General features: G+C 51.3%; 40 protein-coding genes and 1 tRNA gene (1 of these 41 running past the window's edge). 13 read left to right on the top strand and 28 right to left on the bottom strand.

The genetic code is table 11. The features are described from left to right. The 7 genes from FHS90_RS10915 to FHS90_RS10885 form a co-directional block, all read right to left on the bottom strand. On the bottom strand, window positions 1–5,027 hold the 5' portion of the coding sequence (locus tag FHS90_RS10915) for a CLIPPER-2 domain-containing protein (protein WP_182513080.1). It extends 1,015 nt beyond the left edge of the window; only the first 5,027 of its 6,042 coding nucleotides appear in the window; the start codon lies at window positions 5,025–5,027; the stop codon falls past the left edge of the window. Between the two features lie 474 nt (window positions 5,028–5,501). Next, window positions 5,502–6,386 (bottom strand): lipoyl synthase, encoded by an 885-nt coding sequence (gene lipA / locus FHS90_RS10910; protein WP_066834162.1) that lies wholly within the window; start codon window positions 6,384–6,386, stop codon window positions 5,502–5,504. 69 nt (window positions 6,387–6,455) lie between these two features. Beyond that, on the bottom strand, window positions 6,456–7,079 hold the full coding sequence (locus tag FHS90_RS10905; RefSeq protein WP_246386905.1) for a hypothetical protein: 624 nt from the start codon (window positions 7,077–7,079) through the stop codon (window positions 6,456–6,458). A gap of 522 nt (window positions 7,080–7,601) precedes the next feature. After that, window positions 7,602–7,940 (bottom strand): bacillithiol system redox-active protein YtxJ, encoded by a 339-nt coding sequence (gene ytxJ, locus FHS90_RS10900; protein WP_066834120.1) that lies wholly within the window; start codon window positions 7,938–7,940, stop codon window positions 7,602–7,604. Continuing rightward, complete coding sequence (locus tag FHS90_RS10895; protein WP_182513079.1) at window positions 7,913–8,311, bottom strand: hypothetical protein; 399 nt, start codon at window positions 8,309–8,311, stop codon at window positions 7,913–7,915. The genes ytxJ and FHS90_RS10895 overlap by 28 nt, the downstream gene beginning before the upstream one ends. Window positions 8,312–8,331: 20 nt before the next feature. Further along, on the bottom strand, window positions 8,332–8,619 hold the full coding sequence (locus FHS90_RS10890; RefSeq protein ID WP_153042684.1) for a hypothetical protein: 288 nt from the start codon (window positions 8,617–8,619) through the stop codon (window positions 8,332–8,334). Between the two features lie 113 nt (window positions 8,620–8,732). Beyond that, a complete protein-coding gene (locus FHS90_RS10885) occupies window positions 8,733–10,712 on the bottom strand; it encodes an alpha-ketoacid dehydrogenase subunit alpha/beta (RefSeq protein ID WP_182513078.1) in 1,980 nt (659 codons plus the stop codon). Between the two features lie 204 nt (window positions 10,713–10,916). On the opposite strand from FHS90_RS10885, the gene FHS90_RS10880 reads away from it, so the two are divergent. The 5 genes from FHS90_RS10880 to FHS90_RS10860 all read left to right on the top strand — a co-directional run bounded on the left by FHS90_RS10880 (window position 10,917) and on the right by FHS90_RS10860 (window position 17,985). Continuing rightward, window positions 10,917–12,200, top strand: coding sequence for a M16 family metallopeptidase (locus FHS90_RS10880; protein ID WP_066834111.1), 1,284 nt, complete (start codon window positions 10,917–10,919; stop codon window positions 12,198–12,200). Window positions 12,201–12,510: 310 nt separating this feature from the next. Further along, on the top strand, window positions 12,511–13,002 hold the full coding sequence (ispF, locus tag FHS90_RS10875) for a 2-C-methyl-D-erythritol 2,4-cyclodiphosphate synthase (protein WP_182513077.1): 492 nt from the start codon (window positions 12,511–12,513) through the stop codon (window positions 13,000–13,002). A gap of 111 nt (window positions 13,003–13,113) precedes the next feature. Then, on the top strand, window positions 13,114–14,766 hold the full coding sequence (locus FHS90_RS10870) for a M28 family peptidase (RefSeq protein ID WP_182513076.1): 1,653 nt from the start codon (window positions 13,114–13,116) through the stop codon (window positions 14,764–14,766). A gap of 371 nt (window positions 14,767–15,137) precedes the next feature. Further along, a complete protein-coding gene (locus FHS90_RS10865; RefSeq protein ID WP_182513075.1) occupies window positions 15,138–16,355 on the top strand; it encodes a thioredoxin family protein in 1,218 nt (405 codons plus the stop codon). 253 nt (window positions 16,356–16,608) lie between these two features. Further along, window positions 16,609–17,985, top strand: coding sequence for a LutB/LldF family L-lactate oxidation iron-sulfur protein (locus FHS90_RS10860; protein ID WP_066834104.1), 1,377 nt, complete (start codon window positions 16,609–16,611; stop codon window positions 17,983–17,985). A 280-nt stretch (window positions 17,986–18,265) separates the two neighbouring features. On the opposite strand, the gene FHS90_RS10855 is transcribed toward FHS90_RS10860, so the two are convergent. The 3 genes from FHS90_RS10855 to serA all read right to left on the bottom strand — a co-directional run bounded on the left by FHS90_RS10855 (window position 18,266) and on the right by serA (window position 21,788). After that, window positions 18,266–18,466: a hypothetical protein gene (locus FHS90_RS10855; RefSeq protein WP_153042683.1), complete on the bottom strand. Its 201-nt coding sequence runs from the start codon at window positions 18,464–18,466 to the stop codon at window positions 18,266–18,268. 138 nt (window positions 18,467–18,604) lie between these two features. Beyond that, on the bottom strand, window positions 18,605–19,681 hold the full coding sequence (locus tag FHS90_RS10850) for an aminotransferase class V-fold PLP-dependent enzyme (RefSeq protein WP_182513074.1): 1,077 nt from the start codon (window positions 19,679–19,681) through the stop codon (window positions 18,605–18,607). A gap of 214 nt (window positions 19,682–19,895) precedes the next feature. Then, the gene (serA, locus tag FHS90_RS10845; RefSeq protein ID WP_182513073.1) at window positions 19,896–21,788 is read right to left on the bottom strand and encodes a phosphoglycerate dehydrogenase; all 1,893 of its coding nucleotides are present in this window, start codon (window positions 21,786–21,788) and stop codon (window positions 19,896–19,898) included. Between the two features lie 657 nt (window positions 21,789–22,445). Here serA and FHS90_RS10840 point away from each other — a divergent pair. Both FHS90_RS10840 and FHS90_RS10835 read left to right on the top strand, forming a co-directional pair. Further along, entirely contained in the window at window positions 22,446–22,910 is a 465-nt protein-coding gene (locus FHS90_RS10840) for an Lrp/AsnC ligand binding domain-containing protein (protein ID WP_066834098.1), read from the top strand. 85 nt (window positions 22,911–22,995) lie between these two features. Then, window positions 22,996–23,871, top strand: coding sequence for a glycerophosphodiester phosphodiesterase (locus tag FHS90_RS10835; protein WP_182513072.1), 876 nt, complete (start codon window positions 22,996–22,998; stop codon window positions 23,869–23,871). 509 nt (window positions 23,872–24,380) lie between these two features. Here FHS90_RS10835 and FHS90_RS10830 read toward each other — a convergent pair. Beyond that, window positions 24,381–26,978: a DUF5686 and carboxypeptidase regulatory-like domain-containing protein gene (locus FHS90_RS10830; protein WP_246386902.1), complete on the bottom strand. Its 2,598-nt coding sequence runs from the start codon at window positions 26,976–26,978 to the stop codon at window positions 24,381–24,383. A gap of 672 nt (window positions 26,979–27,650) precedes the next feature. Next, entirely contained in the window at window positions 27,651–28,514 is an 864-nt protein-coding gene (locus tag FHS90_RS10825) for a DMT family transporter (protein ID WP_246386899.1), read from the bottom strand. A gap of 169 nt (window positions 28,515–28,683) precedes the next feature. On the opposite strand from FHS90_RS10825, the gene FHS90_RS10820 reads away from it, so the two are divergent. Beyond that, a complete protein-coding gene (locus tag FHS90_RS10820) occupies window positions 28,684–29,166 on the top strand; it encodes a RecX family transcriptional regulator (protein WP_182513070.1) in 483 nt (160 codons plus the stop codon). Between the two features lie 133 nt (window positions 29,167–29,299). Here FHS90_RS10820 and FHS90_RS10815 read toward each other — a convergent pair whose 3' ends face one another. After that, a complete protein-coding gene (locus FHS90_RS10815; protein WP_220483047.1) occupies window positions 29,300–29,560 on the bottom strand; it encodes a CBU_0592 family membrane protein in 261 nt (86 codons plus the stop codon). 98 nt (window positions 29,561–29,658) lie between these two features. Beyond that, window positions 29,659–30,297, bottom strand: coding sequence for a DUF4230 domain-containing protein (locus FHS90_RS10810; RefSeq protein WP_182513069.1), 639 nt, complete (start codon window positions 30,295–30,297; stop codon window positions 29,659–29,661). A 140-nt stretch (window positions 30,298–30,437) separates the two neighbouring features. Between FHS90_RS10810 and FHS90_RS10805 the strand changes: the two genes are divergently transcribed. Continuing rightward, window positions 30,438–31,574 (top strand): hypothetical protein, encoded by a 1,137-nt coding sequence (locus FHS90_RS10805; RefSeq protein ID WP_182513068.1) that lies wholly within the window; start codon window positions 30,438–30,440, stop codon window positions 31,572–31,574. Continuing rightward, a complete protein-coding gene (locus FHS90_RS10800) occupies window positions 31,564–32,787 on the top strand; it encodes a hypothetical protein (RefSeq protein WP_182513067.1) in 1,224 nt (407 codons plus the stop codon). The genes FHS90_RS10805 and FHS90_RS10800 overlap by 11 nt, the downstream gene beginning before the upstream one ends. Here FHS90_RS10800 and FHS90_RS10795 read toward each other — a convergent pair. The 5 genes from FHS90_RS10795 to FHS90_RS10775 all read right to left on the bottom strand — a co-directional run bounded on the left by FHS90_RS10795 (window position 32,782) and on the right by FHS90_RS10775 (window position 38,154). Beyond that, window positions 32,782–33,699 (bottom strand): 1-aminocyclopropane-1-carboxylate deaminase/D-cysteine desulfhydrase, encoded by a 918-nt coding sequence (locus tag FHS90_RS10795; protein WP_182513066.1) that lies wholly within the window; start codon window positions 33,697–33,699, stop codon window positions 32,782–32,784. The genes FHS90_RS10800 and FHS90_RS10795 overlap by 6 nt on opposite strands. A gap of 8 nt (window positions 33,700–33,707) precedes the next feature. Beyond that, window positions 33,708–34,505 carry a cation efflux transmembrane domain-containing protein gene (locus FHS90_RS10790; RefSeq protein ID WP_182513065.1) on the bottom strand — a complete coding sequence of 266 codons (798 nt, stop codon included), beginning with the start codon at window positions 34,503–34,505 and terminating at the stop codon, window positions 33,708–33,710. Between the two features lie 115 nt (window positions 34,506–34,620). Then, window positions 34,621–37,038, bottom strand: a complete 2,418-nt coding sequence (locus tag FHS90_RS10785) for a YfhO family protein (RefSeq protein ID WP_182513064.1) — start codon at window positions 37,036–37,038, stop codon at window positions 34,621–34,623. 61 nt (window positions 37,039–37,099) lie between these two features. Further along, window positions 37,100–37,402 carry a DUF4834 family protein gene (locus FHS90_RS10780; RefSeq protein ID WP_182513063.1) on the bottom strand — a complete coding sequence of 101 codons (303 nt, stop codon included), beginning with the start codon at window positions 37,400–37,402 and terminating at the stop codon, window positions 37,100–37,102. Continuing rightward, window positions 37,402–38,154, bottom strand: a complete 753-nt coding sequence (locus tag FHS90_RS10775; protein ID WP_182513062.1) for an FkbM family methyltransferase — start codon at window positions 38,152–38,154, stop codon at window positions 37,402–37,404. The genes FHS90_RS10780 and FHS90_RS10775 overlap by 1 nt, the downstream gene beginning before the upstream one ends. Before the next feature lie 215 nt (window positions 38,155–38,369). Here FHS90_RS10775 and FHS90_RS10770 point away from each other — a divergent pair, with 215 nt between their 5' ends. Next, the gene (locus FHS90_RS10770; RefSeq protein ID WP_182513061.1) at window positions 38,370–39,569 is read left to right on the top strand and encodes a serine hydrolase domain-containing protein; all 1,200 of its coding nucleotides are present in this window, start codon (window positions 38,370–38,372) and stop codon (window positions 39,567–39,569) included. Window positions 39,570–39,738: 169 nt separating this feature from the next. Here FHS90_RS10770 and FHS90_RS10765 read toward each other — a convergent pair whose 3' ends face one another. The 7 genes from FHS90_RS10765 to FHS90_RS10735 all read right to left on the bottom strand — a co-directional run bounded on the left by FHS90_RS10765 (window position 39,739) and on the right by FHS90_RS10735 (window position 52,479). Next, entirely contained in the window at window positions 39,739–41,217 is a 1,479-nt protein-coding gene (locus tag FHS90_RS10765; protein WP_182513060.1) for a glycoside hydrolase family 30 protein, read from the bottom strand. Window positions 41,218–41,469: 252 nt separating this feature from the next. Further along, the gene (locus FHS90_RS10760) at window positions 41,470–42,906 is read right to left on the bottom strand and encodes a glycoside hydrolase family 30 protein (RefSeq protein ID WP_246386898.1); all 1,437 of its coding nucleotides are present in this window, start codon (window positions 42,904–42,906) and stop codon (window positions 41,470–41,472) included. A gap of 89 nt (window positions 42,907–42,995) precedes the next feature. Then, on the bottom strand, window positions 42,996–44,477 hold the full coding sequence (locus FHS90_RS10755) for a glycoside hydrolase family 30 protein (protein ID WP_182513059.1): 1,482 nt from the start codon (window positions 44,475–44,477) through the stop codon (window positions 42,996–42,998). A gap of 217 nt (window positions 44,478–44,694) precedes the next feature. Next, window positions 44,695–46,410 carry a SusE domain-containing protein gene (locus FHS90_RS10750; protein ID WP_182513058.1) on the bottom strand — a complete coding sequence of 572 codons (1,716 nt, stop codon included), beginning with the start codon at window positions 46,408–46,410 and terminating at the stop codon, window positions 44,695–44,697. A gap of 122 nt (window positions 46,411–46,532) precedes the next feature. Next, window positions 46,533–48,017, bottom strand: a complete 1,485-nt coding sequence (locus FHS90_RS10745; protein ID WP_066834076.1) for a RagB/SusD family nutrient uptake outer membrane protein — start codon at window positions 48,015–48,017, stop codon at window positions 46,533–46,535. 10 nt (window positions 48,018–48,027) lie between these two features. Then, window positions 48,028–51,258, bottom strand: coding sequence for a TonB-dependent receptor (locus FHS90_RS10740; RefSeq protein WP_246386896.1), 3,231 nt, complete (start codon window positions 51,256–51,258; stop codon window positions 48,028–48,030). A gap of 174 nt (window positions 51,259–51,432) precedes the next feature. Then, window positions 51,433–52,479, bottom strand: a complete 1,047-nt coding sequence (locus tag FHS90_RS10735) for a FecR family protein (RefSeq protein ID WP_182513056.1) — start codon at window positions 52,477–52,479, stop codon at window positions 51,433–51,435. A gap of 225 nt (window positions 52,480–52,704) precedes the next feature. Between FHS90_RS10735 and FHS90_RS10730 the strand changes: the two genes are divergently transcribed. After that, entirely contained in the window at window positions 52,705–53,301 is a 597-nt protein-coding gene (locus FHS90_RS10730) for an RNA polymerase sigma-70 factor (RefSeq protein ID WP_082893550.1), read from the top strand. Window positions 53,302–53,413: 112 nt separating this feature from the next. Here FHS90_RS10730 and FHS90_RS10725 read toward each other — a convergent pair whose 3' ends face one another. Then, window positions 53,414–54,325, bottom strand: coding sequence for a hypothetical protein (locus FHS90_RS10725; protein ID WP_182513055.1), 912 nt, complete (start codon window positions 54,323–54,325; stop codon window positions 53,414–53,416). A gap of 45 nt (window positions 54,326–54,370) precedes the next feature. Continuing rightward, a tRNA-Gly gene (locus FHS90_RS10720) sits at window positions 54,371–54,446 on the bottom strand. 556 nt (window positions 54,447–55,002) lie between these two features. Here FHS90_RS10720 and FHS90_RS10715 point away from each other — a divergent pair. Continuing rightward, entirely contained in the window at window positions 55,003–56,946 is a 1,944-nt protein-coding gene (locus FHS90_RS10715) for an LTA synthase family protein (RefSeq protein ID WP_182513054.1), read from the top strand. Window positions 56,947–57,671: the final 725 nt, after the last annotated feature.

The raw sequence follows: 57,671 nt of genomic DNA, 5'->3' as shown, positions 1-57,671 counted from the left end.
GCCACAGTAAAGTCTACAGGCACCGCAGCAGTGCTGACACAAACTACTTCATTGCTCACAACAGGTGCCGTTGGCCGAACACAGACAGGCGGTGCCGAATCAGTGTTGTCATCGTCATCTGGGTCTGTTTCATTTCCTCTAATCACCGCGGTGTTCACATACTGCCCTACTCTTGAGGCAGTCACTACTATGCGCAGTTCTCTTGCCGCTGGCGCGCCTACTGCTAAGTTTCCAATGGTCCAGGTAAGGGTTTTGTTGGCAGAACTATACACCGCAGTTGTTCCGGTAGGGGCAACATGGCTTGCATAGGTAAACCCTTCTGGGATCACATCTGTTACAATTACACCGGTGGCCGCCCCAGGTCCTGCATTGCTCGCCCTCAGCACATAGGTGATCTGTCCACCCAAGGTTACTTCGGTCACGTTGTTCAACACCGTTTTGTCAATGGCCAGGTTAGCGTCTTGGCCTGTTGGGGTTTCTACAATGGTGATCACAGTAGAGGTGTTGTTCTGAGGTTCTGAATCTGCCTCGTTACCGCTCACTATTGCTGTGTTCACAATGGTTCCGTTGGCAGTAATGGTTCCTGTTACCGTTAACGTAGCCGTCTGGTTAGCACCCAGGTTCCCAATGGTCCAGACACCGGTTGCCATGTTATAAGAACCTGACGTTGTTGTTGGTTGGGCCGGGAAATTTGCCTGTCTCATTGGCAGCATGTCTACCACCAGGACTCCCGTTGCATTGTTAGGCCCGTTGTTACGCACAGTTACGGTATAGGTCAGGGACTGGCCAACCGTGGCCCGCGTTTTGTCTACCGTCTTCACCACCTGCAGGTCCGTTGCATCTTCAGGGTTCTGACCACCCGGCGTTACGACGGTAATCACGGTTGAGGTGTTGTTCTCCGGCCGCTCATCTGTCTCGTTTCCGGTGATTACGGCGGTGTTCACCACTGTTCCGTTCTTAGTAATAGTACCTGTTACTGTTAAGGTTGCCGTTTGGCCAGCAGCCAGGTTACCAATGGTCCAGGTCAAGGTTCCTGAGGTAATTGTATAGTTACCACCTGAAGCGGTGATGGTATTCAGGAATTCCTGCGGCAGTCTATCGGTTACCGTTACTCCGGTAGCGTTAGACGGGCCTGCATTGCGGGCGACAATGGTATAGGTCAGGGTTTGACCAATAGAAGCAGTTGGCTTGTCTACCGTCTTCACCACCTGCAGGTCTGTCAATACACCTCCTGGGGTTGGGCTAACTACTGTCACCACAGTAGAGGTGTTATTGCCTGGTTGCTGATCAGCCTCATTCCCACTGATGGTAGCCGTATTGACGATACTTCCATTGGCGGCAATGGTGCTGATAACCGTCATGGTCACCACTTCATTTGCGGCCAGGGTACCAATGTTCCACACGCCGGTGGCGGCATTGTAATTCCCCTTAGTGACAGATGGCTGACCATTTACATTCAATTGTGACGTTGGCAGCACATCTCTCACCACTACACCAGTAGCACCAGCCGGTCCGTTGTTACGGGCAGTGATAATGTACACTAAGGCATCACCTATTCTGGCTCTGGTCTTGTCTACCGTTTTCACTACCTGCAGATCAGCCAATGCTCCAGTTCCTGGGTTACCATCTACTATGGTAATCACAGTAGAGGTGTTGTTCTGCGGCTGCAGGTCTGCCTCGTTTCCTCTGATCACCGCCGTATTCACAATTGTTCCTGCTGTGGTGATAGTACCAGTTACAGTAAAGGTGACAGACTGACCTGCGCCGAGGGCCCCAATTGACCAGATGTTTGTACTGGTGTTGAAGCTGGTACCGGCAGATACGGTTGGTGCTGGGAAAGTAGCTTGTAATCTTGGCAACACATCTAGCACAAACACGCCGGTGGCGGCATTAGGGCCATTGTTGGTAGCCGTGATGGTGTACGTAAGCGTTTGCCCTACTGTAGCCCTCGTTTTATCTACCGTCTTCACTACCTGCAGGTCTGTAGACTCTGCCGGGTTAGGCCCTGTTGGGGACACAATAGTGATCACAGTAGAAGTGTTGTTCTCTGGCCGCTCATCGGTTTGGGTGTTACTACCTCTAATTACCGCGGTGTTGACAATAGTGCCTGATGCAATGGTAATGGTACCAGAAACAGTTAACACTACTTCCTGCCCTGGAGCAAGGGTTCCAATTGTCCATACCCCATTGGCAAATGAGGTTCCTGCTGTAACGGTAGGCGGGTTAAGGGTCACCTGGCCGGTTGGGAAAGCATCTGTCACAGTCACTCCGGTGGCAGTGGCAGGGCCATTGTTACGCGCAGTGATGGTATAAGTCAGACTCTGGCCCTGGCTGGCTCTTGACTTGTCTACCGTTTTCACTACCTGCAGATCGGTCAGGTTCTCTGGGGTTCCGGTGCCTGGGCCTACCACCGTTACTACGGTAGAGGTGTTATTGCCCGGCTGCTGATCGGCTTCATTTCCACCAATGGTGGCGGTGTTCACAATGGTACCAGTGGCAGTGATAATACCGGTCACCTGTAACGTCACCTCCTGGCCAGCAGCTAGGTTACCTATAGCCCAGATACCGGTAGTCATATTATAAGACCCTGTTGAAACTACTGGCGGCGCCGTGATATTCAACTGCCCCATTGGCAGCATGTCAACCAGCACTACGCCCGTGGCATTTGCGGGTCCATTGTTGCGGGCTCTAATGGTGTAGGTCAATGCATCGCCTACGTTCGCACGGGTCTTGTCTACGGTTTTGATCACCTGCAGATCAGCAAGCGCTCCCGGTGGGTTAGCGCCTACCACTGTAATTACAGTAGAAGTATTGTTCTGCGGCTGCGGATCTGCCTCGTTGCTTCTGATGACTGCGGTATTCACAATGGTACCGGCAGCTTTGATTGGCCCCGTGACGGTTAGAACTGCTTCCTGACCTGCCGTGAGGGTACCAATTTGCCACACGCCAGTGGCTGGGTCATAAGAACCAACATTCACCGTTGCAGTCCCTAAATCTACCTGGCCCATTGGGAATACATCTGTTACCAGAACATTAGTGGCCGTGGCTGGGCCATTGTTTCGGGCTGTTACTCTATAGGTCAAGTTATCGCCTACGTTCGCCCGAGTCTTATCAACAGTTTTTACCACTTGTACATCAGCAAACACCGTTGGCTCTTCAGGCCCGGCCCCAACAATGGTAATCACAGTGGAAGTGTTATTCTCTGGGCGCTCATCTGTTTGGTCACCTCTGATGACCGCCGTGTTAATGACGTTGCCGTTGGCGGTAATAGTAGCGGTAACCGTTAAGGTTTCTATGCTTCCTACGGCTAAGTTTCCAATGTTCCAAATCCCTGTAGCCTGGTCATATGTACCCGCGGTAACCGATGCACTGATGTTATTTAAGAAAGCCGCCGGAAATACATCTGTTACCTTTACCCCAGTAGCTGCGTCAGGCCCGGCATTACGGGCGGTAATGGTATAAGTTAAGACATCACCTATGCTGGCGCGCGTTCTGTTTACCGCTTTAACCACTTGTAGATCAGCAAGAGGTCCGGGCGCCGGGGTGTTCCCTACCACCGTTACCACGGTAGACGTGTTGTTGCCTGGCTGCTGGTCAGACTGATTGCCTCTGATCACCGCCGTGTTTACGATGGTTCCTGTTCCAGTGATGGTGGCGTTGATAGTCAGGGTTGCCGTAACACCCGCCGCCAAATTTCCAACGGTCCAGATTCCGGTACTCACATTATAATTACCGGTTGTTGCGGTTTGCCCGGTCACATTAATCTGCCCCAGCGGAAGCACATCCCGCACAAACACACCAGTGGCGTTATTTGGGCCGTTGTTCCGTATGGTAATGGTATAGGTAAGTGCATCTCCCACGTTCGCCCGGGTCTTGTCTACCATTTTCACCACCTGCAGATCAGTTACTACCGGGGTAACTACCACGGGTTCCTCATCTTCATCATTGTCATCATCTGGGTCTGGCTGGTCTGCAATTACCGTCACACGGTTTCTCACATCATTCCCTGTTGCTAAAACTCTGGCTCTCACCCGTATTGTGGCTATCTGCCCAAAGGCAAGATCACCTATGACAAAGACCCCGGTAGAGGGGTTGTATGCAAAATTTGCCGGAGTTCCGTCAATGAACCCGGTATAATCAAGGAAAGCAATCTGGCTGGGGAAGGTCTCTGTTACGGTCACACCGGTGGCATCATCTGGCCCCTGGTTACGCACAGTAATGGTATAGGTAACGGTGTCTCCCACAGACACCACCGTTCTGTCTACCGTTTTGGTGATCGCTAAGTCTGTTTCTACAATTGTAGGGAGGAAAATGGTGTTATCGCTTAACAAAACATTGCCACCTAAGGAAAGCAACCGTCCCTCATGTGTAGTACCGTTGCTTAGGGTTATATCATTCTGCACCAGCATATTCCCTTTCAAGGCCGCGGCAGTACCTACCAGCGCCCCGTTGGCATCTACCAGGTTACCACCTATTTGAAAGAAAATGTTTTTTGGCTGCGCACCATTCTGCACAGACATCACCGAGCCGTCTTCAACTCTGAAGTCACCCGTTATCTGGAATACAAAAACACTGTTAGGGTTTCCGCGCCCATCTAAACGCAGCTGACCTCTTAATAAGGCATCTCCGTTAAAACGGTAAACTCCCGGCCCTAAAATGGTTCCCTCTACGGCAGCCGGACTAGGGGAGAACCCCTTCCCCAATTGCTGGCCCGTAAGGTTTTGGGTAGGTGCCATGGCTGCGAGAGCGTTGTATGCTCTACGTGCATCAGCTTGTGCAGCAGTAGGCTCAACACCTCCTGGCCTGATTTCGCCCAGTACTATCCCTGGCGGAAAACCAACGATAGCCGTTCCGGGAGAGGTACCCAGATCAGCATACACAAGTGTGTTCCCAGTGCTAAGGACAGAGGTACTGCCCAACACCGCAAACTCCTGTGCCGCCCCTAATCCGGGGGCGCTCTGGGCTTGTGCTTTTGTTGAGAATAAAATAGCAAACAGAGCTGCTATTACGTGTAGAATTTTCTTCATGCGACCACTAAACTATTGTTACTAAATTATCCAACCCTTATATAGTCATATTATGATATGAGCATCCCCATGTACTTCCTTTTCACACAAAAGTTACGGTACATAAAAAAGATACAAATATCACAGAACACACAAAGGTGAACAATATATAATTGATATGGCCAGATATCTTCACCCTTGGAATTTCAGCTGACAACAAATACTTTTAAAAGGCTGAAAACAAAATAAAATACTGCCTTTCTGGCTTCTAAATCATGCTTTATAGGGATCTAACCGCTAACCCAACTTTTAAAAATAAATAATTTAAAAATCCATATATATAAATAATACTATCGCATTTCTACTAAATCTCCTACTCCCGTTATTTAACAATGAGACGTTTACCTGTAAAAAATTAAAAAAAATGCCTTAAACGAGAAAAGCCCCGCAAGGTTGCGGGGCTTTTCTCTTGAAATAGAACGACTAATTAATTACCTACACATGCACATGCCGCTCAGCGTGGTAAGATGAACGCACCAACGGGCCAGACTCCACATACTTCAGCCCTCGCCGAAGTCCTTCTTCCCGGTAATGGGCAAACAAGTCTGGATGAATAAATTCTGCAACCTCCAGGTGCATTTTGGTGGGTTGCAGGTATTGCCCCAGGGTGAGAATATCCAAGCCGTTAGCGGCCAGGTCATCCATGGCTTCATACACCTCTTCCTTAGTCTCACCCAGCCCTAGCATTATGCCCGTCTTGGTACGCTTCCCGTACTCCTTGATGCGTCTGATTTGCTCCAGGCTGCGGTCATACTTGGCTTGGGGCCGCACCTGCCTATAAAGGCTTTTCACGGTTTCCACATTATGGGAAACCACTTCCTGGCCCGCCGAAATCATGACCTCCAGCGCCTCCCAGTTGGCTTTTACATCTGGGATCAAGGTCTCAATGGTGGTTTCAGGGGAGAGGTTTTTAATTTGGACAATGGTGTCATGCCAGATACTGGCACCACGGTCCTTCAATTCATCACGGTTCACAGAGGTGATCACCGCGTGCTTCACCCCCATGAGTTGGATGGCTTCAGCCACCCTGCGGGGCTCATCCAGGTCATACTCATTGGGTCTTCCGGTGGCCACCGCACAGAAAGAGCAGGAACGGGTACATACATTACCAAGAATCATGAACGTGGCAGTACCGGCTCCCCAGCACTCGCCCATATTGGGGCAGTTCCCACTTTCACAGATGGTATGCAGCTTATAGGTGTCCACCAGCTGTCTTACTTTGGCGTATTCCTTGCCTACAGGCAGTTTTACGCGCAACCAGTCTGGCTTACGAGTTTTCGTTTGAGCTTCAGCCGGTTGAATGACCGGCAATGCAATCAATTGATCCATGGCGTAAAGGTACTAAGAGAGGAGCGGATAGCCAAAAAACACCTAACCGGGCAGGATCGTTCAACGGCGGTGGCCGTAATATAAGGTAAGGTAAAACGAAGTGAAATGGCGGCGGTTTTCTCCGGCAGGGATCATAGTGAGATCACCAGCAAATGCCTCATAAAGCACGCCCACCTCAATACCTGTCACGCTTTCCATATAGCGGCCGTACTCAAAGCTCACCCCTGCTTTAATGTTTCCGCCAAATCTGAGATTGGGTTCTGAAAGACCCTGAAAAACACCAACCCCATTAAGAGTCCGAAGATCAGGGTTATCAATCCTTTTTTCATGCTTATCTGGATCAAACTGCTCAGTTCTAATATCTAGAGGCCCCTGAAGGTTCCAGTTATTACCATAATTACTATAGTCAAATTCAATATAATAGGGGGCTAGAAACCCAATAGATGGACCCGCAGCAATTATACCATTCACTTGCACCCCAGATTCAGCCGCCTTTTTAAAAAACGTGTACTCTCTCCCATACTGCGGCCGCAATACGAACAGATAATTACTTTTTCCTCTTATATAGCTCCCTCCGCTGCGCGGATTTTGGTAGCGGGTCTCTTTGGGGTGTTTTACCTCTACCCCTTCCAATCCCCAGAAGTGGTACCACTTGCCATTCAGGTGATAGACCTGCTTGATCATGAGCCCCCCTATGAGCCCGCCGTTCGAATTGAAGTTGATCCCATACGTGAATTCTCTGGAATAACTTTCATCCTCTTCAGCGGCCTGGGCAAATGCCAAACCAACCGGAAAGGTGCAAAGCAGGAATAAGGCAAGTAGAAATGGACGCACGGGTTTCAAGACAATGGTTACTATAAATGTAGTTAACTAAACAAGCACCAGCAAATTATATTCTTCAGACACAGGAATAACTCGTTAGGGGTTCTTTCCCCTTCTTTATAAAGAAAAGCCGCCCCTCTTATTACCCCATACCAATTACTTTGCAGACTCAGGGTGGCGTGCCCTCTGCACCTAGTAATATTCAGCCCAGAAGATTCTGATCAGGCTATAAGAACGCCTACACCACTACTTAACCCTATTAAACTGAAGTATAGGCCTACTTAATACTGAAACAGAACGACATAGCAACTTGTTTTCATATATACGTTCCTGTTTTCGGGCTACTTTTTCAAAAACAGCCCTAAAACAGGAACATGAAACTGCCTATGAGGCTAATTTCTTCACTTCCTGCAGGTTGATCCCTAAGTGGGAGCCGTGGTACTGGCACTCGCCATCTTTGATCACCAATAGCTGCGGTGACTCATGCCGTACAGAAAACTCTTCTGCAATTTTATTGGAGATTGGCCTGTAAGACAGCAGGTCCAGGTAATAAGGGGTCACCTGCCCCAAGCCCACATCTGCCCACTGCCGCTCCAACCTGCTTTTTGCCGTGGCGCTGATGGAGCACGTGGTGCTGTGCTTGAAAATCACGACCGCATGCTCTCTTGATTCTGCTTTTATCTGCTCTAGTTGCTCTACACTAGTAAGGGGTTGCCATTGCATAGTTCAATATATCTTTCTGAAGAAGCCTGGGCAGCAGCCTGCTTTTGCTTCCGCTTTTTAGCTTTCTTCGGTTTTGACTTTGGTTTGGTGACGGCCGTGCCGTCTTCGTTCATCAGCATCTCATCCTGATCCTGCGGATTCTTGACCCGTTTGCGGCCGCTTGCGCCCCGCTCAAAGTTATACGCCTTTAGGTTCAGATGCGATTCATTGTAATCCGTCTTAATTTTCTGCGCCTCTTTCAGAGATTTACGCACTTCTTTCTTCTGCTGGGCCGGAGTGAGGTACTCTACCTGAGCGGCGGCTGGCCGGGCAGCCACCAGTATCATGCCCAAAGCAAGAACAAAGAAGAATGTGTGCCAATATCGTTTCATAGGCGAGCTGCTCCTCCCACTCATTTCCTGGTGACTCCCTGCTTGGTGACAATGCGCTGCTTCTTCTTGTTGGTAGGCATTTTGGCATTCTTCTTTTTCAACAAGCCGTCTTTGCCAAACTCCATGTCCCGGCCGCCAATGTCAGTCCCTTCTTTGGCCTGATCTTCTGGGGCTGGTTTCTTCTTCAGGAAGCTAAACAAGCCCCCGCTTTTCTTCCCAGAGACATCTGGGCAAGCAATTCGCCCTGAGTGACACCCTGCCATACACATGCTGATCAGCAACACTCCCACTATTGACCGTACCTTCATAAGAACAAGTTACTCAATTCTATACGCACTCTCACCAAACTTGGATATTTTCTTTCTGTTTTTGGCGTATTTTCAGAAAAAGACCCCAGAAACAGAAACAGGGTTGCATAGCCCTAAAAGCTTAGCAGGGCTTCTACCTTCTCCCGCAACCGCTTCACCGGCAAAAACTCCTGCTCCAGCGGCGGCGAAAACGGAATAGCGGTATCCAGGCCTCCCACCCGCACTACGGGGCCATCTAGTTTCTCAAAGCAGTACTCAGAGATCCAGGCAGATATTTCTGCCCCAATGCCGCCGGTCAACGTATCTTCATGCAGCACAATCACTCTCCCGGTTTTGCTGACCGTTTGCAGAACCGCTTCTTTGTCCCAGGGCAACAGCGTGCGCAGATCCAGCACATCAGCGCTTACGTCTGGCATGGTCTGCAGCAGTTGCAAGGCCCAGTGCACGCCCATGCCGTAGGTGATAATAGAGAAATCACTGCCTTCCTTCGCCAACCGGGCACGGCCAATCTCTACGGTGTAATAATCATCTGGGATAGCCTCAGTGAGCGACCGGTACAGCAGCTTGTGCTCAAAGTACATGACCGGGTTGGGGTCTTCAATGGCAGCTGTCAGTAAGCCTTTGGCATCATAGGGCGTGCTGGGGTAGACAATCTTCAGCCCTGGCGTGTGGAAAAACCACGCCTCGTTGCTCTGCGAGTGGAAAGGCCCCGCGGCGGCCCCTGCCCCTGTGGGCATACGCACCACCACATCAGCATTCTGCCCCCAACGGTAATGGCTCTTGGCCAGGTTGTTCACAATCTGGTTAAAGCCCTCCGTCACAAAGTCAGCAAACTGCATCTCTACCACCGCTTTCTTTTTCCTGATAGACAGCCCCAGGCCCACGCCTATGATGGCGCTTTCACACAGGGGCGTGTTTCTGATGCGTTCCTTCCCAAACTTCTCCACAAACCCTTCCGTCACTTTGAACACCCCGCCGTATTCGGCAATGTCCTGCCCCATGACCACCAGTTCAGGGTACCGCTCCAGGCTTTGGCGTAAGCCGTCTGACACGGCGTCTACAAACCGGCGTTCTGTGCGGGCACTGTCTTTGGGCGTGAGCACGGTTTGGATAAACGGCTGGTACATGTCTGCCACTTCCTCTTTGGGGTCTGCCGAAGGCATGGGGGTGGCGTGGGCAATCTCCAGCTCGCGCTCTATCTCCTCCCTGAACTCCTCCCTGACAGCAGCCATAGACTTAGGGGTGAGCACTTTCTCATCCAGCAGGTATTTCTCAAAATTCTCTACCGGATCTTTCTTCGCCCAGCGCTCAAACAACTCCTGCGGCACGTATTTGGTCCCAGAGGCCTCCTCATGCCCGCGCATCCTGAATGTCATGGCCTCAATCAGCATAGGCCGCGGGTTCTTTCTGATGCTGTACGCCGCCTGCCTTACCGTGTCATACACTTCCAGCACGTTGTTGCCGTCTATCTGCAGGGCGTCTATGCCGTAGGCCGGGCCTTTGTCAATAAAGTACTGGCATTTGAACTGCTCGTTGCTTGGGGTGGAGAGGCCGTAGCCGTTGTTCTCAACCATAAAAATGACAGGTAGGCTCCACACCGCCGCCACGTTGAGCGCCTCGTGAAAGTCGCCTTCGCTGGCCCCGCCGTCACCGCTGTACACCAACGCCACTTTCTCCCGCTTGTCCAGCATCTCTGCCAGGGCAATACCATCTGCTACGGCCAATTGCGGCCCCAGGTGGGAAATCATCCCCACAATGTGGTGCTCATTGCTCCCAAAATGAAACGACCGGTCCCGGCCTTTAGTAAAGCCCGTCTTCTTGCCCTGAAACTGGGCAAACAGCCTATCTAACGGAATATTCCGGCAGGTGAACACACCCAGGTTGCGGTGCAGCGGCAGAATGTATTCGTCTTCGTCCAGCGCCAGGGTAGAACCCACTGAGATGGCCTCCTGCCCAATGCCTGAGAACCATTTGCTCACTTTGCCCTGCCGCAAGAGGATCAGCATTTTCTCCTCAATCATGCGGGGCTTCAAGATGCCGCGGTACAGCATCAGCAGGTCATCATCTGTATAGTCTTTTCTATTGAAGTTCATGGGAAAACGCACGTTCGTGGGGCTGTAAATTTAAGCGAATCAAAGCAGGGGAGAAATTTTAAGACAGTTATTTTTACTTTTGCCGTTTCTGAGCCGTTTTTATGAAAATAGCTCAAAAACAGCAATCCTCTGGCAACACAACGTTCGCGGGGGTTCACCGTTAAGCATGAGTTAGCCTCAGAGGCCGCAACACTCTCATAACCTATGATCCATTTCAAAGAATTCACCTTAGAGAACGGCCTGCAGTGCCTGGTCCATGAAGACCCGGGCACTCCGCTGGCCGTATTGAATATACTATATAATGTAGGCTCCCGTGACGAGGAGGAGACCCACACCGGCTTTGCGCACCTGTTTGAGCACCTCATGTTCAGCGGGTCAGTGAACATTCCCAACTATGATGAGCCTCTGCAGCAGGCCGGAGGTGAGAACAACGCCTTCACCAGCCCAGACATCACCAACTATTACTTGACCGTACCGGCCCAAAACATTGAAACCGGCTTCTGGCTGGAGTCTGACCGCATGCTGGGGCTGGCATTCTCTGAGAACGGGCTGGAGGTACAGCGCAAAGTGGTGGTAGAGGAGTTTAAGCAGAACTACCTGAACCAACCATATGGTGATGTATGGCTCAAACTTAGGCCGTTGGCGTACCAGACGCACCCGTACAAGTGGTCTACCATTGGCAAGGAAGTCAGCCATATTGAAAACGCCGTCATGGATGATGTGCGCGCCTTCTTCAACAAGCACTACTCCCCGGCCAATGCTATTCTGGTAGTGGCGGGCAACATCACCTTTGAACGTGCCAGGGAGCTGACGGAGAAATGGTTCGGCCCTATTCCCGGCGGGGTGAGATATGCGCGCAACCTGCCGCAGGAGCCGCGCCAGACAGAGGCACGTGTTTTAGAGGTAGAGGCGCCCGTCCCGCTCACCGCCCTCTACAAAACCTACCACATGCCCGGCCGCACCAACCCAGCCTATTACGCCGCAGACCTGCTCAGTGACATTTTGGGCCGCGGCAACTCCTCCAGACTGTACAATGAGCTGGTCAAGAAGCAGAAACTCTTTAATTCCATTGGGGCCTCAGCCATGGGCTCTCTTGAGCCGGGCCTGCTGGTAGTGCAGGGCAAGCTCAACGTGGGCGTAGACCCGCAGGAAGCCAACGCCGCCGTAGAGAAGATAGTGGCGCAACTGCGGGCCGAACATGTTTCTGAAGAGGAACTGCAGAAGGTGAAAAACCAGGCCGAAACCTCTATTGTTTTCTCAGAAATTGAACTGCTCAACCGAGCCATGAACCTGGCGTACGGCAAACTGATGGGCAACCCCAACTACGTGAACGAAGAGGCAGACTTTATTCAGGCCGTGACCGCAGAAGACATTTACCAGCAGGCCCAGGAGGTGCTAAGGCCTGAGAACTGCTCCACCCTTCTCTACAAAGCCGCCCCCAACAGTGAGGCCGTAGAAGACCTGGAAGAAATCCTGGAAGAGGAGTAGGCTGTTTTGGGGCTGTTTTTCAGAAAACAGCCCCAAAACAGAATAATTCACAGGGAAGCACTCCCGTAAAAAACCTGACCTTTTCTACTTTGTTTTCCGGGAAGGAAATAAGGAACTTTGAGAAGATCTGGCTTTCCTGAGAAAGCTTTCCTTTGCCAGCTAAACGTTTGCCGGAGGGCAGCAAAGTCAGCCTGCACATGAACAAGCGCCAGCAATCAGCCTTTGAACCAGAACAGCTACAAGAAACAACTTAGCCATTTTCAGGCAGCACAGACACACGAACAACCAAAAAGTAAGAACAAACAACCACATGGGCTTTCATATAAGAACCGGCTTCGGCTATGACGTGCACCAACTCAAAGAAGGACTGGATTTTTGGCTGGGCGGCATTAAGATCCCCCACACCCACGGCGCACTGGGCCACTCAGATGCAGACGTACTCATTCACGTCCTTTGTGACGCCCTGCTGGGCGCCGCCAACCTCAGGGACATTGGCTACCATTTCTCAGACAAAGACCCCAAGTACAAAGGCATAGACAGCAAAATCCTGCTGCGCGAAGTCATGCAGCTGATCAGAGAGAAAGGCTATGAGGTGGGCAACATTGACTCTACCGTCTGTCTGCAGGAGCCCAAGGTGAACCCGCACATCCCGGCCATGAAAACCTGCCTGGCAGAGGTGATGGGCATTCCTGAAGACGATGTTTCCATCAAAGCCACCACCACTGAGCAACTGGGGTTTGTGGGCAAGAAAGAGGGCGTGGCGGCCTACGCAACGGTATTAATTTACAAGCCCCAGCAGTAATCCTGTTTTAGGGCTATTTTCCCAAAAACAGGCCTAAAACAGCTAGCATTTGTTAGTTAGCCAGAAAAAAGGTAGAATTAAGGTTTAATACCAAACTACAAACTTCTTTTCATGAAAAAGCAATTGTATACGTTGGGCATGGTAGCGGCTGTACTGTCAGCGTGCTCCACCTCCCAGACGCCTACTGCTTCCACTGCAGGCACAGGTGCTACACCGTCGGCGGTGGCGGTGGGTGCCGTTTCAGCAGACCCTACCAAATACGCCCAGACCATTACGGCGGCAGACCTGGAGCGACACCTGCGGGTGCTGGCCTCAGACTCCCTGGAAGGCCGTGAGACCGGTGAACGCGGCCAGAAAATGGCGGCCGAATACATTGCCAAACACTTTAGGGCCAACGGCCTCACCGGCCCGGTGAAGACGGGCGCCAACCCATACTACCAAACCTTTGACTTGGAAAAAAGCAGCTGGGGCGATGGCTACGTGATGGTGGGCAGCAAGAAATTCTCCATGGGCAAAGACTTCTTCGTGCTGGGCGCGTCGCCGTTCCAGAATGAGGAGGCGGCGCAGCTGGTATTTGCCGGCTATGGCATTGACGACCCCGCTTATTCAGATTTCGCCAATGTAGACGTGAAAGACAAAGTGGTGGTGGTCATGGCCGGCGAGCCGAAGAAAGCCGATGGCAAATACCTCATCTCCGGCACTGACAAAATGAGCACCTGGTCACAGGACATGCGCACCAAAACCGCCGCGGCCACCAAAAAAGGCGCCAAGGCGGTGATGATGGTGATGGGTTCCACAGACGCTGAGTTCCAGCAGCTGACCCGCCGTTATGCCAGTTACCTGAACCGGCCTTCCATTGGCTTCGGCACTACGGCTAGCCAGCCAAGGGCGGCTATGCTCTATGTGTCGCCTACCATGGCGGCCAACCTGCTCTCTACCAAGCCAGAAACCCTTACCAACTACAGCACCTCTGTCACCAAAGCCGGAAAAGCCGTAGCCTCGCCTTACAAAGTGGCTTCTAACGTAAAGATCAAGACGGCCCGTAACCGCCAGCCGCTACCCACAGAGAACGTGCTGGGGTATATTGAAGGCTCAGACAAGAAAGACGAACTGGTGGTGATCAGCGCCCACTATGACCACGAGGGTATCAAAGATGGCCAGGTGTACAACGGCGCCAATGACGATGGTTCCGGCACCGTAGCCGTGATGGAACTGGCCCAGGCCTTCGCACAAGCCAAGAAAGACGGCAACGGCCCGCGCCGCAGCATTCTGTTCATTACCGTTACCGGTGAGGAGAAAGGCCTGTTGGGTTCTGAGTACTACACAGACCACCCCATCTTCCCGCTGGAAAACACCGTGGCTGACCTGAACATTGACATGATTGGGCGCCATGATTCGGCGCACGCCAGCAACCCTGACAACTTCATCTATGTGATTGGGTCAGACAAGCTTTCGTCAGAACTGCATGCCATCTCTGAGGCGGCCAACCAGAAGTACGTGAAGCTGGATCTGGATTACACCTTCAATGACCCCAATGACCCTAACCGCTTCTACTACCGCTCAGACCACTACAACTTCGCCAAGCACCGCATTCCCATTGCGTTCTATTTCAACGGCGTGCATGAAGACTACCACCAGCCCACAGATGACGTGGAGAAAATGAACTTCCGGGCCGCTGAGAAAGTAAGCCGCCTGGTGTTCTACACTGCCTGGGAGCTGGCCAACCGCAATGACCGCATCAAGGTTGACAGCAATAAGAAATAAGCGAAGCTTATTTCAGTCCTGAGTTCTGAGTCTTGAGTTCTGAGTGAAGGGATCACATTCCCACTTAAGACTCAGAACTCAAGACTCAGAACTCCTTTTTGGGCGTGCCCCTGCGGGTATGGCTATGCGCTGCAAGCCCCCGCTTACGCTGCGGGCTTGCAGCTGCTATCCCTCACGCGGAGGAGCAAAACATACGGGGTCAACAGAATTTTAGAGAAAGGAGAGGCAAGCCTCTCCTTTCTCTATTTGCAGGCATGCCTGGACGAGCAGAAGACCCATCTGCGGTATGCGGCAGAACCTTATTAACGGGAGCTGTGTTGATGGGCTACCTTCTTCAGAGCAGGCAGATTCAGTTATATACCATCTTCAATATGTATCTAAAATTTTTCTTCTCCTTTGTTTCACTCCCCCTTCTTAGCCTGCTTTGCTTTCAGGTAAAAGCACAGGAGAAGAGCGGCATTGCGTTCCAAACTAATGCATGGGCCCAAGTGCTGGAGAAAGCCAGAGCTGAACAGAAAGCGGTTTTTCTATACGCCTATACTCCCGCGTGCCGCTACTGCAGGCAAATGGAGAAAGAAGTCTTTCCTGATCAAGAGGTCTACACCTATTACAACGCCACCTTTGTCTCTTATAAGATAAACATTGAAGATGGTGCTGAGGGAACGGCTCTGGCCAAGAAATATGGCATAAATGCTTTCCCCACCTACATGTACTTTAACCAACTGGGGGAGCCCCTGCACCAAAGTGGCTCAGGCAAATCTGCCGCCGATTTCCTCTTAGACGGCAAAAATGCCTTCAACCCTCAGAAAGCCTTATTTTCTTTAAAGAGGAAGTATGAAACCGGAGACAGATCACCGGCTTTACTCTTTCATTACAGCAACGCCCTGTATTTTTACCACCAGGTAGACAGCCCCAAGGAGCAAGTTGTAGGTGAATATCTAGCCACGCAGAAACCGCAGGAGCTGACCTCAGAAGAAAATCTCCGTTACGTCTTTTCCAAAGATTTAAGTTTCCGGTCTCCGGCTACTCAGTTCTTCCTGGCAAACCAGCAATTGTTCATCCCTTTGTTTGGGCAAGAAGAAGTGCTTCAAAAAGCAGAGAAATTCATTACCAGAACAGCCAATACGGCAGGCCGGACACAGGACTTGGCCTTACAGCAGGAAGTGCAACAGGCTGTGAGAAGCTATTTCAAAGACATTCAGCGGCTCACATCGCTGGCCCAGCTATATTACCTGGGAGGCAAGCAGGAGTGGCTTGCTTACGCAAACGCCACATTGGCCCATGGGAAACGGTACGCCAGTACTGATTGGCGCACGCTCTATGAAACGGCCATTTACCTTAGCTATTTCTCAGAAGACAAAGAGGCGCTGGCAGTAGGAGCACAAATTATGCAGCAGGTAACCAAGACCCACCAGAGCTATGACAACAGCTACCTGCAGGCACGGCTTCTCCAAAAGGCAGGCAATCACCAGGCCGCGTTGCGGGTGGCCCAAGAGGCTCTCATGCTCGCCAAACAACAAGGCGAAGCCATCGCAGACGCTCAAAACCTGATTGCAGAACTACGTAAAGCTTCAAACAGTAGTAGATAACCGTATTCAATGAACCGGCGTTTTTGGCCTGTTTTCAGAAAAACAGGCCAAAAACGCATTGGGAGCAGCACCCAAACAGAGTCTGTTGAGCGGGCTGGCGCGTTGCACACGGGCCACCAAGCCTTCACCAGGACCCGTTTATATCTGGGCATTGGCTACTGAATTACGCAAAAGGTTGACTAATTTTGTAAATATCTTATCTTTCAAAAGATTGGAAGAACATCTCTTCTAACATAACAGGCAGAAAATAAATTTGGGCACTAAACTAAGACAGTTTCTGCAGGACTCAGAGAACAAGGCGTTTGACCTGGACCACCGGCAGAAAATTCGCTTCAACATAGGCAAATACAACGCCGCCGTCCAGAACGGGATGCACGCCTACCAGCACCATGAACTGGCGCGGGAACGGGCGTCTTTCCTCAAAACCCAGACCATTAACAACCTGGACAAATATCTGGTGGAGTTTGAGAACAACTTCACCAAGCGCGGCGGCAAGGTGATCTGGGCGCAGAACGCACAGGAGGCTCTCAAAGAGATTGGCGCCATTATGAAACGCAAGCGGGCCAAATCAGTGGTGAAGTCCAAATCTATGAGCACTGAGGAGATTCACCTGAACGATTTTCTGGAGAAGAACGGCATTGAGACGGTTGAGACAGACCTGGGGGAGTACATTGTGCAGCTGGCCGAGCAGCGCCCGTACCACATTGTGACCCCCGCCATGCACATGTCCAAGAAAGACATTGCTGAGCTGTTCCACAAAAAACTGAACATTCCGCTCACAGATGACGCCCAGCAGCTGGTGCTCACCGCCCGCCAACTGCTGCGTGACAAATACACCACGGCCGAGGTGGGCATCACCGGGGCAAATTTCATGATTGCAGACATTGGCGGTATTGCCGTGACAGAGAATGAAGGCAACGCCCGCCTCTCCACCACGTTCCCCAAAACCCACATTGCCATTGTGGGCATTGAGAAGCTGATCCCCAGCATGCTGGACCTGGACTTGTTCTGGCCCCTGCTCAGCACAAGCGGTACCGGCCAGAACGTGACCATCTACAACACCATACTCACCGGACCGCGGCAGCCCGCAGAAAAAGACGGCCCAGAGGAAATGTACGTGATCCTGCTGGACAACGGCCGCACCAACCTGCTGGCGCAGCCTGAGCAGCGGGAGGCGCTGAACTGCATCAGGTGCGGGGCGTGCCTGAACGTCTGCCCTGTGTACAAGAACATTGGCGGCCACACCTATGAAACCACCTATAGCGGCCCCATTGGCTCAGTGATCACCCCGCATTTGGCCGGTTTTGAGGAAAACAAGCACCTCAGCTACGCCAGCTCCCTCTGCGGCGCCTGTACCAGCGTGTGCCCCGTGAAGATCCCGCTGCACAACCTGCTCCTGCTCAACCGCAAGCAGAGCGTAGAGTCAGGCCTGGTAGACAAGAATGAGAAACTGGCGTTCCGGTTCTTCACCTACGGCATGAAAAACCGCAGGCTGATCAACTTCGCGCCGGCGGCGGTGAAGAATTTTGTGCTGCGCAAAGTACAGCATGACTCCTGGAGCATACGCAGGGAGCCCCTGCAGGCGGCCCCGCTCTCGTTCAATGAGATGTGGCGCAAGCAGCGCGGCTAAGCCCCACTTCTGGACCTTATAAAAACAAGAAGCCTTCTGAGATCAGAAGGCTTCTGCATGTACAATAGGAGGTTTGGAAAATGCACCACCCGTTTCTGGGCTGGTTTTGTAAAAACAGGCCGAAAACAGGAACTGTTCAAGAGCATGTTTAATGTTGGGCCCATCTGCGAAAACAGCCTGAGCAAGGTTCTGCCACGGTGTTTCTGAGCCGCATACGGGTGGTATGACACGTGAGCTCTTCATAGAGTTCTGCAGCACAGAAGACTGACTGGCAAAGGCTCTAATATCTCTTTACGCTCTTGCCCTTGCGCAGCTTCATATTTTTACCGGACTTTGACTTCTTCGCCTTGGGTTTCTTGTTCTTCTTCCCAAAGATTGAGCCTACCTTTTCAACTGAAGCAGTTGTCTCCCGCGCCATAGCGTCTGGGGCAAAAGAAAAAGCAAAGGCTGCCATCAATACGCTGAGTAATGTTTTTTTCATAGTTGTACCAGAGGTTAAATAAACAGATTACAGCTCTTGTATACGCTCCCTTTACAACTATGATCACACAATTACATCAACAACTTGCTAATTATCAAAAACTTAACATAAAAACATAGCTATATAAGACTGCAGGAATTACAGTTTTTTCAGCGCGATCAGCAACTGGTCAACGTCTGCCTCAGACACTGCCGGGAAATTGGCAATCCTGATCTGCCGGTCTTTGAACGCCCCGTACCCAGACCCTACCACCAAGCCCTGCGTTTTCAAGGCAGTGATGACTTCGGCCGCAGGCCTGCCTTCTACATTGGCTACCACTACCGTGGGTGACCTGTGTTGCGGCTTCTGCACAAACGGCGAGAACAGGGCACTCTCCTCCAGAAACGAATAGAGCTTTAACGCCTTGGCCTCTGTTTCCTGCCTGATCACCGCAATGCTCTTGGCCAGCAGGTCTTCCACCACGTGGGCCAGTAAGTAAATTCCCAGCACATTGGGAGTGCACGGCGTCTGGAACTGCGTGTACTGCTCTTGCAAAGAAGCAATGCTGTAGTGCCCGCCGGTATACTGCTGCCCCTCCAGTTGGGCGGCTTTCTCGCGGCAGCGTTCGTTCACCAGCCACACACCCAGCCCGGCCGGCAACCCAAAGCCTTTCTGCACTGAGAAAAACGCCATGTCTACTTTTGAAAAGTCCAGTGCCGCGTAGGGCGCGCCAGACACCATGTCAACGCTCAGTAATGGCTCCGGGAAATAGGTACGCAGGGCGTGAATGTCCTGCACCGGCATGCACACGCCCGAGCTGGTTTCATTCTGGGTGATGGCCAGCAGCTCTGCCTCCTGCGGTACCGCCAGGGCGTCAATGTCAAACCCTTCGCCAAACGGCACTTGCACCGCTTGGGCCTGGCGGCCCAGCCATTGCGCGTGGCTCAGGTATTTTTTAGAGAAGGAGCCGTTCACCAGATGGAAGGAAGATTGGGCGGTCAGGTTTTGCAGGCTCCGTTCCCAGATCTCAGTGGCTGAACCGGTGAAGTAGATGGCATAGCCCTGGGGCAGGTTGAACAAAGCGCGCAGCCCTTCATCTGCCTTTCTGTACAGATCCTTAAACGCCTGACTCCGGTGCGACAGGGAGAACACCTGTTTGTCTAAACCATTCTGTAAATGCTGCGCCACCGTGGGGTACAACTGCGCCGGACCGGGAGTAAAGTAAACAGGTGCCATTCTTTAATTAATGAGTGATTGGGTGAAGGAGTGATTAAGGGAATGTAAGAAGCTGTTTTCGGGCTGTTTTTCTAAAAACAGCCCGAAAACAGCTTGAATAATCTTCAATATTTCTGCCCTCTTGGAAAGATCTTGTGAGCAGCCTAGGAAAACCAATGAAGTAAAGCCTTTACCGTTCGCCCACCAGATCCCTTTCAGTGATGGCAGAGAATTCTTAGTACAGCGCGCGGGACCTGATGGTGTCTGCAATCTGCTTCAGCTCTTTGGTCACGGAGCGGTTGTAGCTGGTGTCAACGTCTGTGATCACGTACCCAATGGTCTCATTGGTTTTCAGGTACTGGCCCAGGATGTTGATGTTGTTCTCAGCCAACACGTTGTTGATCTTGGCCAGGATGCCCGGTACATTGCGGTGAATGTGAATGAGGCGGTGCGCGTTGCGCAGCGCCGGCAACTGCAGGTTAGGGAAGTTCACGCTGTTGTAAGAGCCGCCGGTGTTGATGTAGTCAATCATCTTAGACGGCACATACTGCGCTATGTTCTCCTGCGCCTCCTCGGTGCTACCGCCAATGTGCGGGCTCAGCAGCGTGTTGGGCAAGCCTCTCAACGCAGACTCAAATTGCTCCTGGTTGTTCTTGGGCTCATACGGGAACACGTCTACGGCGCAGCCCCTGATCTTGCCACTCTTGATGTTGGCCGCCAGGGCGTCAATGTCTACCACGTGGCCGCGGGCCAGGTTCAGGAACAGCACGCCGGGCTTCATCTTGTCAAATTCGGCGGCGCCGATGATGTTTTTGTTGTCTGGGCGGCCGTCTACGTGCAGGGTCACAATATCAGCAAGGCCCAGAAGTTCATCCAGCGTAGCGCAGACTTTGGCGTTGCCTAGCGCCAGCTTGTCTACCACGTCATAGAAGTAGACCTCCATGCCCAGCCCTTCAGCGAGCACAGAGAGTTGGGAGCCTATGTTGCCGTAGCCAATGATGCCTAGTTTCTTGCCTCGTATTTCGTTAGAACCCTTAGCTGATTTGTCCCACTCGCCCTGGTGCATGCGGTTGCTCTTCTCCACAATGCCGCGGCTCAGCAGGATGATCTCGCCAATGGCCATCTCTACCACGCTGCGGGTGTTGCTGTAGGGTGCGTTGAACACAATGATGCCGCGCTCAGTGCAGGCGGGCAAGTCAATCTGGTTGGTACCTATGCAGAAGGCGCCCACGGCTAACAGCCTTGGGGCAGCGGCAATGGCTTTGGCCGTGAGCTGCGTCTTAGACCTGATGCAGAGAATAGAGACGTCATGCAGTTGGGCGCACAGTTCGTCTTCCTCCAGGGCACCGGCCATCACTTCTACATTGTAGCCTTCCTGCCTGAACATTTTAATGGCCTGCTCATGTATGCCCTCCAGAACCAGCACCTTGATACGGTTCTTGGGGTAAGACAGGGCACTGGGCAGTTTGTTCACGTACAGGAACTCGTCCAGACTTGGCGTGATGTGGTCTGCTTTGCCTACCACACTGTCACGGCTTACATTCTCAGTGAAGGCGTAGAATTTATCAGCAATGCCGGCTTCCTTTATTTCCCAGTCAGTGTAGCCGTCGCCAATCACGTAGACTTCACCCGGCAGGTTCAGGCTTTTGATCTGCTTGGCTTTGCCTTTGTTCTGGGTGAGCACGTTGTTGCGGTCAAACCCCGTGATGTTGCCCGCCTCATCAAACACAAAGGAGTTGGCAAACACATTCTCGGGCTTCACGCCCAGCTCGGCCACAATGGGCACAATGAATTCCTTAAACCCGTTGGAGATGATGTAAATATCATCTTTGAAGGTCTCAAAGAAGGCTTTGTTCAGTTTGAAGGACTCAGAGATCTGGCCTTTCAGGTGGCTGATCAACGAGTGAATATGGGTCTGGTTGGCGTGCAGCAGGGCCAGCCGCTGCTCCAGTGAATCTACCAGCGGCAGCTCACCCTCCATGCCCAGATCAGTGATGCGCTGGATCTCGGCCAGGGTCTTTTGGCGCTGCTCCGGGTCTGGAATGCAGATATTACAGAGTTCGTCAAGGGCTTCTACCTTGGTGAAGGTGCTGTCAAAGTCAATGATGAAATGCTTGTGCGTACTCATTGGAATGTTTTTTTGGCATTGGCTACAGGAGAAAAGCCCCTACAGCCCTCCTCTCAGGAGGAAAACGAAATAAGGCCCCAATATCGGGCACTGAATTGTTAAATAAAAAGCGTTTTTGGCTTGTTTTTGGTAAAACTGCTCCAAAACACTTATAAATTTCTAAAAGCCCTCAGGAACAGCCGCCTCGCTCCCCGTTGAGCAAGAACTGCGGAAGCCGGGGGAGCGAAACCTGTTTCACCTAAGCACAGCCCCAGCGTTCCCCTTCCTGACTTGAACAATGGTTGCTGAGACAGCCCTCTTTTTACTCTTGCTGTTACCTCAAATTATACATGCGTTCAGCAGGGGGAGCTTAAGAAAACCTGTACCCTGGTAGAGAACGTAGAGAAAACAAAGGTTAGTTTTGCTTTCGGCCTGCCAAGGCTTCATTTTCCAGGCGGAAAAGAGCGGAAAAGAGGCAATTTTCTGGAACTTTCCTGACAAGCTTTTACCCGATTTACTTTTTTTTGCAAATGTGTTAATATTTGTTGTATATTGTTGCAACTAAACCAATAAAAAGTTTTAAATTTTAATAATTTCACAATGATTTTTTTTATACCTTAGCAGTTCAATAAGAACCGTTGATTTTTATTGTTGAATTGTTAAAAAAAGACCTTTAGAATGGCTCAAAATTCCGAAATTGATATTTTAGATAGAAGAATCCTATCCATGCTGATGCTGGATGCCACCAGAGCGTACACAGACATTGCCAAAGAACTTCAGGTTTCTGGCGGTACCGTACACGTGCGCATGAAGAAGCTGGAGGACCTTGGTGTCATTAAAGGCTCGCACCTCTTCATCAACCCCAACGCGGTAGGGTATGACATCTGCGCCTTCATAGGTATTTTCCTGGAGAAAGGGTCTGCGTACCAAACGGCGGTGACCGCCATGCGCCAGGTACCGGAGATTGTGGAGATGCACTACACCACCGGCCAGTGGAGCATGTTTGCCAAAATCATCTGCCGTGACACCCTTCACCTGCGGGAAGTACTCAATGAGAAAATCCAGGCGGTAGAGGGAGTGGAGCGTACAGAGACCTTTATCTCCCTGGAAGAGAGCATCACAAGGCAGGTAAACATTCTTTAATTCACTGAGAGTCTTCCAGACGTTGGGCAGGAGCCAAAACTATGCTATCTTTCATGGCCGGTGCCACAAGTAGGCCCGCAAAGTTATGAGCGAAAGATTCAGTTGGATTTCAGGCAGCCTGGCACAGACGGTTCTGTCTTTTCTAATAGTGGCCTTAAGCGCCTGTGGTGCCCCAGACACATCAGAAAAGGTGACTCTCCCCAAGAAGCAGGCGCGCAAGGTGGCGGTCATTGCCCACCGCGGCGCCTCTGGCCTTGCCCCAGAAAACACGCTGGCGGCCATCAGAAAAGCGCTGGACACTGAAGCAGATTTTATTGAGGTAGACGTGCACCAGAGCAAAGACGGCCAGGTAGTGGTTATTCATGACGCCACCGTTGACCGCACCACCAACGGCACTGGCGCTGTTGCCAATCTCACGCTGGCACAGCTGAAAGAACTTGACGCAGGCAGCAAACATGATTCTTCCTTCACTGGAGAGCGTATCCCCACCCTGGCGCAGGTGCTCAAGCTGGTAAAAGGCAAGAAAAAGCTGCTCATTGAGCTTAAGAAAGGCGAAGACGACTACTACCAGGGGTTGGAAGACAATACCCTCCGGCTCATCAGGGAACACCGCGCCGATGATTGGACGGTGCTCCAATCCTTTCATGACCCCATTTTGGAGCGCATCTGGGCCGCCGACTTTGTGATCCCCACCCACAAGCTTATAGTAGGCAAAATCCCCTTTCTGCCCGTCTACATTGACCATGAATTGAAGTTTGGCGGGTTTGACAGGTATTCCAAAGCCGCCTCTATCAACGTGCACCGCTACTTCGCCTCCAAATCCTTTATCCGGTCACTCCACAACCAAGGCTTCAAGACCTTTATCTGGACCGAAGACAAACCCCAAAACATAAGAGAACTCTATGACATGGGTGCCGATGGCGTAATGACCAACCACCCGGAACTGGTAGAACGCCGTTAGCGTTTCTGGCCTGTTTTTCAAAAAGTAGGCCGAAAACGGAAAGAAGGCTGCTTCTAAATGATGAGTTGACACACTCATGCTGGCAGCGAGGCGGCGGCACCTGCGTTAAACCTGGCTCTCTTCCCCAAGGAGGCAGGCCCGTTAAGTTCTACTAGAAAAGAGGCCGCTCTTCCGGATTTGCAATCCGGAAGCAGGTACTGAGGGAATTTGAAATCCCCGGCCCTCTTCTCTCTTGGCTCCTGTAGCGCGGATTACAACTCCCGAACAGCGGAGACCTTAACGGGGAGTCATCTGGAATACGTGCTATCTGCTGGTGTACACATCCCGCTACAGAGAGGGAGTGCCCGCATTGTACTGAAGCAACGTCTGGTCCATAGCAAGATTATAACCTGAAAAAACGCTTGTACACCAGAAATTGGCAGGAAAGAAAAGCCGTTTTTGGCCTGTTTTCAGAAAAACAGGCCAAAAACGGCTTCTTTACTTATTCTTCGGCGGTGCCGGAAAACTGGTTAGAACCCGTAGCCAACCCTGAGGCCGGAACCAATCTTCTCCCGCTCCTGAAAACCGGTAAAGAAGTCAACCCGGAACACTTTGAACAGGTGCTCCAGCCCCACGCCCACCTCCAGATAATGCCCGGCAGCGGCCGTGTGCAGGTAGTTCACGCTGCCCACTTCCTGCCATTTCAACTTCCGCAACAGCGGCACCTTGTTCAGGATAAAGCCGTTGAAGTGGTGGCTGTAGTGCGCCTCTACGTAGGTCTTAGAGGTGCTGTAGCGGTAGTAGTCCAGCAGCTGAAAGCCGCTGAAGTCGCCGGACAAAATGGTACGGTTGCCCTCAAAGTGCCGGAAATCCATGAAGTAGAGCTGTTTCTTGCGCCAGAACGTGCCCACGTTGGCCGAGTAGCTGCTGGTTCCCAGCAAACCCAGCTGCAGGTTGTCGCTCACCCCGAAACTCACAAAGTCATAGTCCGCATCGCTGCCCAGCACCCCGGAGATAGCTTTGCGGTAGGTCAGGTTCAGCACCGGCCACCTGGAGCCGAGGTTGATTTTGCGGTCTGGGTGTGAGATGTACTGCTGGTCCGGACGGTATGACAGGCCCACCACCGCCGTCAACGCCTGGTGTCGGGGGAAAGCGGTGCCGCCCACTTCGGCGTTCACCGGCTCATTGGGCGTGAATTCCTTGCGGTCATAGTCGCGCCAGGTGTAATCAGTAGTATTGTAGAGCATGCTGCGCTGTGAGAAGTCTACCAGAAACGAAGCCGACAGCCCGTTGACCAGCTCGCGGTTGTGCCACAGGCGCAGGTACTCCTTCTGGTAGAGCTTCTGGTAATTTTCTTCAGCCAGCAACGTGTTGACGGTGTTGGTGAACGGCGTGATGGGCTCGGCGGCATTGAACTGGCTCACAAAGCGCCCGCCCTCGGCCCCAACAGACCGGCGGTTTATCAGGTCATAGTTGTAGGCGGCGCTCAGCTTGGCCTGCAGTTTCTGGTTCTTGAACCCGTACCTAATGGTGGGCGAAATGCTGTAGCTGCGGCGGTCCTCAAAACGTTTAGAATAGCCAATGCGCAGGTTGCCCACCAGCCCCTCCACGGTGTTGTACTGCCAGATTCTGGTGATGGGGTCTATGCTGAAACTGGTGCGCTCAAATGAATTTCTATAGGTGTAGCCGCCCAGAAACAGGTTGGAGAGCGAAAACTCATTGTTCTTCTTGTCCAGCGAATCTTTGTACGGCTTTGACTCCTTAATGACCTGCAGGCTGTCTTTGGTGTGGTAATCTACCACCTCTTCCTGCGTAAGCGGCACCGGCCGTATGGCGGCCCAATAGGCGCTGTCCCGCTCATTAGAGTTTTTCTCTATGGCCAGTATCTCTTTCTTCTTGAAGAACTCCTCGTCGGGCACGGCATCGGCGGGCGCCGAATTTTGCAAGGCCTTGCGCTCTTTTCTGGTAGGTTTTCTGGGCTGGGGAGCCGCCGCCACTACGGCTGGTTTTTCCGGCGCAGCCGATGGGGCAACGGGTGCCGCCGCAGGCACCGGAGCGGGCTGGGGCACAAACGAGGCCGGTTTTACGCGGTACTTACTGTAGACGGCGGTGTAGTAGCCGTTGCCCTTGAACCCGTAACCCTCCACGTCAAACAAAAACTTCTGCGACTGCAGCACCCACACGTTGCCGGGGGCGGGCGTGAATTGCTGGGTCACGCGCAGGGTGTCTACAAACTCAATCTGCTGGTCTTTGGTCACAAACAGGTTCAGGCTTTGCAAGCGCCAGGAGCCTTCCACAATGTAAATATAGCCGGTGAAAACCGGGTCGTGCTTGCGGCGCGGCGTGACCTTGATGCGGTGAATCTGGTGGCCGTTGTTGGTGCTGGTGCCCATGAGCTCATAGCGGTAGAATAGCATGGCATTATTCGCCAGCGGCGATATAAAACCCCGTTCGTTCACGCCGTTGGCCTTGATAAGGTTTTGGTAGAAGTTCACCGTGAAATCTGACGCCTGGTTCCAGCTGAACGCCCGGCTGTTGCCGCTCACCTTAGACGAAATCATGCGCTCGCGGTACTTGTTGGGCTGCAGGAAATGCAGCTCAGACACCGACTCTGACAAATACAGAATGCCCGGCTTGAGCCCCGCCGGCACTTTAATCACGCCCAGCACCCGCTTGGGCACGTTAATCAGCCGCTGCAAGCCCTTCACGTACACCTGCGCGCTGTACTGCTGAATCTCCTTGAGGTGGTAGTTGCGCTTAGCAATGGCCTGCTCCATGATGCCGTACGCCGGGTCTTTGCCGCTCAAACTCACCCGCACCTCGTTCAGGTTGTAGACATCTGGCTGCAACTGCACGTTGAGCTCCAGGGGCTTCTGGTCGTCGTCCTCCGGAATCTCCACCGTCCTGCTCTGCGTCTTGTAGCCTATGTACTGGAACACCACCGTGTGCTTGCCCGGGGCTATGGTAAACTGGTAGTTGCCCTGCTCGTTGGTGGTAGAGCCGTCGGTGGTACCTTGAATGTAAACCGTGGCAAACGCCAGTCCCTCGCCTTTCTCATCGGTGACTTTGCCTTTGAGGGTGCCCGCCTGTACGCCTGCGGCGATGAGACAGCAACAGAAAAGTAACAATACCTTCGGCCAGGGCCGATGTAAGGGAAGAAAAAGAGACGCAGACGAGGGCATAGAACGTGGGTTTGCAGGATAACGAAGCAAGTGTTGTTTCAAGCATACGACAGTATTCAGAAACAATAATATTCAGGCAGAAATGCAGCGCTTAGCTTAGTAGCTGGTTGACAGAGCTGTAAATTACGAATTAGCGCAGAGCCTTACTTTCCTATTTTTTATAACAGGAACTAATCATGGCGCAAGCGTCCGCTTGTGCCGGCGTTTTTGGGCTACTTTCCAGAAAACAGGCTAAAAACAGACATCAACAAAATCTGGGTTTGAGCCCATCTAGTTTTCTACTAGCGCTAACCTTCCTTCCTATAATCTCCAGCTTTAATATTTCGCATAGCTAATTCCTTCCTTCCCCACATTTGTCCTTCTGGAAGAATCTAGTGGAAAAACTAGAAAAGTGTTTCCCAGACCGTGGCTACCGTGCGCCCACAAGTTCCTTTCAGGATGACAGAGAGAGTGTAAGCTTTTTCCAGCATCCTTGGCAGCATTCTTTGCAGCGGCACAAGCGGACGCTTGCGCCATATATTGCCAGGATTTTCTACCCTGAACTTTTCCAGCAACAATTCCTACCTTTTACACAACTTCCGTTTCCGGTCTGTTTTTCCCAAAAGATGCCAAAAACGGCTACGCGGTTGCCTGGGCTTCTTCTCGTTTGCGCAAGGTTCTGCTGTACTGTAGGTTCAGGATCACACCCAGCAGCACCAGCGCAATGCCCAGATACGAGTAGAGATGGAATGTCTCGTTGAAAAACACGAACCCCAGCCCCAGCGCGTACAGAATACCAATATAGTTGAGGTGCGCCACCCGCGCCAGCTTCTCTACCTGATAACTCCGGGTCATGAAGTACTGGCCCAGCTGCGTGAGCAAACCTATGAGAATGAGCCAAATCCAATCTTCGGGCTGCGGCGGCACCCAGTCAAACAGGCAAAATACCAATGACAGCGGCAGAGACACCAGCGGGAAATAGAACACAATCACCAGCGGGTGCTCGGTCTCGCTCAATTTGCGCACCGAGTTATACGCCACCCCCGACAGAAACGCGCTCCCCACGCCAATGAGCAGATAATACCACGAGATGCGCGTATCTACCCCCTCAATTACCAACACCCCCGCAAACGATAGCAGAAAGAATACCCATTGCCACGGCTTCACCTGTTCCTTGGCCACGTACACGCCCAGCACCGCCGTAAAAATGGGCGCCAGGTACTGAATGGTCACCGCCCCCGCCAGCGGAATATTCTGCAACGTGGTATAATACAACAGCAAGGAAAAGCCGCCCGCCAGTCCGCGGGTGATGAGAATGCCTTTGCGGGTGCCCCACGGCTTCACATTGGCCCGGCGCAGCATGCCGTAGCTCAGCACCAACGAGATGACAGACCGGAACAGCACTACCTCCATGGGCGGCAAATGCGACAGGAACTTCACGCACACGTTCATGAGGGCGAAAAAGAACGTAGACAACAGCATAAACTGGACACCCTTGGTCATGGCGGTAAGCGGTAGGTAAAATGCGGGGGCAAAGGTCGGGGATTTCTCTAAAGGCACCGCGCCCCGTTCGGTATTTCCTTCGGCCGTGGGCCGAAAAAAGCAAACTGTTTTTGCCTACTTTTGGTTTATAGAAAAGCACCCGCTGCCATTTCTAACGTACCATTTGCCTGTGTTCTCACCCAAGAAAAAGAAGACGTATACCCCCAAAGAGGCGCTCCCCAAGATTGCCGCCTACTGTGCCTACCAGGAGCGCACGCAGAACGAGGTGCGCACCAAGCTGCTAGACTACGGCTTGGACTTTGACGAGGCCGATGAGATTATCATCCGGCTCACGCAGGAAAAACTGCTGGACGAGGAGCGGTATGCGCAAGCCTTTGTGCGGGGCAAGTACGGGCTGAAGCGATGGGGCCGCCGCAAAATACACCTCGGGCTCAAGGCGAAAGGCATTTCAGACTACTGCATCAAAAAAGGCCTGCAGGAAATTGACCCAGACAACTATTGGGAAAACCTGCTGCACCTGCTGGAGAAGAAAAACGCCTCAGAAACCGAACGCAACCCGCTGGCCCGTAAACAGAAAATTTTGTATTTCCTGCAAAGCAAAGGCTATGAACTGGATTTGATTCAGGATGCTATGCGGGAGTTGGGTATTTAATGTGCTAATGGGTTAATGTGCTGATGTGCTATTCCATCAATTTGGAAATGAGGAAATGTGGAGATTTGAAAATGGCCCAAAGTGCGTTTCTGCCCTATTTCCTGGGAATCAAGCCGGAAAAGTAATCAAATGCTTAGAACCCAGCGGCCCTTACAATACCAATAATTCCAACAAGTATCCAGAAAACATTAAGCAGTGTGTAGGCTTGGTCTTTCTTCAAAACGGAGCACCAGGAAAGTAGTATAGCGTCAAAGGTATTAAAAATCCAGACAAAGAGGAAGGGGCTGGCCGGGCCCAACCAACTTACCAACGTAAAGCTGATAATACGCATGCTCACGCCTACCATTTCCAGGGTTTTGAGGTGGCGGTAAATGAAATTGTTTATGTTCTGCATTTCGCCTCAATATTAGGGAAAGGCCGTTTCTTGAAAAAGCCCAGACCTTATTTTGTGGCTCATTACTTAGCAGAAGCGTGAATGGAATTCAGCAATTATTACCGCTTCTTCGGCACGGGCGGGGCGGCCATGGTTTCACGGGGCATGAGGTATACCTTGCGGCCGGTCATGTTTTCCAGCATGGGCTTCAGGATTTTCTCGGCGTTGATAGAGGTTTGCTTTAAGATGCCGCTGTTCAGGGCCGCCTGCTTCACGTTGGCCTCGGCGTATTTGTAGCCTTCATCTACCAGATCTGCGTCCTGAAAGTAGGTATTCTCTTTGCTGAAGACTTTGGATTGGGTGTGGTCAATGCGGTAGTAGCAAATCTCTGGCGCGGGCAGGCTCACGTGCAGCACCGAGTCCCCTATGAACTGCAAATCACTTTCCTGGAGCTTCTGCAGGTCAATGCAACCTACGGCCTCGCCGCCTACAATTAAAGCCACTTTAGAGTCGGGCAGAAACCGGGACACTTCTTTTTTGTACTCCACTACGTCTTTGAAGTTGAAGCGCACCAGCTCCAACTTGCCCATTTCCTCTATCTTGGTGAGAATGGTGTTGTGGGTCACTTCCACCTCAGGCTCCTGCTTGGGGAAAAGCAACTCTTTGATGGGTCCCTGGCAGGCACGCCACCCAAAGAACGCCACCAGAAACAGCAATAACCACGGAATGAGCTTACGGAGGATATACAGGAATTGCATCAGGTCTAAATAAGGTTTCTTCTATATAAGCGAAAACCGTTCCGAAAGTTGCCTTTGCCGTTTCTGGCATGTTTTGGCGAAAACAGGCCAGAAACGCTGGGTCCGGAAGTATTTCGTACTTTTACTGTACGGGCTAAAAAATGAAGAATAAAGAATTAGTTTGTAAAGGACTGCTGTTCATAGGCTGGCTGGCGCTGCAGGTTTTCCTGTATGACCATTTCGGCGTACGGATTGTGTATGACAGCCACCGGTTTATCAAGTTCACTACCCAGCTGGTGCAGGAACAGCCGGTGACCAACCCCCATGTGCTGCGTTATCTGGGTTATCCTATTTTTTTGTTCCCTTTCTTGAAGGCTGGCTTAACTTTCCAGTGGGTGGTGTTGGTACAGGCGATTTTCTCAGGAATAGCGGGCGCGTTGCTTTACAAGGCAGCTGCTGCCTTAACCCAGAATTTCCGGATAGCCACCATCGCCGCAGCGCTATTTCTCTGGAACCCAGACTTGCAGGCGTACAACTTCTATATCTTAACCGACTCGCTTTTCATTAGTTTAACTACTATTTGCCTGTGCCTTACCCTGCTCCCTAAAAGCCGCTTCCTGTGGGGAGTTTTCATGGCGGCTATTGTTTGGGCCACGCTGGTGAGGCCCAACGGATTCCTGGTCCCCGTCACGGTAGCCGTCTACTTTTTACTGGAGAAGAAGCCTTTTGCCGCCTTCAATAAATGGACAGTAGCCGCAGTAAGCCTAGTGGCAGGCGGTTTCCTGCTCTGGGTATTGGACCGGTTTCTGTTGCCTACGTTTGGCTTGATGCACACCTATGAGCGCGGCGACATCATTTTTGGGTATTATGAGATTCTGGTCAACCAATACCACCAACCGCAGATTCCTCCGGTGTCCTCTTCACGGTTACAGGAGCTGGCGTGGTTCATTACCCACAACCCCATTTATTTTTTAGCGGTGGCTCTGCTCAAAGGCTTTTTCTTTTTGATTCACGCCAAACCTTACTATTCGCTGGGGCATAACATGGCCATTGTGTGCTTTTTGATGCCCATTTACGTTTTCGCCTGGCTTGGCTTCCGGAAGTCTGGTTTCACGAGAGCCCAGAAAGCGCTCCTGCTCATACCGGTTTTACTGCAACTAGGCATTACCATGCTTACAGTGGAAGATTGGGACGGGCGGTGGCTCTATCCGGTTTTGCCGCCTATTTTTCTTTTAGCGGCTCTTGGGGGCTGGTCGTACCTCTCCCGGTTTCTAACTTCTTCGGCCCGTGCTCAGTAACCGTTCAGACTTCTGGTTTTCCGGACAGCAACTCCGCCCGGCGGCACTTACCTTTCTGCCGTTTTTGGTTTGGGGGCTGTTGCAGGTGCTGCTGTACATCAAGTTCGGGGTGCAGGTTCCCAGAGATGCCCAGGCGCGTTTTATTCCCTATGCCCAGGAGATTGTCCAGCATTTTCAGTATGAACCGGGGTTGAACATACGGTATGCCAGCTATGCCACCCTTATGGCTGCTTTTCTAAAGGCGGGGCTCCCGTTTGGTTTTTTGATTGGGTTTCAAGTGCTGCTGTCGGGTTTGGCTCTTTATTTGGTGCAGCGCATGGTGGCCGCGTTCACCAATAGCCGACTGTGCGCAGCGGTAGCGGCACTTTTAGTGGCTTCCAGCCAGGACATGCACCAGTGGAATTTCTATATGCTCACAGAATCTGTCTTCACCAGTTCCCTCATCTTCTGCCTGGCTACGCTGGTTCTTATTAAGAACCGCGTGTATCTGTGGTTCAGCCTGCCACTGTGGCTTTTTACATGCTTTGTTAGACCCAACGGGTTTATCATAGTAGCCGCGGCGGCCGTCTACTTCTTCACTTCCTTTTACATGAAAGCGACTGCCGCGCAGCGGAGGCTCTTTTGGATTGGCGTTGGCGCAACGGGTATTGTATTACTACTGGTCATCAACCAGCTTCTGGGGCCTTTTACGTTGGTAGAAACCTATGCGCGCGGTGAGGTAATTTACGGCACGTATTATTCCCCCCTCACCCCGCCCGGCTCTTCTTTTTTTTACCGGATTACCCCGCCAGACACCTTGCAAATGCCCCCAACCCAGGCACCCGCGCTGCAAAAGCTGTTCCTCTTCTTCTGGCACAATCCTGTTTACAGCCTGAAGCTGGCGCTGGCCAAGGGGTTCACTTTCCTGATATTTGCCAAGCCGCATTTCTCTAAGCTCCACAATTTTCTCATTATCGCTACCGTATACCCCTGTTACTTATTAACCGTAATGGCGTTGCGCAGAAGAAAAAATCTTCCCATCACACTGACCTTACTCTCTGTCATTGGACTACAGACGGTCATGGTGATGTTTACCGTAGAAGACTGGGACTGCCGCTTCACCGCTCCTATTCTCCCTTTTGTTTTCATGCTGGGTGCAATGGGCATAAAAAGTATTTGGGGAGAAAAACTACCCCATTGGGACAGCATCACCACCAACGGTAATAAGCTATAGCACCGGCCACTCCAGCCTATACCGCTCCTTATACCCTTTCCAGCCTTGCTGGCCGCCGGTATGCACTGCCACGATCTTGGTGCCTCTGGCAAAATAATCTTTTTCAATGAGGTCAAACACGCCAAACAGCATCTTCCCGGTGTAAACGGGATCTAGCAGAATGCCGTGCTGAGTGTGGAAACCTTGAATAAAACCCAAGAGCTCAGGCGTATGTTTGGCGTAACCGCCGAAGTGGTAGCTTGTCTGTAGTTCCCAGTTCACATAGCGCCGGCCACTATAGGCTTGTACCAGCTCCGTTACTTCTTCTTGCAGGAAATTGCCGCCTTTCAAGGCTGGGAAACCGATCACTTGCCCCTTCCCTGCCGCGCCTGCCACAATGCCTGCCAAGGTGCCGCCCGTTCCCGCCGCTACGCAGAGCACGTCCCACGGCTCTATCATTTCTGATACAATTTCAGTGCAACCTTTCACGGCCAGCAAATTGGTGCCGCCTTCCGGGAGCAGATACTGTTTTGGAGCTGTTTTCAGGATTTCAGCCTGAAAACGCACGTCATGGCGCAGGCGGTATTCAGAGCGGGAAAGGTAGCGCAGCTGCATGCCGCAGGCGGTGGCGTTTTGGAGCGTGGGGTTGAGCGGCAGCGTTTCCTCTCCACGTAGGTAGCCCAACGTGGCAAAGCCGAATTCCTGACCCGCGGCGGCTACGGCGGCAATGTGGTTGGAAAAGGCTCCCCCAAAGGTGACCAGGGTCTCACAGTTCTGCTCCCGCGCGGCCAAAAGGTTGTAGTTTAGTTTGCGCCATTTGTTCCCCGGGATGGTGGGGTGCAACAGGTCTTCGCGCAGCACCGACAGCTCTACGCCTTTCTCTGTAAGCAGCGGGTCTGACAGCGGTTGCAGAAGAACAGTTGCAGGCACCATTTCTACGGTTATTTGGCTAGGTTTAGAATTCTGAAGGCTCCACGGGCTACCAGCAGAAACACCACTGTTCCTATCACCAAATCTGGCACCGCTGAAAGGGTGAAATACACCAGCAATCCGGCCAAAATCACCCCCAGGTTAGCAATCACATCATTAGAGGTAAAGATAAAACTGGCCCTCATGTGCGCCTCCTGGCTCTTAGACTTTTGCAAAAGGTACAGTGAAACAGAGTTCCCCAGCAGGGCAAAAAACGCAACACCCATCATTACTTTAAAATCAGGCATGGCTTCAGCGCCCAGAAACCGGCGCACCACTTCGGCAAAGCCTAGCAAGGCCAGTACCAACTGAAAATAGCCGCTCAGCCGGGCAATGCTTTTTTTACGGACTGTAGTACCGCCTACTGCCCAAAGGCTTAAACCATATACCAGGGCATCTGCCAGCATGTCCAGAGAATCTGCCATCAAGCCCATAGAATGAGCCAGAAAGCCGGCAGTCATTTCTATCACGAAGAAAGCGGCATTGATACTGAGCACCAGCCACAGCAATTTCTGTTCTCCTTCTGGCACGGGGGCCGGTGGGGTTGGTTCAGCAGAAAGCTCAGTGTGGAGCAACCGGGCTCCCAGCCCTAAAGATGACAGGTCCTTAGTAATGGGAGCCACCTCAGAGGTGTGCCAAACGGTCAGTTCCCGCTTAGGTAAATCAAACTCCAACAGTTTGACAGAAGGGTGCCCGTCCAGCTTCATTCTCACCATCTGCTCCTCTGCGGCGCAGTCCATTTGCGCTACGTGAAAGGTTGATTTCTGCATACCCGTTCTATGGTTAGTCTTCTCCTGATACCGCTAAAACCGTAAAAGAAAATTGCCGTTTTCGGCCTGTTTTTCTGAAAACAGGCCGAAAACGGCAGCTTATATCAACGTAAAATTAAACCGTCTCCCGCTTCCGGCGGAAGCCGTACACCACAGCTCCCAACACACCCGCCAGAACCAGCATCGAGGAGATCAAAGCGCCAGTGTTGCCTAACTCATACTCTTCAGGCTCAAATTTGAACTCAATGGTGTGCTGACCGGCGGGCACCTGCATGGCGCGCAGGATGTAGTTGGCTCTGAAATGGTCTACCGGTTTGCCGTCTAAGTATGCTTGCCAGCCGTCTTTGTAGTAAATCTCAGAGAAAACCACCACCCCCGCTTGCGCGGCATTGGCGGTGTACTTGAGGTAGTTGGGCTCATACTGCACCAGTTGGATGGTGGAACCAGCGGCAGGATAGTTACCGGCTTTCACGTTCGGGAATTTAGAGACGTCAACAATGGCCTCGGTAGCGGCATGGAACGTTTTCAGGCCCGTTAGTTCTTCGTCTGGTGAGTTCACCGCCCGCACTTCCTGGATAAACCAGGCGTTGCCCAGGTAGCCCGGAATGATCTGCACCGGCTGTTCCGGATTTCCGGTGATGGCGTACTTGGCATTGAGCATGTTCAGCACCTGCATGTTGCCCTGGGCGATGTGGTTCTCAATCACGTCTTGGTAGCGGCGAAGCTTCGCCCCGTGGTACCCGCCAATAGATTTATGGAAGTACGAAGCGCGGGCGTCATTAAACGGATTCTGCACATCATAAACGCGGTAGCTCAGGCTGGTGTCCTGCAAAATGGCCTGATCTGCCGGCGTAGGGGCTAAAGTAGCTTGGGTGTAGTCTTTCTGGAAGTCGTTGTTGTTGAGGTAGCGCTTGTCAACGGTCCAGAGGTCAATCAGGATCAGGAGCCCAATGGCGGCGGTGGCGGTGAAGGAGGTCAGCTTCTGCTTGGTGTACAGGTACAGCGCACCAGCCGCCAACAAGATAAAGATCAACGAACGGAGCGCATCTCCGCGTAGCATCGCTTCCCGGTCGGCCCTGATGGCTTCAATGGGATATTGGTACTGGATCAGCTGCTCGTCTACCGGAGCGGTAAAATCAAAGGTGCCCGCCAGCAAGATAAACAGCGCACAAAGGCCACCCGTTACGGCTCCTGCTATGGTAATCTTCTTTTGCAGGTTCTCAATTACTTCGCCTTGCAGCACGCGGCACAGGGCAATAATGGCCAGCAGCACCATGGTTACCTGCGCAATCACCAACGCCATGCTCACCGCCCTGAACTTGTTATAGCCCGGGAAGTAGTCAAACATGAAGTAGTTGAAGGCTTCAAAGTTCTTCCCCCAGCTCAGCAGCAGTGATAAGATGGTGGCACTCAGCAGCCAGATCCAGATGCGGCGCGGCGTCACCAGCAAGCCCAATACAAAAAGGAAGCAGATGATAGCGCCCATGTATACCGGCCCACCCACAAACGACTGGTCGCCCCAGTAGAACGGCATGGTGGCCGTTTGCAGCTGCGCCGGAGAAACCCCAGCCCGCACCAGCGCCTCATAGGTCTCAGAACCTTTCTCAACCGGCCCCTGGCTGGCCCCGCCGTAGAAATGCGGAATAAGCAGGGTCATGCTTTCGCCGATGCCGTAGCTCCACTGGAACGCGTAGTCACGATCCAAACCGGAACCAATCTCTGCGGCATCTTTGCCCTGCGTTAATTCAGAGGCACCCCTGATAGAATATTTGCCGTACTCGGCGGTGGTGTAGATTCGCCCAAAGCTTACGCCTGCCGCCAAGGCAGCGCCCACCGCTAAGATCACCGTGCGCTTCAGAAAATCTGCGATTCGGCCTTCTTTGGCCCACATCACCAGCTCTACAATCCCGAAGATCAGCACAATCATGAGCAGGTAATAGGTGATCTGCAGGTGGTTCATTCTGATGTGCATGGTCAACCCGAACATGAACAGGGCGGCTCCCAGCCAGATATTCTTGCGGTACGCATACCACAGCCCGCCCAATACCAGCGGCAGATAGGCAATGGCCAGTGATTTGGTGTTATGCCCCGCCTCCAGAATGGCGAAGTTGTACGACACAAACGCGTACGCGATAGCGCCCACCGCCGCCAACATCGGCCGCAGGCCGAAAAGCAGGAACATGAGGTAGGCACACACCAGTGTGATGAAGATATTAGAGGCCACCAGCGGCAAACCGGCGGTGAAGAGGTCATGCACAAACCGGAACAGGTCACCCGAGAACTGCACGCTAATCAGGTACGCGGGCATTCCGCTGAACATGGCGTTGGTCCAAAGGGCTTCTTCGCCGGTTTTGGCGCGGTAGTCGGCTATTTCTTTGGCGCCGCCCTGAAACTGCACCACGTCATGCTGCATGAGGCTTTTGCCGTCAAAGAAAATGGGGGAAAAATACGCTACTACCAGCAGCAGGAAGAACAGAAGCACCAGCAGGTGCGGCAACACGTGGCGGTTGAAATCAATTTTAGAGGTGGCCATGGCGACTTGATTGCAATAAAAAGCCCGATGCGGTGGGCATCGGGGTAGAAAGATACTAGGTTTATTTCACTTCTTCATAATCTACGTACTCGCCGCCGGGGAAGTCTTTGCGTGGCTGCTTCTCCTCCGGCACGTACTCTACCTTGAGTTTACCACCCCCGCCGCCCGAAGACGAGGAGGCCGTGCGGCTCTGCCCCTGCTGCGGTCGGTGCTGCTGGTAGGTCTGTTGCTGCGCTTGGTAGGTGTATTGCTGGGCCTTGCGCATTTGTTTCTGCACAAACATCTTGAGTAAGAACCTGATGATGTACGGCATTAAATACCGCAGCAGAAACATGATGGCCAAGATGATGAGAATGGTCTTCACTAGGCAATTGGGTTTGGTTTGAAATAAAAGTCGCCGCCCTGGTAGCTGTCTAGTTCATAGGGCGCACAGGGAGATAACGTCTGTTTGGGGCTTAACGTGTACACGCCGTAGCCTAAAGCGGTTAAAATCTCCACCACTTGGCGGCGGTTCTCTGAGCCGTTCAGCTCTGTTTGAATCAACGGCCGGTGCTTCTTTATAGTTTCCTGCAGGTGCGTGAACACTTGGTACTCATAGCCTTCTACATCACATTTAATGAAATCCAGCCGCTCCAGCTCTGCGAACAGCTCATCTGGCACGCGCATTTCTACCTGATAGGTCTGGGCATATTCTTCCTGCGCCGAACTCGCGATTTTGGTCATGCCGTGGTGCAGCAGCCCGTTGCGCAGGGGCGTGCCCATCTCAATGGTGGTGTTCTCGCCGCCCAGCGCGTAGGGCAGCAGCGTGAGGTTGTCAACCCCGCTGGCCCGCACATTTTCAGCCCAGATACGCCCAAACAGCGGCACCGGCTCCACGGCCAGCACTTTGCCCGTAGGCCCCGACAGCTTGGAGAGGAAGGTGGAGTAGTAGCCCAGGTTGGCGCCAATGTCTAAGCACGTAAAGCCCGGCCTAATGATTCTGCGCAGGAAGAATAGCTCTGGGTATTTCTCCCGGCCCCGCCCCGCGCCCACCATAATCAGGTACATGCGGCTCACCAGCCGTAGGTAGCCCTCAAACCCGAGCGCCTTCACCAATAGTTTACGAAGTACTTTCACAGGGTAAAGTTCAGGAATCTGGGGGGAGAAAACAAAAGGTGTGTTTTGGGGCAGTTTTAGGGAAAACAGGCGGAAAACAGGTCTTTAACCATCAAAAGCTCATCTTTCCCCTGACTTATTAAAATTCACACACGACTTTTCTACCATTCTTTCCCTCAAAATAAAGTTGGCGTCTTATCTTTATAGTTTGGTAATTGGTGTTGTTGATGTCCCGTATGACTTTCCCCAGCGTAAAATTCGTTCTATTCCTTACTATTCTTGTCAGCCTCTTCTTCTCCTGCCAGAAAGCCGAAGACAAAAGCTACCGCTGGGACGATGATACCAAAGAAGAAACCGTAGTACCGGCGTGGTTCACCCAAGACAGCGTCCAGAAACTGGCCCGGCACCTGGATTCGGTGTTCACCAAATACAAAATGAAACGCGGGTTTAATGGGACCATTCTGGTAACCAAGTATGACCAGGTGGTCTACAAAAAAGCCTTCGGCCTGGCAGATTTCTATAAACGCGACTCTAACACGGTAGAAACGGCGTTTCAGCTGGCGTCGGTGTCAAAGCAGTTCACGGCGGTGGCCATCATGATGCTGAAAGACCAGGGCAAGTTGCAGTACGAAGACAGCGTGCAGCAGTATATTCCCGAGTTTCCGTACCACGGCATTACCATCAGGCAGTTGCTCACCCACCAGAGCGGGCTTTCTAATTACACGTATTTCGCAGATAAGCTCTGGCCAGACCGCAAGCAGAACCTCACCAACCAGGACGTGGTCAACCTCATGGTCACGCACCAGCCCAAACCGTACTATAAGCCCAACACTCGCTTTGACTACAGCAATACGGGCTACAGTTTATTGGCCACTATTGTGGAGAAAGTGTCGGGCGTGCCGTTTGCCACGTTCCTACGCAAACAAATTTTTGAGCCGCTGGAGATGAAACACACCTTCACCTACAGCCCAGACGTGGCCACCCTCACCGGTCCCATCGCCACCGGCCATACCCGAAACCGCCAGAAACGCACCACAGATTACCTGGACACCGTGCTGGGCGACAAAGGCATTTTCTCTACCGTTGACGATTTATACAAATGGGACCAGGCGCTCTACACCCAGAAACTGGTCAAGCGGGAAACCCTGCAGGAAGCTTTCACCGGTTCCCGGCCCAGCAAGAAAAATGAGGAAGACTACGGCTTCGGGTGGCGTATCAAGCCGTTGCCTAATGGTGACACCGCGGTGTACCACGGCGGGCTATGGCATGGCTTTTCCACGTACTTTCTGCGCAACCCCAAAGACCACAGTGCGCTTATTGTGCTCAGCAACTTGCCTAATGGAAGCTTGAATTACCTGGAGGAGATCAGGCAGGTGCTGTACCCAGCCTCTGACAGCGCTGCCAAGAGCAGCAAGCAAAGAATAGCCAGGCGATAAAAGGTGTTTAGTAAGGTTGTGCAGAGACAAGGTGGTGCTTTGTCTCTGCACAACCTTACTAAACCACTGCTTTCTTCACCGCGGGAGCCACTACCGTCCTGAGCAACTTATGGCCGCATGACCTACGCGTGCAGCTGGGTGCCTACGCTGATGGGCAGCAGCCCCTTCTTTACAGCACTAGCGTAGCAATTGAGTGCGGCAGACTGATAGCATCTGCGGCCTTGCCGTTGATCCAGAGTTTGTACGGCAACTTTTTATCTGTGGTATTCAATACCACCACGGCCACCTTTCCGTCTGGATTCAGGAAAGCGGTAGTTTGTAAGGCATCACGGTTAGAGGAACTGATGATACGTTTAGCACCTGGCTTCACAAACTTAGAGAAGTGCCCCAAGTAGTAGTAACTGTTGGTGTAGTACACTTTGCCATTACGCGTATCAGCGTGAATGGGCGCGAAGCAGAAGTTACCCACGTGGTTAGGACCGCCCTTCTCATCCAGGACCATGTTCCAGTCAGTCCAGGCTACGGTTCCGGCGTTGAAGTCATTGACCATTGAATAGCCATACCGCTCACCCAACGACCAATCATTGATACGGTTGAAATCAAATTTCTCAATACAGCCCTCGGTAAAAATCAGGTTAGTTTCAGGGAAGGTTTCTTTCACTTTGCGCAGGTTGTCAAAAAGCATGTCGCTGCCGGTCCAGGTTTCATACCAGTGGTAGCCAATGCCCCACACGTATTTAGCCGCCTCCGGATCATTTAACACGGTGCTGGCTCTTTGGTAGATCAGGTCGCGGTTATGATCCCAGGCAATCAGTTTCTTGTCTTTCATGCCGTTTTTGTAAAGAGTTGGCCCAAGAAAATTTTTGATAAAGTCGCGCTCTTCCTCCGCAGTAAAAATACATGACTCCCACGTCTGTTTGGCCATGGGCTCGTTCTGCACCGTCAAGCCCCAAATAGGAATACCCGCTTTCTCATAAGCGTTCACAAATTTCACAAAATAATCAGCCCAGGGCTGGCGGTACTCAGGCAGCAGTTTACCACCACGCAGCATGGTTTTGGTGTCTTTCATGAAAGCAGGTGGGCTCCAGGGGCTGGCGTATGTAGTGAGCTTGCCGCCAGCGGCAGCAATGGCCTGCTTAATGAACGGGATACGGAATTGCTCGTCATGCCGTACACTAAAAGTTTTCAGCTCTTTATCATTCTCCTCAATGTAGGTGTAGGAACCAGTGGCAAAGTCACTGCTGTGAATAGTGGTTCTGGCTAGCGTGTACCCTATCCCGGCGGTGGGATCATAATAGGCTTTCAGAATTTCCTGCTGCTTCTCCTTTGGCATTTTGGCAACAGTTTCAGCCGTGGCATCAGTGATGGCACCACCAATCCCCACCATGGTCTGGAAGGTCTTGGCAGGGTCTACAAACACGCATACCTGCGTCTCCAGCGGTTGTCCAAAGTCTTTAAACTGTAGAGTCTCTGTTTGCGTCAGACGATGATCAGTGTTCTGAGCTGTCGTGTAAACCGTGACCTGCTTATTGCCTAACTTGAAGTCTGTGTTACTGGTTTGGCTTTGAGTGGTCTTGGTTTGGGAGCAGGAAAAGGTTATACCCACCGCAAAAAGGGCAATGGCTGAAAAATAAAGTGATTTTGTCATTTGAGTCGTTCGTTTAGTATAAAATAAGAAGCTGTTTAGAGTTTTGATAGAAAGGCATTTGGTCAAGATTCTAGTTTCTTTTTTCGGCTTATTTTTCAAAAAACAGGCCGAAAACAGAAACTACAGGCTGGTGAAAAACCTTACCCGGCAGCCTTTGCCTGCCGGTTTCAAAAACTCTAAACAGCTTCTAAGTATGGCCACAAATAGTAACCAACACAATGAAAATTTTCTCGGCTGAAACCATTTTGATACTTACCAGACATACGTTCCTACAGCCCCCCCTTGTAAAGTGGCTACAGCAGTTTTGCCTTGGTGTCTTATATGAAAACTTTGAGAGCTCCCCCCATTGTTTAACACAATCACCACATGCTGCCCGGCAGGTGTCAGAAATGCCACATTGGGCAAACCTTCCGGAGTGTTAGACGCAATTCTTACCGAGCCCGGCCGTACAAACTTAGCTGCATGCGCAATGATGTAGTAGGCTGGGTTCCTGTCCACCTGATCTCCACTAATAGTAAGGGCACCTAGACACTGGTTGCAACCGCCGGGAGTAAAAGGTTTTTGCTCCGGGTCAGCGGCTAAGTTCCACTCCAGTACGTTGCGCGCCCAGTTACGAGGCGCCCCAATAATGAGTTCGCGTACGTGCCATTTTAAATCTTCTGGAAAGTTACCGGGTGCACCAATCCACTGCTCAGTAAAGTAGACGTTCTTGTCTGGGTGGGCGTTGTGCACCTCAGACATGGTTTCAATCTTCCCGCCGTACAGGTGAAAGGCAGACCCGTCAATGTACTGTTTAGCCTCTGGGTCATTTAAGATGCTGATAGGGTAGTCTGGCCGATCAAGGTTATGATCATAGATCAGGATTTTAGTGTTGAGGTTGGCGGCTTTGAAGACTGGCCCCAGGTGGTTCTTTACAAAATTTGCCTGATCCTGCGGCAGCATTAATAGACTGGGATTGTTGCCAGGGTGCAGCGGTTCGTTCTGCACCGTGATGGCGTCAATGATAATACCCTCAGCGGCCATGGCCTGAATGTATTTCACAAAATACTTAGCGTAGGCACCGTACCAAACTGGCTTCAGGCTACCACCTTTAGAGTTGCCGTTGGTTTTCATCCAGGTAGGCGGCGACCAGGGCGAACCCAATATTTTGATATTGGGGTTGATGGTCAGTATCTCTTTTAGCACCGGGAGCAAAAACTGACGGTCTGGTTCCAAGCTGAACCTCTCCATATTAGGATCTGTCTGGCCCTCTGGCAAATCATTGTAAGAGAAAACAGTCTCATCCAGGTCAGAGGCGCCAATGCTCACCCGCAGATAGCTCACTCCAATGCTGTTGCCTTCAGTTGAGAAAAGCTCTTTCAATAAAGCTGCCCGTGCCGTAGCACCCATGTTGTGCAGATGGTATGCACTGCCGCCCGTCAAGGTATAACCGAAGCCGTCAATGGTTTGATACGTTTGGGTATCCTCTACTACAATAACTGCATCCTGTGTTTGCTCAGGCTTGCCGAAAGGCAACGCTGTTGGTTGTTTTTGAAAGAGGGCTGATTTGTCTGGGGTAGTCAACCATACTTCCGCGCTAGCAGACTGGGAAGCGGTATTTGTCTTGGAACTGCTGCAGCCAAGCAGGCTACCCATCAAGAGCACCACGCCCGCCTTGCATAGCCAACTTTTATGGAAAAGGAATTTCATTTTTAGTTTTTTGGGCACGGCTAAGAAGTCTGCTATTGGGCAGATTATCTTAGCTGTGCCTGTTTGGGAGATTGTAAAAGGTCTATAAGTTACCAGACGTAGGTACCCACGGCACCACCCTTCAGGGTAGAGGTAATAATTTGGCCTCTGTACCTGATGTTGAAGGTTTGGTCGCCGTTGGTATCATTCAGAACCAATACCACCTTTTTGCCGGTGGACGTTTGAAAACCGACGTGCTGCAGTGTGCTGAAGACCTCAATGTTCTGTGCGTTCTTCAGAGTGGTTTTCACCCGTACTGAATTTGGCCTTACAAACTTAGAAGCATGGGCAATAATATAATATGCCACATTGCGGGTAGCATTATTTCCTGCAACTGTAACGGCCGGCAAGCAGGTGTTACAGCCCCCATCAGTGAATGGGCGGTTGTTGGCATCTGCAGCCAGATTCCATTCTAAGGCATTCTTGCTCCAGTTGCGCATGGAGCCAATGATCACATTTGCTATGTGCCATTTTAGATTAGAGGCAAAATCGCCATCATTAGCCCCCACCCATTGCTCAGTAAAGTACAGGTTCTTGTCTGGGTGAGCGTTGTGCACCTCTGACATTCTATTGATTGTGCCACCATACAGGTGAAACGCAGAACCATCTACGTACTGCTTGGCCTCCGGGTCATTCATGATACTGATAGGGTAATCTGGTCGGTCAAGGTTATGGTCATAGAGCACAATCTTGGTGTTCAGGTTTGCCGCCCTAAAGGCAGGGCCAAGGTTGTTCTTTACAAAGTTCTTCTGCTCCTCTGCCTGCATAACCATACTAGGGTTGTTGCCCCCATGCAGCGGCTCATTTTGAATAGTGAGGGCATCTATGGTTATACCCTGACCTTTCATATCCTGAATGTATTGCACCAGGTACCCAGCATACTCATTATAATATTCAGGCCTCAGGCTCCCCCCTATGGGGCTGTTGTTCGTCTTCATCCAGGCAGGCGGTGACCACGGCGACGCCATCAATTTGATGTTGGGGTTAATGGCCAGAATCTGCTTGAGAATTGGAATATAATAAGCTTGGTCAGGCGCCAGGCTAAACGCGGCCCCCATCACATCTTGGTAGGAGTACACGGTAGGGCTCAGGTCAGAAGCTCCCAAATTCAGACGCAGGTAACTCACCCCAATAGTATTATCAGCATTGCCATTGCTGAACAGCTCCCTGAGCAAATCTGCCCTGCTGGCCGCTGACATTTGATTTAAGACATAGGCGCTCCCGGTGGTAATGGTGTAGCCAAACCCGTCAATAGCCTGGTAGGTTTGCGTGGTGTCAATCTCCAGGGTAAGGTTGTTGTTGGTAGTGGTACTGGCTTTAAAGTTCAGGGCCAAGTTCTGCTTCTGAAACTGGGCAGACCGGTCTGGATTGGTTAACCAGAAGGCTACTTGGCTTGGGCCCGTCTCTACCGGTGGCGCTGGCGGCGGTGGAGCTGGTGAAGGATCTGATTTCTCTCCGCAGCCCACTCCCCAAGCGGCCACTGCAGCCAGCAGGAACATGTTCAGTTTTTCTTTATAAAGACGGTATACCATGATTTCACTTTAAAAATGGTGCCCAATGGTAAATGATCAGGCACACCTGTAAAACTATCCAGCCTTCGGCCGATGCCTCTATAGCACCGGCCGCTGACTACCAAATCAACTATCTACTCTTCTGTTTTTAGCCTCTTTTTCTGAAAACAGGTCAAAAACAGCTTTAACTTATTTACCCAGTCTTTTAGGGTACAAAAGCTCCTGCAAGAACAAATGCTTACTGCTTCACAAAAGAATACTGAGCGGTTTTATAATCATTGCCCACTACAAGAGTAGCTTTATAACTACCTGCTTGGGTGATGCCTTTATAGTTAGGCCCCCCATTGGTCATGTTACCGGTAAGAGCAGAGCTGCTTGTGCCAAATTGCACCTCCCAAGGAGAGTTGAACTTACTGTCAAAATTAGCACTGAGGGCGTGGGTCCCCTCAAAGGTGTATGGGTGCTTATAGGTCATCACGTATTCACTGCGGGCATCCCAGCCCCCGTTGTCGTTCCAATGAAACAGCTTTAGGTTGTAGTACTTCCAAGTCATTTTCTTGGTGGCGAAGTTCAGGGTGATCTGGTAGGCTTGGTCACGGGCCACGGCAATAGCACCGGTTCCTTCTCTAAAATCTACCGTTGCCGATACCGCATCTGCATTGGGGGAGGCGGTTTCTCCAATTTTGGCTGATGTGGTAAACGCAGTACCAGAACCATCACGCGCTGAATTCAGGGTGTAAGCTTTATCGCTTTCAAGAGCCAGGAAAACCGTAGAACTGAAGTTGTTACCGTCTATGTTGAATTCAGCTACTACGTTACTGCCTTGCAATAAGAATAGTTTATCAGGCATAGAAGTAGGTCTGTTGTCTTTCACCAACGAGTAGGTATACTGATCGCCAGACAGATTCAAGGTAATAATATGCTTCCCGGTGGCGGTGGCCGGAATATCCTCAAACTGCTTTCCTTCGGCGGCAGCCTGAGACTCTAATACCAGTTGGTTGGTAGTTCCCTTTACCCGCTTCATAGCCACGCCCCAGTCTCCATTGGCCCTGAAAATAAAGCCTTCTGTCTTTGCAATGTCAACAACAGAGGTCCACACCCCATTCCCTTGGTACTGCAGGGGTTCGTCTCCACCCCAGCCAGAGGCAAAGGCCCCCCCTACCACACTCCACTTGTCTATTTTCAAGAAGCTGTACGTGTTATTGTTCAAATCAACAGTGATGCGGTACGTACCGGCACCGGGTGCGGCAATGGCTGTCCCTTTCTTCTTGATTTTACCGTTCCCGTCTGCGCCGAATACTATGGAGTTCACATTTGGCTGGCTATAAAACTGGAAAGTGCCGCCTGCCGTCAATTTTGTATAGACGTCAAACACATTGGTGGGCTTCCCGTCGCTGTCTTTGCGCGGGCGCATCATGATGGCCTGGCCTACGTCTGTTCCCTTCTCAGTGGCAGACCCAGAAATATACAAGGTGGCAGTCTCGTTTTTGAAGCGCTTTACAGACACTAACTTGGCAGAAGAAATCATTTCCTTGCTGAGTGACTGTGCCACTACTGCCCATTTTAATGGAACTGTTGAATTAGCATCATACCCAGCTGCAGAAAGCGCCTGATCCAGCTCAATGGCGGTAGGCTCAATGAAACTGTTCTTGCCGCCGTTGCCCGTGTGCATACTAAAAATAGGAGTACTGAAATCTGCGTTGGCGGCACTATCCACTACAAACCGGTACGTCACCCCGTAGTTCTTGCTGGAGGTTGCGCCTTGCCAGTCAAACCTGATGGCCGTATTGGGCTCCTCTTGATTGAGGGTAATGGTAGAGTTCTCTTCCGGCCCTGCCAGCACGGGCGCACTCAACTCCCAGTTGCCGATTGGCTCTATGTTATCTTGTTCTTCACAGGCACCTGTCAGAAACAGCATGCCCAGAAGATAAAACAATACGTTTATCTTTTTCATGATGATGGTTTATGAGAAATGAATCTTTCTTTGGTCAAGCAGCATATTGGTAACCCTTTCCTGTTTTTGGGCTGTATTTCAAAAAACAGCCCAAAAACAGTTTCTCATCTCAAGCCCAGTGACTAGTTATAGCCAGAGGTCTGCTTTAGATTTGGGTTGCGGTTGATTTCAGACTGCGGAATAGGCAAGAACACCTCATGTGGTGCCAGATTGTAGTCTTTCCGGGTATTGGTGCGAAGGTCAATTTCATTTAGATTATTCATCACCTCAACTGCCACACCATAGCGGCGCAGATCATCCCACCGGTGTCCTTCCTGAGCCAGTTCCAAGCGGCGTTCCCTCAAGATGGCATCTTTTATATCCTCCTTAGAAACGGCAGTCACAGGATCCAGATCTACTCTGTCCCTCACCTCATTCAGAACAAGTTTGGCGTCATCTGGGCGGTTTAGCTCATTCAAGGCTTCTGCCTTTAGGAGCATGATATCTGCCAACCTGAAAATATACTGGCGGTTGGTGCTGGCCCAACCATTGGCACTTTTCCAGCGGTAGGCAAACGGCACACTACCCCCTGTATTCACAGACCAGAACTCATCTGACCACGGGGCATTCTCAAACAGAATAGTGGTGTTCTTTCTGATATTATCTCCTTGCGCATTATAGGCGTTTACCAGGCTATGGGAGGGTGTCATGAATTTGCGCCATGTGTCGCCGCTCAGGGAAGGCGGCAGTAACATCTGCGGTCCCCAATTGGCTTCGTTTCCACCAATGAACTGTACCTCCATGATAGACTCAGCGTTGTTGTAGTGCGCTCCATCAAACAGATGGTTGAAATTACCAAGCAACTGGTAACCGGTGGGGCTGCTAATCACCTCATTGGCGTACTGCAGCACTTTATTATAGTCTCGGGTAGGTCTCTGCGCCCACACTTTCGCCATAAGGGCGTTGGCGGCCCCACGGGTGGCCCGGGCCTTATTTACACTGGCCTCTCCGCCATAGGTGTCTGGCAGCCGGTTGTCTAGCGCAAAGGTCAAATCTGTTACAATCTGGTTGTATACGTCCTCTTCAGTGGCTCTTGGTTTTGAAGTAACTGATGGATCAAGAGAATTTACCGGCTCCAACATAAGCGGCACCCCACCCCACAGTTTCACCAATTGGAAATAATGATACGCGCGTAAGAAAGCCGCCTCACCCAAAATCTGTGCCTTGCGATTGTCAGTCAGTCTAGGATCTGTGATTTCAGGTACCTTCTGCAGCACCACGTTTGCTTTGGCAATAGCGTTGTAAATCTGGCTCCAGTTATTCCAGAGACGGCTGTTGGTGGGGGTAATATCCAGGTTATCTACCGCAAAGATTTCAGCATTATCACCACCTGCGTAGTAATTATCAGAGAGAATCTCACTGAAAACCAGGTTGTCCCAGATGTAATACTCTGCCTGAAAGGATTCATAGACACCAACTAAGGCCGCCTCAGCGTCACCGGCTGTTCTGTAGGCATTGTCTTGGGTCTGACTGGAAATTGGCTCAAGATCTACAAAGCTTTCACAGGCAGGCAATCCTCCAAGAAAAACTCCTGCCGTTATATATGCTGCTATTTTTTTAAGTCTCATGACATGCAGATTAAAATGAAATATTCAAACCAAAGATCAGGTTTCGGGTCTGCGGATAGGTACCATAATCTACCCCCTGCACTAAGTTATTGCCACCAAAGGCATTCACCTCTGGATCAAAGCCTGAGTAATCTGTAAAGGTGAGTAAGTTCTCACCCGTCACATATACCCTTACTGAATTCAATTTTGCTTTTGTGAGTAGGGTATTGGGCAGGTTGTAGCTCAACGTCAGGGTCTTTACCCTCATATAAGAACCGTCTTCTACAAAGCGGGTAGAAAGGCGTGAGTTGTTAGTGTTTGCCCAAACTGCTTTTGGGATATTGGTGACATCACCCGGATTTCGCCAGCGGTTCACTACTTCTATTCCTTGGTTCTTGGGATCTGACATGCTTTCCATTTCAATGCGGGTGGCATTGAAAATATCATTGCCCTGTGACCCCTGCAGGAAGATAGAGAGGCCAAAGTTTTTATAGGTGAAGGTGTTGGTAATACCGTAAATGAAGTCCGGATTAGGGTTCCCTATGATGGTTCTATCATCTGGGGCTGGTGAAAACGTACTCTCCCCATTTCTGTCAACATAATAGGCCATACCTGTCTGTGGGTCAACACCACCAAAACGGTATCCATAGAACCTTGCAATGGGTGCCCCCTCAGTGGTCAAACTTATCTCACCTCTGCCAGCTACCCCACCATTCAGGAGTTCTTTCCCTAGAATGTCTGTCACCTCGTTTCTGTTAAAGGAAATATTTAAGTCTGTATCCCAGGTAAAGGCCTCTACAAAATTTCTAGTCGTTAACTGAAACTCTAACCCACGGTTTTCCAGTTTGGCCGCATTGGTTACCCCGGTGTCAAATCCAGTAGCCCGAGGCGGCGGCAATCTGAAGAGGAGATCGGTAGTCTTTTTAAGATAGGCGTCTGCGACAAATACAATTCTGGAGTTAAAAAAAGCAAAATCAACCCCAAGATTAGTTTGATTAGAGGCTTCCCATTTTAAATCATCATTCCCAATAGTGGAAGGATAAGTTCCTGGTAAAATTACTCCACCAATTGGGTAATTCGCCCCAACCCCCACTAAGCCTCGGTAAGCATTATTCCCAATATTGTCATTTCCAACCATGCCCCAGCCAAACCTGAGCTTTAGATCGTTCATAAATTCTGGGAGCGGCATAAAGCTTTCCTCAGAAAGTCTCCAGCCTACTGAAAGTGAAGGAAAGTAACCAATACTGTTACCGGGCCCAAAGGAAGAGGAGGCATCTGCCCTAAAGTTTGCAGTTAAAAGGTATTTGCCTGCAAAGTCATAGGTAACCCTACTAATGAATGAACTGTTAGCTCTTTCATCCTTGTCTGCATTGGCAGATTGAATAGTGGCTCCGGCATTGGGCGTTTCTACGGCTATGTTGGCAAAACCTGTTCTCTCAATTGACGAGTTTTCCCATCTGTACTTCTGCAAGACACCACCCACCATTGCGCTAAAATTATGTTTATCAATAGTTTTAGTATAGGAGAGCGTGTTATCCAGTATCCAGTAGTTGGTCAAATTGGTATTGTAGCGGCCAATACCTTGTCTAGCCCTGCCATAGCTGGTTCTAAAAGGATCTAGAAAATAATCATAAGTGGCATTAACAAAGTCAATCCCAAGGCTGGTACGGTATTTTAGGCCATTTAAAATATTGACCTCTCCGTACACACTCCCCAACAACCGTTGATTTTTGTAGCTACGCTCAGACCCATCAGTTGAGGAGATGGGGTTCTCCCAATCCTGAAATGGGTTGCTGGTAAACGTACCGTCTGGGTTGTAAATGCCAATAGCCGGAGGCGTAGACAAAACTCCCAAGATAACACCGCCTTGGTTTACTGCCTGATTATCTGCCACGTCAACATCATGGTAGCGTACATAGCTTAAGTTGGCACCTACGTTGAGCCAGTCGTTTAACTTTTGATCAAGGTTAACTTTAAAGCTGGCTCTGTCCATGGTAGAGCTGCGCACGGCGCCATTCTGCTTTACCCAACCGCCAGAGAGGTAGTAGTTGGTTTTATCTGTTTTACCAGAAACTGACAATTGGTAGTTGAGGGAGCTTCCGTTCTGAAAAACCTCTTTCTGCCAATCTGTATTCCCAGTATAGCGATTCCAGTCTGTGTTCTGCCCCAGCTCAGTCATCAAATCTCTGTACTGCTCTGCGTTGAGTACTTCTAGTGTCTTCCAAACTTGGGAGAAGCCTGCGTATGTGCTGAATTCAAACCTTGGCTTCTCTGAGGTTCCTCTTTTAGTAGTGATTAATACTACCCCATTGGCACCTTGTGCACCATAAATAGCGGCTGAAGAAGCATCTTTCAAAACAGAAATACTTTCAATATCTGCGGGGTTTAAGCTTCTGGTATCTGAAGTAGGCACCCCGTCAATCACATATAATGGATCACTGCTGGCAGATAAAGAGCCCGTTCCCCGTATACGGATGTTGAACCCCGCAGACGGCTTGCCAGAGTTGGTCAAAACCTGAACCCCAGCGGCTTTCCCCTGAATAAGGTTACCAACTTGTGTGTTGGGTCTAGCTTCAAATACTTCCTCATTGATCACGGCCACTGAGCCAGTAATATCAGCCCGTTGCTGCGTACCATACCCTACCACTACCACCTCTTGCAGGGCTTTGGTATCAGGAGCAAGCGCTACATTGACAACACTTCTATTCTCAATGGCTACTTCCTGGTTGATATACCCTATGTAGGAAAACACTAAGGTGCCACTTCCAGAAGGAAGTGTCATTGAAAATGCCCCACTCACGTCTGATGAGGTTGCATTGGTGGTGCCTTTCAAAGAGATGGTTACCCCTGGGAGACCTGCCCCATTTTCATCAGTAACTTTCCCAGACAGTTTGAAGGAGTTCTGCTCCAAAACTTCCAAAGAAGCCTTAGGGCCTTGTTCTCTAGCTTTTTTAGGTCTAACATGAATGTTATTATTTACCTGCTTGAACTCCAGATCTGTGGTTATGGCCACTTTGTCCAGCACCTTGTCTAACGGCTCATTCTTGGCATGTACCGTCACTTTGGCCTGACGGGGAACTTCATTTTCATCAAAAGTGAATTTAAAGAGTGTCTCTGACTCTACCTTTCTGAAGAAGTCCTGCAGGGTGCCGTTGGTGATAGAAAGGGTAATTTTAGTCTTTTGAATGGTATTGGAAGTTGCTTCAGCAGGAGCCGCTGAAACAGAGGAGAAGAAAGCTAAGTGTATAAAAAATACAGCCAAAGCTCTCCCGGTTACTCCTTTTAACAAGCAGTAAAGGTTTTTTTCCATATATTGGGAGTGTTTTTTAGTAACTGATTAACTGCCTCTTTCCCACAGCCAGATGCGCCAACATCAAACTGTAGAGGTAATGACAGGTAGGCCACCCGGTGGTCTACCTGTTAAAAATCTTTCCTTCTATTTCATAGGCATAGGAGCTGTGAAGTTTAGCCGGACATGGTTGTCCTGTATTTTAAAAGAAAACTGTTTGACAAAGCCTATTCCCTCCAGCACTTGGGGCAGGCTTTGGTCTGTGTATTCGCCCGTATAACTCCATTCTTTCATCTTCTCTGGCTTTAGGCCAGTTACCGCCACCTCTACACCGTACCATTGCTCTATCTTCTGTACCACTTCGCCTAGGCTGGCCTTTTTGAAGTATAGCACACCGTCTTTCCAGCTTAATACCTCGCGGCGCTCAAAAGTAGAAACTCGGTGTTGCTGGTTGTCACGGTTAAACTGTAACTGCTCTCCAGGCACCAGATGAGCTAGTTGCACCCTTGAGTGGTTCTGGTCTTGGCTGATCTTCACCAGCCCCGTAGCCAATGCCACTGAAGTGGCTGTGTCATTTGGAAGGTATTTGATGTTGAATGAGGTACCCAGTGCCTGGGTGTAGATGGCACCAGACTTCACCACAAAGGGCCGCCGCTTGTCTTTGGCCACTTGAAAAAAGGCCTCCCCCTCTAAAGTGATATCTCTGCGGTCAGCTGCAAAAGGCTGTCTATACGTCACCTGGCTCCCTGACTGTAGTATGATAGTAGAACCATCTTCCAACTGCACCGTCTTACGCTCTCCAGGGGCTGTCTGCATAGTCATGAGCTTACCAGCAGGAGTGGTGTTGAAATACCATAAGGCCACCAGCCCCAACAAGCCCAAGGGAAGCAAGACAGAGGCAGCCACCTTCATCCACTTAACCCAAGGCGTTCCCCTAAGCGGCAACACCCGTGCTTCGTCTCCTACACTTTCTGTTTCGCTGAGAATAGATGCTTCTACAGAACGCCATGTTTTGTCAACATCAAGTAAACTGTCCACTTCCACTTTATTCTGTTCTGCCTTTTCCCACTCCTGGGCCAGATGCTGCTCTTGCTCTTGTGACGGCTCCTGAGATTTAAACCACGCTAACACCTCTTTCACCTCCTCTGGGGTGCATTCGCCTTGGTAGAACTTATCAAGAAGGTGCTGGTTCATGGGGTACTGGTATTGGTGCTTTCAATCATTACACATGAAACCCCTGTTGCACCACCTCAAACTTTAACTATTTTTAACAAAATCTTTACTTTTTGTTTTTTCTATAAAACCATCTATATTTATCGGTACTATTTTATGTTTTTCTTAAACAGCAAATAGTCACTTCCAAAAGGCTGGGGCTCAGGATGTACAGGAAGCGTTGCACCTACACTATGACAGGCAACCATGCAGGTAGAAACCAAAGACAGACACAAGGCAGATATTGAGGCTATCACCACTGGTGATGTGGCTGCCTTTGAGCGCGTGTACCGTGCTTTGGCTCCCAAGCTTTACACCTTTGCGTACAAACTGGTGCAAAGCCGCGAAGAAGCAGAGGAGATTGTGCAGGATGTGTTTGTGAAAATTTGGGATCGCAGGGCCGCCCTTGACCCCTTCCAGAACTTAGATGGATACCTCTTCAAAGTTGCCAAGAACCTGGTCTACAACAAGATCCGCCACCGTGTGTATGAAACGGCCTTCAGCCAGTACCTTGCCACCTACGGGGCGGTAGCAGAGAACACTACCCAGACTGCGCTGGAGCATCAAGAACTAATGCAGTTGTTTGAAGAAGCCTGCGCCTCTATGCCCCCCGTGCGCAGGCAAGTGTTTACCATGAGCCGCACAGAGGGATTGAGTAACACTGAGATTGCCGCAGCCCTGAATACCAGCAACAGCAACATAGAAAACCATCTCAACAAAGCCCTGAAGATGCTGCGTGAGAAGTTCAAGAATTATGATATTGTGTACCTGTTCCTGCTGGCCTACGCCTACCTACTTAGGTAACACGTGGTGAGTATCTTCCTTTTGAACCTACCAATTTTTTCTTCTGGCAGAATACCTATATTCTGTTTCCGGGCTGTTTTCAGAAAAACAGCCCGGAAACGCAAAACACTTATTACTTACCAACCTTGCCTTTGCCCAGGCCAATCTGCAGCCCCAAAGACGGCACCAGGGTTACGCCTGAGAAACTGTGCGTCTCGCCTTCCAGCAGTTCATAGGTGCCGTAGTTCTGGTAGTACACAGCCAGCGCGGGCAACAGGTACACGCGGCGCGCGCCAATCTTGGCGTTCACAAACAACCCGTAAGACCCGAAGTTGTTTTGGCGCGTGAGCCCTTCCAGCCGCACGGCTTTGCCGCCGCCCACCTTCTCGTAAAGCCTACCGGGTTGCAGTCCGTATTCAATAAAGGTGTGGTTGTAGGCTACGCCGAAGGAGATGTTCCCGTACTCTTCCTCTGTCCCGAAGGAGCGGCTGAACACCAGCGGCACCAGGAGATCCTTCCGCTGGGCGGTGAACTCCAGAATGGGGAACAGGTCTGAGAGAAAGAGCTTGTCCAGCAGGTCATTGCTCTGGCCCGCGTACTGCAGGCCCACGCTGCCGTACCAACGGCCCTGCCCGGGGTTCTGCGGCGTGCCCACCGGCCCCAGGAACTGGTACATGGCATCTAGCACGTGTACGCCAGACGCATATTTATAACCCACATCAACCCGCGGCAGCACGCCGTACCGCACGTAAAAATCAAAAGTAGGCCCCACCGGGTCCAGGGAATAGGCAATGGCGCCCTTGGTGGCCGCTTTGATCTGCTCATTGTAGTAGACAGAGTCCCGGTTAGCCAGGTCTTTCACCACGGCCTTGGTGATGTCCTTGAGCTGACTGATGGGCTCGGTGGCCACGTTCCCGCCAAAGTTGGCGCCTATCTTAAACTGCCCGTGCGGCGTCACCTTCCCGGAATGGATCACTGAACGCGGCGCGGTACACCCGGCCAAAAGCAAGACACCTGCAAATACGGGAACAAGCCAACGGCTCACAAGAAGGGGCAAACGGCACATGCCAACAAAATAAGGGTTAGGGAATGGAGCGAGAAACGGGATTCGAACCCGCGGCCCTCAGCTTGGGAAGCTGATGCTCTACCAACTGAGCTACTCTCGCTTTTGCTCAAAGAGGAAGACAAAGATAGAACGGTTTTCCCCTACGGGGCGAAGATTCTTTTTCAGAGATTCCCGCATTTCTGCCGCAGGTCCCCCCTTTTCTGTTCTGGGGCTAATTTCCCAAAAAGAGCCCAGAAACGCAAGTCCTCTCCTTTCCCCTACTTTTCTTCTTTTCCGCCAGGTTTTTCTGTTTTCGGGCGGTTTTGGGGAAAACAGCCCGAAAACAGGAACGCAGCACCACCCTATCTCAGCTATTCGGAATTTACAATCCCAAAGTATACAACCTCCAGATTTGCAATCCGCGGCATTTGCAATTCAAAAGTGACGCACCGGGGATTGCAAATCCCCTGAATACCTGCTTCCGGATTGCAAATCCGGAAGAGCTTCTACTTGATAGTGAGGGCAATTTCATCGTCCCAAACGCCTTCAGGCTGTTTTCCGTTTTCGGCCTGGTTTCGCCAAAACAGGCCAAAAACGCACTTCCCTCACGCATTCAACCATTCACTCCTTCACGCATGAAACAAATGCGTAATTTTGCGGCACTTGTCTTGAAACCCATGATGAAATTCTTTAGGCCGTGGCAGTTGCGGCAGAGCATACATATCTTTCTGCTGCTGGCGCTGGGGGTGGCCATGCTGCTGTACAGCATCTGCCGGGTGCTGTTTTTCCTGTTCAACCAAGGCTTCTTCGTGGAGACATCGCTGACAGACCTGCTCTACCTCATGTGGGGCGGCCTGCGGTTTGATTTGGCGGCGGTGATTTATACCAACCTGCTGTTCATTGTGCTCCTGCTCCTGCCCTTTAGGTTCAGGCACCACCCGGTGTACCAAAAAGTGGTAAAATGGGTGTTTCTGGTGTGCAACAGCGTGGGCCTGGCCTTCAACTGCGTTGACTTCATCTACTACCGCTTTACCCTGCGCCGCACCACCGGCAGCGTGGTCAAGGAGTTCGGGAATGAGGACTGGGGCGGGTTTGCCGCTAGCTTTCTGATAGACTTCTGGTACATCCCGCTTCTCTGGCTGGCGCTGGTGGCGCTTATGGCGTGGCTGTACAACTGCATTAGGCTGGAGAAACCGGCCAAGCTTAACCCCTGGTTTTATTACCCCTGGAACCTGGTGCTGGCGGCGCTTGTGGTGGGTTTGTGCATTGGCGGCATGCGCGGCGGTTTCCGGCACAGCACCCGGCCCATCACGCTGAGCAACGCCGGCGAGTTTGTGGAGCGGCCCCAGGAAATGTACATTGTGCTTAACACCCCGTTTTCGGTCATCAGGACCCTGAACAAGACCAGCTACCAGAAGATGGAGTACTTTTCTGAGCAGGAATTGGCGCAGCTGTACAACCCGGTGCACCAGCCGGCAGACAGCGTGCAGTTCAAACCTAAGAACGTGGTCATCATTATCTGGGAAAGCCTGGGCAAGGAGGCCGTGGGCAGTTACAACAAACACCTGGAGAACGGCACCTACACCGGGTTCACGCCGTTTATAGACTCGCTCATGGGGCACAGCAAAGTGTACTGGAACTCCTTCGCCAACGGCCGGAAGTCTATTGACGCGCTGCCCTCTGTGCTCACCAGCATCCCCAGCATTCAAGAGCCGTTTGTCTTGACCCAGTATGTGAGCAATGACTTACCGAGTCTGCCGCGCACCCTTCGGGCGAAGGGGTATCACACCTCGTTCTTCCACGGGGCACCCAACGGCTCTATGGGCTTTGACGCGTTCATGAACCTGATTGGCGTGGAGCAGTACTACGGCATGACCGAATACGGCAACAATGCCGATTTTGACGGCATGTGGGGCATCTGGGACGAGGAGTTCCTGCAGTTCATGGCGGGCAAACTCAGCACGTTCAAGGAGCCGTTCATGAGCGCGGTGTTCACCACCTCGTCGCACCACCCGTACAAACTGCCCGACCGCTACCAAGGTAAGTTCAAGAAAGGCCCGTTTGAGATTTTTGAGACCCTGGGCTACACAGACCAGGCCCTGCGCAAGTTTTTTGAGAAAGCCAGCAAAGAGCCCTGGTACCACAACACGCTCTTCGTGATTACCGCTGACCACTCGGCCACCTACACCTACTACCCGGAGTACCAGACTGCCTGGGGGAACTTTGCCGTGCCGCTCCTGTTCTTCGCCCCCGGCGATGCTACGTTCAGGGGCGTAGAGCAGGACCGAGTGGTGCAGCAGCTGGACATTATGCCCACTGTGCTGGGCTACCTGGGCTATGACCAGCCGTACTTCTCCTTCGGGAAGAACATGCTCCAGCCCCAGGCCGGCAACTTCGCCATCAGTTACCAGGGCGGCTACCAATGGATGGACGGCCCTTATTTCCTACAGTTTGACGGCACCAAAACCCTTGGCCTTTTCAATTACCAGGAAGACAAACTCCTCAAGCACAACCTCAAAGACCAACTCCCCCAGGTGCGTACTTCCATGGAGAACCAGCTCAAAGCCTTCATTCAGCAGTACAACAACCGCATGTTGGAGAATCGGCTTAAGCCTAATTAATTGCTGATTGTTAATTGTTTTGCGTTTTCGGCCTGTTTTCCTGAAAACAGGCTAAAAACGCACACTTTCTTACCAGTGCCTGCGGGAGCGGGCGACGCAGAAGCCGAAGGCGCCGAGGAGCTTAGCAGGAGCACGGACGGACGGTTCAAAACAGCAGTGGCAACAGAAGCTATGGAACAGAGGACGGCAGCGTGGTGGTACCTTTTAACGAAGCCCCTCCTGTCTGAGCGGCAGCGAGTCAGGGGCTTCTTGATTCTTTTGGTTAGCTTGAGCATCAAGGATCAACGTGACAAACAACAGCAGGGAGAGAAAAAGGGAGAGGCTTGGCTGGAGCGGTGGTGGGAGTAAGGAATCATGTCTTCGTTAGATCCTTCGGTAGCTACGCTAGCCATTTTCGGCTCCCGCCTCAAAAATGCTCATGATGACGTGGTAAAACAGAATCAGGAATGCATTAAACCCACCCCTACCCCTCCCAAGAGGGGAGTATCTTCAATGCGTAGGAGGGCGAGTCACGTACTACCTACCGTGGGGCCGTGATTTGACCATGGGTTTACTGCCAGAAACCAACAGCAGGCAAAACAGTAAACCTAAGCACCTTACCTTTGCCATCTGTTTCTGGCCTGTTTCCCTACAATACTTCGGACATTTTAAGGTAGAAGGATAAAAAAGGGCAGAAGCACTGTTAGCGGTGTGTGAAAACTACTACGGCTTCCGCCCCCGGCCCC

The sequence above is a fragment of the Rufibacter ruber genome, from assembly GCF_014138425.1.
Classification (GTDB): Bacteria; Bacteroidota; Bacteroidia; order Cytophagales; family Hymenobacteraceae; genus Nibribacter; species Nibribacter ruber_C.
The sequence above is the reverse complement of the archived record's forward strand: the minus strand, read 5'-3'. Positions and strand labels throughout refer to the sequence as shown.

Bases quoted from the DNA above. Each gene is read 5' to 3' on its own strand.
- FHS90_RS10905 (WP_246386905.1), bottom strand. From the start codon at position 7,079: ATGATCAAGCAGGTCTATCACCTGAATGGCAAGTGGTACCACTTCTGG.
- ytxJ (WP_066834120.1), bottom strand. From the start codon at position 7,940: ATGCAATGGCAACCCCTTACTAGTGTAGAGCAACTAGAGCAGATAAAA.
- FHS90_RS10895 (WP_182513079.1), bottom strand. From the start codon at position 8,311: ATGAAACGATATTGGCACACATTCTTCTTTGTTCTTGCTTTGGGCATG.
- FHS90_RS10890 (WP_153042684.1), bottom strand. From the start codon at position 8,619: ATGAAGGTACGGTCAATAGTGGGAGTGTTGCTGATCAGCATGTGTATG.
- FHS90_RS10885 (WP_182513078.1), bottom strand. From the start codon at position 10,712: ATGAACTTCAATAGAAAAGACTATACAGATGATGACCTGCTGATGCTG.
- FHS90_RS10880 (WP_066834111.1), top strand. From the start codon at position 10,917: ATGATCCATTTCAAAGAATTCACCTTAGAGAACGGCCTGCAGTGCCTG.
- ispF (WP_182513077.1), top strand. From the start codon at position 12,511: ATGGGCTTTCATATAAGAACCGGCTTCGGCTATGACGTGCACCAACTC.
- FHS90_RS10870 (WP_182513076.1), top strand. From the start codon at position 13,114: ATGAAAAAGCAATTGTATACGTTGGGCATGGTAGCGGCTGTACTGTCA.
- FHS90_RS10865 (WP_182513075.1), top strand. From the start codon at position 15,138: ATGTATCTAAAATTTTTCTTCTCCTTTGTTTCACTCCCCCTTCTTAGC.
- FHS90_RS10855 (WP_153042683.1), bottom strand. From the start codon at position 18,466: ATGAAAAAAACATTACTCAGCGTATTGATGGCAGCCTTTGCTTTTTCT.
- FHS90_RS10850 (WP_182513074.1), bottom strand. From the start codon at position 19,681: ATGGCACCTGTTTACTTTACTCCCGGTCCGGCGCAGTTGTACCCCACG.
- serA (WP_182513073.1), bottom strand. From the start codon at position 21,788: ATGAGTACGCACAAGCATTTCATCATTGACTTTGACAGCACCTTCACC.
- FHS90_RS10840 (WP_066834098.1), top strand. From the start codon at position 22,446: ATGGCTCAAAATTCCGAAATTGATATTTTAGATAGAAGAATCCTATCC.
- FHS90_RS10835 (WP_182513072.1), top strand. From the start codon at position 22,996: ATGAGCGAAAGATTCAGTTGGATTTCAGGCAGCCTGGCACAGACGGTT.
- FHS90_RS10825 (WP_246386899.1), bottom strand. From the start codon at position 28,514: ATGACCAAGGGTGTCCAGTTTATGCTGTTGTCTACGTTCTTTTTCGCC.
- FHS90_RS10815 (WP_220483047.1), bottom strand. From the start codon at position 29,560: ATGCAGAACATAAACAATTTCATTTACCGCCACCTCAAAACCCTGGAA.
- FHS90_RS10810 (WP_182513069.1), bottom strand. From the start codon at position 30,297: ATGCAATTCCTGTATATCCTCCGTAAGCTCATTCCGTGGTTATTGCTG.
- FHS90_RS10805 (WP_182513068.1), top strand. From the start codon at position 30,438: ATGAAGAATAAAGAATTAGTTTGTAAAGGACTGCTGTTCATAGGCTGG.
- FHS90_RS10795 (WP_182513066.1), bottom strand. From the start codon at position 33,699: ATGGTGCCTGCAACTGTTCTTCTGCAACCGCTGTCAGACCCGCTGCTT.
- FHS90_RS10790 (WP_182513065.1), bottom strand. From the start codon at position 34,505: ATGCAGAAATCAACCTTTCACGTAGCGCAAATGGACTGCGCCGCAGAG.
- FHS90_RS10785 (WP_182513064.1), bottom strand. From the start codon at position 37,038: ATGGCCACCTCTAAAATTGATTTCAACCGCCACGTGTTGCCGCACCTG.
- FHS90_RS10770 (WP_182513061.1), top strand. From the start codon at position 38,370: ATGACTTTCCCCAGCGTAAAATTCGTTCTATTCCTTACTATTCTTGTC.
- FHS90_RS10765 (WP_182513060.1), bottom strand. From the start codon at position 41,217: ATGACAAAATCACTTTATTTTTCAGCCATTGCCCTTTTTGCGGTGGGT.
- FHS90_RS10760 (WP_246386898.1), bottom strand. From the start codon at position 42,906: ATGAAATTCCTTTTCCATAAAAGTTGGCTATGCAAGGCGGGCGTGGTG.
- FHS90_RS10755 (WP_182513059.1), bottom strand. From the start codon at position 44,477: ATGGTATACCGTCTTTATAAAGAAAAACTGAACATGTTCCTGCTGGCT.
- FHS90_RS10750 (WP_182513058.1), bottom strand. From the start codon at position 46,410: ATGAAAAAGATAAACGTATTGTTTTATCTTCTGGGCATGCTGTTTCTG.
- FHS90_RS10745 (WP_066834076.1), bottom strand. From the start codon at position 48,017: ATGAGACTTAAAAAAATAGCAGCATATATAACGGCAGGAGTTTTTCTT.
- FHS90_RS10735 (WP_182513056.1), bottom strand. From the start codon at position 52,479: ATGAACCAGCACCTTCTTGATAAGTTCTACCAAGGCGAATGCACCCCA.
- FHS90_RS10730 (WP_082893550.1), top strand. From the start codon at position 52,705: ATGCAGGTAGAAACCAAAGACAGACACAAGGCAGATATTGAGGCTATC.
- FHS90_RS10715 (WP_182513054.1), top strand. From the start codon at position 55,003: ATGATGAAATTCTTTAGGCCGTGGCAGTTGCGGCAGAGCATACATATC.